The 57,671-nt window shown below is 61.0% G+C and carries 51 protein-coding genes, 1 tRNA gene and 1 riboswitch (1 of these 53 running past the window's edge); of the genes, 30 read left to right on the top strand and 22 right to left on the bottom strand.

Translation table 11 applies throughout. The features are described 5' to 3' along the window. Both PZ897_RS00010 and PZ897_RS00015 read right to left on the bottom strand, forming a co-directional pair. The coding region (locus tag PZ897_RS00010) for an inverse autotransporter beta domain-containing protein (protein ID WP_275748773.1) at positions 1-1,926 on the bottom strand (1,926 nt) is incomplete at its 3' end. Positions 1,927-2,843: 917 nt separating this feature from the next. Beyond that, positions 2,844-3,035: a hypothetical protein gene (locus PZ897_RS00015; protein ID WP_275748775.1), complete on the bottom strand. Its 192-nt coding sequence runs from the start codon at positions 3,033-3,035 to the stop codon at positions 2,844-2,846. Between the two features lie 135 nt (positions 3,036-3,170). On the opposite strand from PZ897_RS00015, the gene PZ897_RS00020 reads away from it, so the two are divergent. Beyond that, on the top strand, positions 3,171-3,944 hold the full coding sequence (locus PZ897_RS00020) for a MipA/OmpV family protein (RefSeq protein ID WP_275748777.1): 774 nt from the start codon (positions 3,171-3,173) through the stop codon (positions 3,942-3,944). 89 nt (positions 3,945-4,033) lie between these two features. Here the strand turns inward: PZ897_RS00020 and PZ897_RS00025 are convergent, their stop codons facing one another. Continuing rightward, on the bottom strand, positions 4,034-4,282 hold the full coding sequence (locus tag PZ897_RS00025) for a hypothetical protein (RefSeq protein ID WP_275748779.1): 249 nt from the start codon (positions 4,280-4,282) through the stop codon (positions 4,034-4,036). A gap of 214 nt (positions 4,283-4,496) precedes the next feature. After that, on the bottom strand, positions 4,497-4,931 hold the full coding sequence (locus tag PZ897_RS00030) for an Lrp/AsnC family transcriptional regulator (protein ID WP_275748860.1): 435 nt from the start codon (positions 4,929-4,931) through the stop codon (positions 4,497-4,499). A 260-nt stretch (positions 4,932-5,191) separates the two neighbouring features. Between PZ897_RS00030 and rocF the strand changes: the two genes are divergently transcribed. The 5 genes from rocF (at position 5,192) to PZ897_RS00055 (ending at position 10,444) form a co-directional block, all read left to right on the top strand. Next, complete coding sequence (gene rocF, locus PZ897_RS00035; protein WP_275748780.1) at positions 5,192-6,115, top strand: arginase; 924 nt, start codon at positions 5,192-5,194, stop codon at positions 6,113-6,115. Between the two features lie 40 nt (positions 6,116-6,155). Next, the gene (locus tag PZ897_RS00040) at positions 6,156-7,208 is read left to right on the top strand and encodes an ornithine cyclodeaminase (RefSeq protein ID WP_275748781.1); all 1,053 of its coding nucleotides are present in this window, start codon (positions 6,156-6,158) and stop codon (positions 7,206-7,208) included. Positions 7,209-7,274: 66 nt separating this feature from the next. After that, the gene (locus tag PZ897_RS00045) at positions 7,275-7,757 is read left to right on the top strand and encodes a YaiI/YqxD family protein (protein WP_275748782.1); all 483 of its coding nucleotides are present in this window, start codon (positions 7,275-7,277) and stop codon (positions 7,755-7,757) included. 124 nt (positions 7,758-7,881) lie between these two features. Next, positions 7,882-8,817 (top strand): LysR family transcriptional regulator, encoded by a 936-nt coding sequence (locus tag PZ897_RS00050; protein ID WP_275748783.1) that lies wholly within the window; start codon positions 7,882-7,884, stop codon positions 8,815-8,817. 268 nt (positions 8,818-9,085) lie between these two features. Beyond that, the gene (locus PZ897_RS00055) at positions 9,086-10,444 is read left to right on the top strand and encodes a nucleobase:cation symporter-2 family protein (RefSeq protein ID WP_275748784.1); all 1,359 of its coding nucleotides are present in this window, start codon (positions 9,086-9,088) and stop codon (positions 10,442-10,444) included. A 75-nt stretch (positions 10,445-10,519) separates the two neighbouring features. Here PZ897_RS00055 and rpe read toward each other — a convergent pair whose 3' ends face one another. Beyond that, on the bottom strand, positions 10,520-11,194 hold the full coding sequence (gene rpe, locus PZ897_RS00060; RefSeq protein WP_275748785.1) for a ribulose-phosphate 3-epimerase: 675 nt from the start codon (positions 11,192-11,194) through the stop codon (positions 10,520-10,522). A gap of 188 nt (positions 11,195-11,382) precedes the next feature. Here rpe and PZ897_RS00065 point away from each other — a divergent pair, with 188 nt between their 5' ends. Then, positions 11,383-11,775, top strand: a complete 393-nt coding sequence (locus PZ897_RS00065) for a VOC family protein (protein ID WP_275748786.1) — start codon at positions 11,383-11,385, stop codon at positions 11,773-11,775. A gap of 20 nt (positions 11,776-11,795) precedes the next feature. Here PZ897_RS00065 and PZ897_RS00070 read toward each other — a convergent pair whose 3' ends face one another. Continuing rightward, positions 11,796-13,010, bottom strand: a complete 1,215-nt coding sequence (locus PZ897_RS00070; protein ID WP_275748787.1) for a mandelate racemase/muconate lactonizing enzyme family protein — start codon at positions 13,008-13,010, stop codon at positions 11,796-11,798. A gap of 304 nt (positions 13,011-13,314) precedes the next feature. On the opposite strand from PZ897_RS00070, the gene PZ897_RS00075 reads away from it, so the two are divergent. From PZ897_RS00075 to PZ897_RS00100, 6 genes are all read left to right on the top strand, one after another. After that, positions 13,315-14,241: a branched-chain amino acid ABC transporter permease LivH gene (locus PZ897_RS00075; protein ID WP_275748788.1), complete on the top strand. Its 927-nt coding sequence runs from the start codon at positions 13,315-13,317 to the stop codon at positions 14,239-14,241. Next, positions 14,241-15,596 carry a high-affinity branched-chain amino acid ABC transporter permease LivM gene (livM, locus tag PZ897_RS00080; RefSeq protein WP_275748789.1) on the top strand — a complete coding sequence of 452 codons (1,356 nt, stop codon included), beginning with the start codon at positions 14,241-14,243 and terminating at the stop codon, positions 15,594-15,596. The genes PZ897_RS00075 and livM overlap by 1 nt, the downstream gene beginning before the upstream one ends. 11 nt (positions 15,597-15,607) lie before the next feature. After that, positions 15,608-16,585 (top strand): ABC transporter ATP-binding protein, encoded by a 978-nt coding sequence (locus PZ897_RS00085; RefSeq protein WP_275748791.1) that lies wholly within the window; start codon positions 15,608-15,610, stop codon positions 16,583-16,585. Then, positions 16,582-17,313: an ABC transporter ATP-binding protein gene (locus PZ897_RS00090; protein WP_275748793.1), complete on the top strand. Its 732-nt coding sequence runs from the start codon at positions 16,582-16,584 to the stop codon at positions 17,311-17,313. Before PZ897_RS00085 ends, PZ897_RS00090 begins: the two co-directional genes overlap by 4 nt. A 112-nt stretch (positions 17,314-17,425) precedes the next feature. Beyond that, positions 17,426-17,776, top strand: a complete 351-nt coding sequence (locus tag PZ897_RS00095) for a DUF6867 family protein (RefSeq protein WP_275748794.1) — start codon at positions 17,426-17,428, stop codon at positions 17,774-17,776. Positions 17,777-17,944: 168 nt separating this feature from the next. Beyond that, the gene (locus PZ897_RS00100) at positions 17,945-19,048 is read left to right on the top strand and encodes a branched-chain amino acid ABC transporter substrate-binding protein (RefSeq protein WP_275748796.1); all 1,104 of its coding nucleotides are present in this window, start codon (positions 17,945-17,947) and stop codon (positions 19,046-19,048) included. Positions 19,049-19,180: 132 nt separating this feature from the next. Here the strand turns inward: PZ897_RS00100 and PZ897_RS00105 are convergent, their stop codons facing one another. From PZ897_RS00105 to PZ897_RS00120, 4 genes are all read right to left on the bottom strand, one after another. After that, positions 19,181-19,822, bottom strand: a complete 642-nt coding sequence (locus tag PZ897_RS00105; RefSeq protein WP_275748798.1) for a nucleoside/nucleotide kinase family protein — start codon at positions 19,820-19,822, stop codon at positions 19,181-19,183. Positions 19,823-19,833: 11 nt separating this feature from the next. After that, positions 19,834-20,610, bottom strand: coding sequence for an ATP-binding cassette domain-containing protein (locus PZ897_RS00110; protein WP_275748800.1), 777 nt, complete (start codon positions 20,608-20,610; stop codon positions 19,834-19,836). Further along, positions 20,610-21,671: an ABC transporter permease gene (locus PZ897_RS00115; RefSeq protein ID WP_275748801.1), complete on the bottom strand. Its 1,062-nt coding sequence runs from the start codon at positions 21,669-21,671 to the stop codon at positions 20,610-20,612. Before PZ897_RS00115 ends, PZ897_RS00110 begins: the two co-directional genes overlap by 1 nt. A 131-nt stretch (positions 21,672-21,802) precedes the next feature. Continuing rightward, positions 21,803-22,840, bottom strand: a complete 1,038-nt coding sequence (locus tag PZ897_RS00120) for a sugar ABC transporter substrate-binding protein (RefSeq protein WP_275748802.1) — start codon at positions 22,838-22,840, stop codon at positions 21,803-21,805. Positions 22,841-23,104: 264 nt separating this feature from the next. Between PZ897_RS00120 and PZ897_RS00125 the strand changes: the two genes are divergently transcribed. From PZ897_RS00125 to PZ897_RS00180, 12 genes are all read left to right on the top strand, one after another. Then, on the top strand, positions 23,105-24,289 hold the full coding sequence (locus tag PZ897_RS00125) for an ROK family transcriptional regulator (protein WP_275748803.1): 1,185 nt from the start codon (positions 23,105-23,107) through the stop codon (positions 24,287-24,289). A 153-nt stretch (positions 24,290-24,442) separates the two neighbouring features. Continuing rightward, positions 24,443-25,333, top strand: a complete 891-nt coding sequence (locus PZ897_RS00130) for a metal ABC transporter substrate-binding protein (RefSeq protein ID WP_275748805.1) — start codon at positions 24,443-24,445, stop codon at positions 25,331-25,333. Then, positions 25,330-26,247 carry a manganese/iron ABC transporter ATP-binding protein gene (locus tag PZ897_RS00135; protein WP_275748807.1) on the top strand — a complete coding sequence of 306 codons (918 nt, stop codon included), beginning with the start codon at positions 25,330-25,332 and terminating at the stop codon, positions 26,245-26,247. Before PZ897_RS00130 ends, PZ897_RS00135 begins: the two co-directional genes overlap by 4 nt. Continuing rightward, positions 26,244-27,107: a metal ABC transporter permease gene (locus tag PZ897_RS00140; protein WP_275748808.1), complete on the top strand. Its 864-nt coding sequence runs from the start codon at positions 26,244-26,246 to the stop codon at positions 27,105-27,107. Before PZ897_RS00135 ends, PZ897_RS00140 begins: the two co-directional genes overlap by 4 nt. Continuing rightward, entirely contained in the window at positions 27,107-27,988 is an 882-nt protein-coding gene (locus tag PZ897_RS00145; RefSeq protein ID WP_275748861.1) for a metal ABC transporter permease, read from the top strand. The genes PZ897_RS00140 and PZ897_RS00145 overlap by 1 nt, the downstream gene beginning before the upstream one ends. A gap of 462 nt (positions 27,989-28,450) precedes the next feature. Beyond that, entirely contained in the window at positions 28,451-29,356 is a 906-nt protein-coding gene (locus PZ897_RS00150; protein ID WP_275748809.1) for a transcriptional regulator GcvA, read from the top strand. A gap of 185 nt (positions 29,357-29,541) precedes the next feature. Beyond that, positions 29,542-29,629, top strand: a riboswitch (glycine riboswitch). Between the two features lie 147 nt (positions 29,630-29,776). Further along, on the top strand, positions 29,777-30,916 hold the full coding sequence (gcvT, locus tag PZ897_RS00155; protein ID WP_275748811.1) for a glycine cleavage system aminomethyltransferase GcvT: 1,140 nt from the start codon (positions 29,777-29,779) through the stop codon (positions 30,914-30,916). A gap of 20 nt (positions 30,917-30,936) precedes the next feature. After that, entirely contained in the window at positions 30,937-31,299 is a 363-nt protein-coding gene (gene gcvH, locus PZ897_RS00160) for a glycine cleavage system protein GcvH (RefSeq protein ID WP_275748812.1), read from the top strand. 8 nt (positions 31,300-31,307) lie between these two features. Beyond that, positions 31,308-34,160, top strand: a complete 2,853-nt coding sequence (gene gcvP, locus PZ897_RS00165) for an aminomethyl-transferring glycine dehydrogenase (protein WP_275748814.1) — start codon at positions 31,308-31,310, stop codon at positions 34,158-34,160. A 493-nt stretch (positions 34,161-34,653) separates the two neighbouring features. Next, complete coding sequence (locus PZ897_RS00170; RefSeq protein WP_275748816.1) at positions 34,654-35,277, top strand: TetR/AcrR family transcriptional regulator; 624 nt, start codon at positions 34,654-34,656, stop codon at positions 35,275-35,277. Between the two features lie 11 nt (positions 35,278-35,288). Next, positions 35,289-36,488, top strand: coding sequence for an efflux RND transporter periplasmic adaptor subunit (locus tag PZ897_RS00175; RefSeq protein WP_275748817.1), 1,200 nt, complete (start codon positions 35,289-35,291; stop codon positions 36,486-36,488). A 10-nt stretch (positions 36,489-36,498) separates the two neighbouring features. Then, entirely contained in the window at positions 36,499-39,792 is a 3,294-nt protein-coding gene (locus PZ897_RS00180; RefSeq protein ID WP_275748819.1) for an efflux RND transporter permease subunit, read from the top strand. Positions 39,793-39,846: 54 nt separating this feature from the next. Here the strand turns inward: PZ897_RS00180 and PZ897_RS00185 are convergent, their stop codons facing one another. The 5 genes from PZ897_RS00185 to PZ897_RS00205 all read right to left on the bottom strand — a co-directional run bounded on the left by PZ897_RS00185 (position 39,847) and on the right by PZ897_RS00205 (position 44,402). Beyond that, positions 39,847-40,533, bottom strand: coding sequence for an ABC transporter ATP-binding protein (locus tag PZ897_RS00185; protein ID WP_275748820.1), 687 nt, complete (start codon positions 40,531-40,533; stop codon positions 39,847-39,849). Next, positions 40,530-41,282: an ABC transporter ATP-binding protein gene (locus PZ897_RS00190; RefSeq protein WP_275748822.1), complete on the bottom strand. Its 753-nt coding sequence runs from the start codon at positions 41,280-41,282 to the stop codon at positions 40,530-40,532. The genes PZ897_RS00185 and PZ897_RS00190 overlap by 4 nt, the downstream gene beginning before the upstream one ends. Further along, a complete protein-coding gene (locus PZ897_RS00195) occupies positions 41,275-42,264 on the bottom strand; it encodes a branched-chain amino acid ABC transporter permease (RefSeq protein ID WP_275748824.1) in 990 nt (329 codons plus the stop codon). The genes PZ897_RS00190 and PZ897_RS00195 overlap by 8 nt, the downstream gene beginning before the upstream one ends. Then, positions 42,257-43,177, bottom strand: coding sequence for a branched-chain amino acid ABC transporter permease (locus tag PZ897_RS00200; protein ID WP_275748826.1), 921 nt, complete (start codon positions 43,175-43,177; stop codon positions 42,257-42,259). Before PZ897_RS00200 ends, PZ897_RS00195 begins: the two co-directional genes overlap by 8 nt. A gap of 79 nt (positions 43,178-43,256) precedes the next feature. Continuing rightward, entirely contained in the window at positions 43,257-44,402 is a 1,146-nt protein-coding gene (locus PZ897_RS00205; protein ID WP_275748827.1) for an ABC transporter substrate-binding protein, read from the bottom strand. Positions 44,403-44,747: 345 nt separating this feature from the next. Here PZ897_RS00205 and PZ897_RS00210 point away from each other — a divergent pair, with 345 nt between their 5' ends. Next, complete coding sequence (locus PZ897_RS00210) at positions 44,748-44,984, top strand: Lrp/AsnC ligand binding domain-containing protein (protein WP_275748829.1); 237 nt, start codon at positions 44,748-44,750, stop codon at positions 44,982-44,984. Between the two features lie 112 nt (positions 44,985-45,096). Here PZ897_RS00210 and PZ897_RS00215 read toward each other — a convergent pair. After that, a tRNA-His gene (locus PZ897_RS00215) sits at positions 45,097-45,173 on the bottom strand. Positions 45,174-45,377: 204 nt separating this feature from the next. Then, entirely contained in the window at positions 45,378-45,836 is a 459-nt protein-coding gene (locus PZ897_RS00220) for a phasin (RefSeq protein ID WP_275748831.1), read from the bottom strand. 241 nt (positions 45,837-46,077) lie between these two features. Here PZ897_RS00220 and PZ897_RS00225 point away from each other — a divergent pair, with 241 nt between their 5' ends. Next, complete coding sequence (locus PZ897_RS00225; protein WP_275748833.1) at positions 46,078-50,109, top strand: ATP-binding protein; 4,032 nt, start codon at positions 46,078-46,080, stop codon at positions 50,107-50,109. A gap of 250 nt (positions 50,110-50,359) precedes the next feature. Here PZ897_RS00225 and PZ897_RS00230 read toward each other — a convergent pair whose 3' ends face one another. Genes PZ897_RS00230 through PZ897_RS00240 form a run of 3 tightly spaced genes read right to left on the bottom strand, consistent with a single transcriptional unit; the run spans position 50,360 to position 52,186 of the window. Continuing rightward, entirely contained in the window at positions 50,360-51,220 is an 861-nt protein-coding gene (locus PZ897_RS00230) for an SDR family oxidoreductase (RefSeq protein WP_275748835.1), read from the bottom strand. Positions 51,221-51,235: 15 nt separating this feature from the next. After that, entirely contained in the window at positions 51,236-51,853 is a 618-nt protein-coding gene (locus tag PZ897_RS00235) for a ferric reductase-like transmembrane domain-containing protein (protein WP_275748837.1), read from the bottom strand. Between the two features lie 48 nt (positions 51,854-51,901). After that, the gene (locus tag PZ897_RS00240) at positions 51,902-52,186 is read right to left on the bottom strand and encodes a DUF2218 domain-containing protein (protein WP_275748838.1); all 285 of its coding nucleotides are present in this window, start codon (positions 52,184-52,186) and stop codon (positions 51,902-51,904) included. Positions 52,187-52,289: 103 nt separating this feature from the next. Between PZ897_RS00240 and PZ897_RS00245 the strand changes: the two genes are divergently transcribed. Then, complete coding sequence (locus tag PZ897_RS00245; protein WP_275748839.1) at positions 52,290-53,177, top strand: LysR family transcriptional regulator; 888 nt, start codon at positions 52,290-52,292, stop codon at positions 53,175-53,177. Here PZ897_RS00245 and PZ897_RS00250 read toward each other — a convergent pair. Beyond that, positions 53,174-55,126, bottom strand: coding sequence for an acetoacetate--CoA ligase (locus PZ897_RS00250; protein ID WP_275748841.1), 1,953 nt, complete (start codon positions 55,124-55,126; stop codon positions 53,174-53,176). The two genes, PZ897_RS00245 and PZ897_RS00250, sit on opposite strands and share 4 nt — an antisense overlap. 170 nt (positions 55,127-55,296) lie before the next feature. Between PZ897_RS00250 and PZ897_RS00255 the strand changes: the two genes are divergently transcribed. Together PZ897_RS00255 and PZ897_RS00260 are read left to right on the top strand one after the other, a co-directional pair. Then, positions 55,297-57,177: an AsmA-like C-terminal region-containing protein gene (locus PZ897_RS00255; RefSeq protein WP_275748842.1), complete on the top strand. Its 1,881-nt coding sequence runs from the start codon at positions 55,297-55,299 to the stop codon at positions 57,175-57,177. A gap of 224 nt (positions 57,178-57,401) precedes the next feature. After that, positions 57,402-57,644, top strand: coding sequence for a DUF6460 domain-containing protein (locus tag PZ897_RS00260; RefSeq protein ID WP_275748844.1), 243 nt, complete (start codon positions 57,402-57,404; stop codon positions 57,642-57,644). Between the two features lie 7 nt (positions 57,645-57,651). Here the strand turns inward: PZ897_RS00260 and PZ897_RS00265 are convergent, their stop codons facing one another. After that, positions 57,652-57,671, bottom strand: partial view of an ABC transporter permease gene (locus PZ897_RS00265; RefSeq protein WP_275748846.1) — the end only. Its footprint extends 802 nt past the window's final position; only the last 20 of its 822 coding nucleotides appear in the window; its start codon lies off the right edge, out of view; the stop codon is at positions 57,652-57,654.

Here is a 57,671-nt window from a genome sequence, read left to right on the forward strand (position 1 = left end):
GCCGCCGCCGGTGGCGCTGAAGCCGGTGCCGCTGGTGGTGTCGATGTCGAGGCCGCCGCTGAACGCGAAGGCCGCGCCAGCATTTCCGATCAGATTGATGCCTGTCGCATCAGCCGTATTGGCGGTCACATGGCCACCAAAGGTGACGGCGCCACCGGTATTGTTGGTGGCCGACACAGCGCTCGCGCCGGTGTTTTGCGTGATCGTGCCATGATAACTGACATTGGCAGCGCTGCCATCGACATTGAACCCGACGCCGGTCGGCGAGGTGATCGCCGAAGCGGTGCCAAAGGTGAATGTTCCCGTCGAGCCATTGACGATGTCGATGCCTGTATCACCGCCATTGAGGTTCGACGGGCCGTTGAAATTGTAGGTTCCGTCGGCATTGTTGAACTGCAGACCTGTGCCACTGGTGGCGCTGATTGCCGCCCCGGATGTCAGGGTGCCAGTATGCCCGTTGAGAATTTCAGTGGTTGCGCCGGCCCCGGACTGTGTCAACGACGAATTGCTGTCGAGTGTGGCGTCGACGGAGCCGCCATCGACCGTGAGGCTGACCCCTCCCGCACTGACCACATCGACATTGTCGAAGCCGGCCGCGCCGGTCAGGTTGGACAGCACGATGCCAGCATTGACGCCGTTGTTGACGACCGTATCGGTAACGCTGAGCGTCGCAGCCGAATTGGCGAAGTTCAGTCCACCGTCAAAGCTGCTGACATCATTGATAGTGGCCGAGCCGGTAAAGCCATCGCCCGAAATGCCGGGTGCGGAATTGGCGATCAGGCCTGCAACCCGCGTATCGGCGAAATGCCCGATATTGACGCCGGTGACGATCGGACGGCCGCCAAGACTTGTGACAATAAGGACGCTGCTGGCGGAATCGGAGAGTACCACCGTGGCGCTTCCGCTATCGCCCGCCCCGATCACCTGCTGACGGTCATTGTTGAGCGTGAACACGCTGCCGATCGCGCCGGCAACATCCACAGGCAGAAATGTGTCGCCGGCACCAGCCAACCCCTGGGCAGTGACGAATTCGCATGCATTGCCGACGCTGGAACAATCCGCCGCGCCTTGCGCCGTGTTGGCCACGAAGAACGCCTGCAGGCTCTCGCCGCTTGCTGCGTCGGTCACCGGCCCGAGGCTTTGGGAAGCCTGCCGCACAACCGGTGTGACGATATCCTCATCCCTGTAGACCCGTCGCGTCATCAGCCGGTCGAGGCCAGTCAATGCGCGGTCGGCCTCTCCGGCAGCGCTCGGGCCGCCAAGCGGCATCCGCAACCGCAGCAAGCCACTGACTTCGGTGCCACGCACCTTGTCGTCGCGGACTTCACCGCCGATGCTCAGTTTGGCGCCCTGGAAGCCGAATGGATCCTCAATTTCGACCTCGGCCCGGAACCGGGGGCCCTCCACCAGCGTATCGCCGCGCTCAAACCTGAAATACCCGGCATTCAGTCGGATTGCAGCCTCGGAAAAATCAATCTTGATCCCGGCCTCGACATCGAAGCCCGGCAGGGCGCGCTCGACCAGATCGATGCCTGTGCTGACGATGTTAACGCCGTCCAGAGCAACAGCCGAGCCAGCGCTGCCGACCACATACTGCTTTTCCGCCGGCAGGTAACCATTCGCGCGAAACTCGAAACGCTCGGTGATCAGCTCCGCGCCAAAGGCGCCCTGGTAGAACATGTTGCCGTAAGAAGACCGGCGGGCGTCAACAAAGCCGTACACGCCGAAAATGGCGTCGGTGCCGAAAAACGCACCGGGCACCATCTGCCGGTATCCGACCCCGAAATTGCCCTCCTGTACATCGCCGGTCCAGGCCGATGCCCGCAGATCGGCAAACAGCAGTGAATCGGCATCCTGGGCCAGAGGCGCAAACAGATTGACCTGAGCAAGGCTACGCTGACCGCCAGGCGCCGCGGTAAATTCCACATGGGGTCGCCATTTGCTGGCACCGGCAAAGCCATCCACGCCGGCAAGGAAGCTGCGTGTGCTTCGGGACCCGGCACCGGAACCGGCAGCCCCGTAAGACCGGTCAAGAATGACACCCAGATTATGCTCAATTTCCTGCTGCCCGACCACATAGCTCGCGTCAGAGGATTCCAGTGTTGAAAGCCTGGAAGGCTCCGCAAGACGGGCCGCCTGATCCTTCTTGCCAGATTCTGTGTTCTCTCGAAGGTTCTTCCAAGGATCCCTGGCCGCAGCAACAGAAACCAGCCCCGCCGAAACAGTAGCAAAGGTCGCCGTCAAGCATGTTGATCGCGCCAGTTTGCTTCGAAAGTGAAACACACATTCCCCCGGAACTTTCCAATCCTTATGAAAGCTACATAACTATTTATTAACCTATCTTTTTAGGGATCATATTTTGGGGTTTTTTTCAACCATTGATTCTGACTGTAATCTTACGCACCCGATAGACGTGTCTTTTGAGACACATCAAAACTGACCTAAACCAGACTTAGACATTACTTTCCCAAACCTGCCACACCCTGAAAGCCATACGAATCTCAAGACATATCAAATCAATACAAGACCTATACTGGCAACGTTGCGACCGGGCCCATGACACACAAGAGCCAGCCTGCCTTACTTCAACGCAGACCGGCTATACTATCCATCCTTCAAGCCATCCTTAAACATGACAGCAAACAACATTCATCAAGCAATATATGCGAATCGCCCCGCGCCAAATCCGTCGCCGTCAGCCATCATGATGCAGACAACATGGCGTACCCAACACAATGACCTGCCGGTATAGACGCTCACGCCAAGCCTTGCTTGTTGGAGACACTGGTAGATACTCCGCTTCCAGTGGGCATGCTCCCGCAAACCGGGCTTCGGATCTTTTGTCAGGCGTAAGAACAGTGGTCGACGATGTCGTCGCAGGAGTTGACCGGGCGACTTGCGGGCCAGATGTCGCGCCTCAACAAGCAGATGTTTTCCTGCCTGTCGAATTCCGGCGGTCGCGGCGGCAACGGCAGGATCGTCATGTTGTCCGGCAACACCAGAGTCTTCGGCAAATGCCAGCCAGCCTGCACCATGGCGGGGACAGCCTGCCCAGCCGCGACGCCGGGCGGAGAATAATCTCTCGCATCGGGTCTCCAGCACCGGATTGTTAACCTTATGAAATCATGCTGATTGAGGGTAAAATTTTCACGCGTCTTGCCGGGATCCTCATGAACAAATCACACCGCTTCACTGCTGTCAGCTTTTTTGCGGCTGCTCTGGCTTTGGTTCCGCAGGCCCGAGCGCAGGATGCCAGCGGTCCCGGCGTCTCTTTCGAACTGGGCGGCGCGGCCAAGATGACGCCACGCTACTTTGGCGCCAGCAAACTGGTGCTGTCGCCCGTGCCGCTGTTGCGCCTCAAACGGCTGGAGCTTCCGAACGGGTTTTCGATTGGCGGCGGATCAGACCAGGGCTTCTCGCTCAGTCCGTCGATTGATGTGATCGGCAAACGGTCGGTCAAGGAATCTCCTGAGCTTGCCGGCCTCAACACCATCGACACGGCGGTCGAACTGGGTGTTGCAGCGAAATACCAGATCGGGCACTTCCGGGTCATGGGCGCGGTGCGGCGCGGCTTTGGTGGTCATGAAGGGATTCGCGGTGAGCTGGGGGCCGACGTCATCGTCAACGCCGGCGACCAATGGACCTTTCACGGCGGACCGCGGCTGATGGTCGGCGACAGCAAGTTCACCACCACCTATTTCGGGGTCAGCGCAGCGGAAGCTTCAGCTCTGTATCCATCGACCACGGCCGGCGGCGGGCTGGTCAGTGCCGGCCTGGAGGCCGGAGCCCGCTTTCAAGTCGATGGCGTCTGGGCCGTCGAGGCCGGTGCCGGCTGGTCGCGGCTGACCGGGGATGCAGCCAGGTCGCCGATCACCGCCCAAGGCTCGAAAAACCAGTACAGCTTTTCGCTGGGCGTGGTTCGCCGCTTCGATATCGGGTTTTGAGGTTAGGCGTTCAATTGCCGCACCCCAGAACAAAGCTGCGCCTTCGCAGCACCCGCGTTTGTGGCCGATGCCATGCCGACGTATTCGATCTACAGCGTTGCGCCGCCGCCGTCCTCGATTGAATCGGGGGGAGCGGCCAGGTCGTCGAGCGCCTGGTCGATCAGCTTGAGATCGTCTCCGACATCATTGTCATTGACCATGGCGCTCTCGGTGGCGGCGCGCATTTCCGCCCGCGCACCCTCGCGCATGCGCTCAAGCTTCCCGATTTTCTCAACCGTGGAGAGCGTGGAGTCGTCGAGGATCTTGCTGATGTCGGTTTTCACGGTCTGATGGGCCATGGCACTCATCCTTTTTGTAACTCAAGCCTGATGATGATCGGCGGCAGCCGGCCGGCCGCCTCCCGGCATTGTCAGGTTCAATGCCGCAGCCGGTCTTTGGTTCCACTGACTGAAAGCCGTGCCCGGCGCGCTCCTTGCACCAACGACCGTTCCCCGGACGCACACATTGCCGCAGCGGCCTGCCGTGGCGCGTCTCCATGCTCAGGCGGCCGTGCTACCGGCGGGTCGAAGGACGCCGCGATGACAATATCAGGTTGGTTTCGCTGGTGGTGATGCCGTCGAACTTGCGAATCCGCACCAAGGTATCATCCAGGTCCTGAAGCGTGTCGGTCGCCAGTTCGATGATCAGGTCCCAACGACCGTTGGTCGAATGGACAGCCTGGACAGCCGGCAGACCCTGCAACTGGGCGATGATGCGGTCGGTTCCACGGCCCTCGATGCAGATCAATGTCAGCCCGCGGATCGGAGCTGCGGTCACATCGGCCCTTGTCAGCACCGAAAACCCGGCGATTTCACCGCTGGCCAGCAAACGTTCGATGCGGCTTCGCACCGTGGCCCGGGCCAGCTTCAACTGCACGGCAAGATCGGAAATGGAGGCCCGTCCATCGCGCCTGAGTGCGGCGATCAGCCGGATATCGATATCATCCAAAGTTGACATAGGGTCTTGCCGATTTGGTCGGTTGGTATTTCAATCTGATCATAAGCGCCTCATCAGCCTGCGCAAACAGAAAAACAGAACGCTCAATCCGATGGATCCGATGCCGTAATCACCGCACCATGCGCAGCCCATTTGCCAAAATGGCAAACATGGTTGCCGCAAGCGTGGTTTTGGCGCGCAAAGCAGCAAAATGCCATGTTTCAATCGCCGCTCGGCTCTGCGACGGATCGGGGAATGAAAAGGGGTTTTGGATGAACCAGCACTGTATCCTTGTGGGCGCGCCTGTCGATAGCGGACAAACCAACCCGGGCTGCCTGATGGGCCCGACCTCCTACCGCGTCGCCGGACTCGCTTCCACCCTGGAAGCCCTCGGCTGCACGGTCAGCGACCGCGGCGATGTCACGCTCCCGGCGCTCGAAGCCGTCAGCAGCGCAAACCCTGCGGTGCATTCACTGCCCGAAACGGTGGCCTGGACGCAGGCGCTGGCCAAAGCGGCGCAGGCGGCTGCGGCGGAAGGCTTTCCGATCTTTCTCGGTGGTGATCACAGCCTGTCCCTGGGCACTGTTGCAGGCATCGCAGCCCATGCCACACAGCGAGGCCGGCCGCTGTTCGTGCTCTGGCTCGATGCGCACAGCGATTTCCACACACCGTTGACAACCCGCTCGGGCAATCTCCACGGCACACCGGTCGCCTATATCGCCGGACGCGGCGACTTCGAGGGATTTCCTGCTTTTCCGGTTCCGGTTCCGGCGAAACGAATTTGCCTTTTCGGCATCCGCTCGATCGATCAGGCCGAACGCGCCGCGCTCAATGAGCATGCCATTGTCCCGGTGGACATGCGCGAGCTTGATGAGCGCGGTATCGTGGCGCCGCTCCGGGAGTTTCTCGATCAGGTTCGGGCCGCCAACGGGCTGCTGCATGTCTCTCTCGACGTGGATTTTCTCGATCCCGCCATTGCTCCCGCGGTCGGCACCACGGTACCGGGCGGCGCGACCTTCCGCGAGGCTCACCTGGTCATGGAGATGCTGCATGAAACCGGCCTGGTCACCTCGCTCGATCTGGTCGAGCTCAACCCGTTTCTCGACGAACGCGGGCGCACAGCCCGGTTGATGGTCGATCTGACCGCAAGCCTGATGGGCCGCAAGGTGTTCGACCGCGCCAACCCGATCTCGTGAGTTTCCAAGTTCCCGCCCGTCCCGCTCCAGGAGAATTCGCATGACACCGCCTTCACACCTCGCCTATGTCCCCTTCATCAGCGTCGAAAACATGATGCGGCTGGTGCACAGCATCGGCCTTGAAACCGTGCTTAAGGAACTGGCCGACGCGATCGAACATGATTTCACCCGCTGGCCATTGTTTGACAAAACGCCAAGGGTTGGCAGCCACTCCGATGTCGGGGTGATCGAGCTGATGCCGACATCGGACGGTGACCTCTACGGGTTCAAATATGTCAACGGTCACCCGTCCAACACCAAGCAGGGACTGCAGACAGTGACCGCCTTCGGCCTTCTGGCACAGGTCTCGTCGGGCTATCCTGTGCTGTTGTCAGAAATGACCGTGCTGACGGCCCTGAGAACCGCGGCGACCTCGGCAATGGCGGCGCGGCATCTGGCGCCGAACACCGCCAGGGTGATGGCCGTCATCGGCAATGGCGCGCAATCGGAGTTTCAGGCGCTGGCCTTCAAGGCTGTCATCGGCATCGAGGAGGTCCGGCTTTTTGATATCGATCCGGCGGCCACCGCGAAATGCGCCCGCAATCTGGCCGGCTCCGGCTTGAAGGTGACGTCCTGCACATCGTCCCAGGAGGCCATGGAGGGCGCACAGATTGTGACCACCTGCACTGCCGACAAGCAGTACGCGACGATCCTCACCGACAACATGATCGGCGACGGCATCCATATCAACGCGATCGGCGGCGACTGCCCCGGCAAGACCGAATTGCACAAGGATATTCTGCTGCGGTCGAAAATTTTCGTCGAGTACCCGCCGCAAACCCGGATTGAAGGGGAAATACAGCAGATGCCGGAGGACTACCCGGTGACGGAACTCTGGCAGGTGATCACCGGCCAGGTGGAAGGCCGGACGTCGGCGCCGGAGATTACCCTGTTTGATGGGGTCGGGTTTGCCATCGAGGATTTCTCGGCCCTGAAATATGTCTATGAACGGGCGCTCAAGACCGGGCATTTCCAGCAGCTCGACATGATTGCCGATCCGGATGATCCACGCGACCTTTTCGGCATGCTGGCCCGCGCCGGCGAGCCGGGCTGACCGCGACCGGTCAAGTCGGGCTGCGCCCATCTTGGCGAAAGCCGTGACACGGGGTATGGCAAGGGCATGACCAGTCCAGACGCCGATACCCCGCCGATCCACCTGCTAGTCGACGCCGACGCCTGCCCGGTGCGCGAGGAGGCCGTCAAGGTCGCGCTGCGCCACGGCATCAAGGTAACCTTCGTCTCCAACAGCTTCTTCCGGATCGAGACCGACCCGCTGGTGGAGCGCGAAATCGTTCCGGGAAATTTCGACGCCGCCGATGACCGCATCGTCGATCACGTGACCAGGCGGTCGGTTGTTGTGACAGCCGACATTCTGCTGGCCGAACGATGCCTGAAGGCCGATGCCGCCGCTGTCATGAGCCATACCGGCAAGCCGTTCACCCATGATTCCATCGGCATAGCGGTGGCAACCCGATCGATCATGGCCGACCTGCGCGCCGGCGGTGCACAAGTCGGCGGTCCGGCCCCGTTCTCCCGTCAGGACCGGTCGCGTTTCCTGTCGGCGCTGGATCTCGCACTTGTCAGGCTGAAACGGCACGGCTAGCCGGCGGCGCCCGGCGGTCATTTTCACCAAATCCCGGGCAATAGACCTTGCTTTCTGTTTCTTCTGGACAATTGCTGCGCCGCGCGGTCAAATCCGGCCGACCAGCTTACGGGGGATCCAATTCATGGCCTATGTGGACATTCTCAATACATTTGTTCGGGTTTATGAACTGGGCAGCATGTCGGCCGCGGCGCGGGACCTGCGGGTTTCCGCCGCTGTGTCCTCAAGCCGGATTTCGGACCTGGAGAAGAGTCTCGGCGTCAGGCTGTTCAACCGGACCACGCGCAGCCTGCGCGCCACCGCGCATGGCGAATTGTTCTACAAGGGGGCGATCAAGATCCTCGACACGATCCGCGAGGTCGAAGGTGGCATTGCCGAAATCACCGCCAACCCGAAAGGTACGCTGTTCGTCTCGGCACCGCTGGCAATGGGCAAGAAGCTTGTCGCGCCTCTGATCCCGGCGTTCAAGACCGAGTATCCGGATATCAATGTCCGGCTGCGGCTGTCTGACCGCAAGGTCGACATCGCCCAGGAGGGACTCGACGCCGCGTTCGTGCTCGGACCGCTGCCCGATTCCGATCTGCGGGTGCGGGCGATTCATGAGTTCGAGCGCGTGCTGGTCGCTTCGCCCGGCTATATCAAACAGCACGGCATGCCCGCGACCGGTGACGACATCATTGCCAACAAGCACAAATGCCTGCTGCTGCGCTACCCCGGCGCAACCGAGTTCTACTGGAACCTTGTGGTCGACGGAGAGACGCGCGGCTTTCACCCGGAAGGATCGCTGGAAAGCGATGACGGCGATGTGCTGACGGCATGGGCGCTCGAAGGGTGCGGCATTGCCAGCAAGACCCGCTATGATGTCGCTTCGCAGCTTGATGCGGGAACACTGGTCGAAGTCGCGACGGCCACGCCGCCGACGCCGCAACCATTCTCCTGCCTTTATCCGCACAAGCGGCTGCAGGACCCGAAGGTAAAGCTGTTCATCGATCATGTGATCAAGGATGTCCGCCTCGAGATTGACCGGGCTGCGGCTTCAACATCTTCTGGAAAAATTTGAAAGCGGCGTGAATTCCAGTTTGCTTTTGCTGGGCCGGCATGCGGCGAGACCCGAGCGATGGCGAGGAATCCGGCCTCGGGCAATCCCGTGAGAGCGACGGACCTGGCGAACCGGATTGCCGGTGACAAGCGCCGCTGTGCAGTTGTAGGCATTGACGCCTTGTCGCAATCGGCGAAAGTCGGGACTGACTGGCATGTGAGTCGGTTCGCGGCAGGAGGGGGCAGCGAACCGGCATGATAAGCGCCCCTGGGGGAAAGGAGCTTACTCAATGGCTGACACTTCGCTTGGAACTCCGGAACAATTAAGAGATCCGAACTACACGCCGCCGCTGGCCAAGGCGATTCCGCTGGGCATCCAGCATGTCTTGGCGATGTTCGTCTCCAACGTAACGCCGGCCATTATCGTTGCCGGCGCCGCCGGCATTGGCTTCGGGTCTGATCAGGGGGCGCTCGGTTTTCCGGACATGACCTACATGATCCAGATGTCGCTGCTGTTTGCCGGCATCGCCACATTGCTGCAGACCATCGGCATGGGGCCGGTCGGCGCGCGGCTGCCGATCGTGCAGGGAACCAGTTTCGCCTTTGTCCCGATCATGATTCCGGCCGTCGCCGGATTGGGAACAGCCGGTCTCGCCGGACTGATGACGGGCGTTTTCATCGGCGGGCTGTTTCACTTCTGCCTCGGCTTTGTCGTCGGCCGCATCCGTTATGCCCTGCCTCCGCTGGTGACCGGCATCATCGTGCTGATGATCGGTCTGGCGCTGGTCAAAGTCGGCATTCAATATTCCGCCGGCGGTGTTCCGCTGATGGGCAAGCCCGAATTCGGCAGTCTGGCGATGTGGGTGCCGGCGCTCGTGGTTGTGCTTGTCACCCTGGCGATCAAGTTCTTCACCCGGGGCTTTGCAGCCGTTGCAGCGGTGTTGATCGGCATCATCGCCGGCTACATCGTTGCCCTGATGATGGGCCAGGTGAATTTCTCCAATCTGGCCAGGGCAAGCTATTTTTCGGCGCCGCTGCCGTTCAAATGGGGATTTGAGTTCAACTTCGCCATCGTTCTGGGCATGTGCTTCATGGCGATCGTCTCGGCCATCGAAACGGTCGGTGACACCAGCGGCATCACCAAGGGCGGTGCTGACCGCGAAGCCACCGACAAGGAAATCGAGGGCGCGACCTTTGCCGACGGAATGGGCACGGCGGTCGCCGGCGTGTTTGGTGGCCTGCCCAACACCTCGTTCTCACAGAATGTCGGCTTGATCGCGATGACCGGCGTGATGAGCCGCCATGTGGTGACCATCGGGGCGTTGTTCCTGATTGTCTGCGGCTTCATTCCCAAGGTCGGCGCGATCATCAATACGGTGCCGATCAATGTGCTCGGCGGCGGTGTCATCGTGATGTTCGGCATGGTGTGCGCTGCGGGCGTCAGCATGCTGTCGGAGGTCAACTGGAACCGCCGCAACATGGTGATCTTCGCCACGGCGCTGTCGATCGGTCTGGGATTGCAGCTGGTGCCTGAATCGCTGCAACATCTGGGCAAGACGGCGCAGATTCTGCTGACCAGCGGCCTGCTGCCTGCAGCCTTGATCGCGATCGTGCTCAACCTGGCGCTGCCGGAAAATCTCGACGACTGAGATCGGTGCAGGCCACAACGACAAAGCCCCGGCCTTCAAGGCCGTGGCTTTTGACATTTACCTATGTCGCCGAAATCAGCGCGCAGACCGCGTCGCCTGCCGTAGGGCGGTAATGTTGCTGGCCCAATCGGCCTCGCCCGCGCCGTTGAAGATCGCCGACCCGGCCACCAGCACGTCGGCACCGGCAGCGGTGACCAGTGGCGCGGTCGCCGGTGTAACGCCGCCATCGATCTCGATGTGGATCGGCCGGTCGCCGATCATCGTCTTGACCCGCGCCACCTTGTCGACCACCGAGGCGATGAAGGCCTGACCGCCGAAACCGGGGTTGACCGTCATCAGCAGGATCAGATCAAGCCTGTCGAGCACATATTCGATCACACTTTCCGGTGTCGACGGGTTGAGCGAGACCCCAGCCTTCTTGCCCAGCGCCCGGATTGCCTGCAGCGAGCGGTCAAGATGCCTGGTGGCTTCGGCGTGCACGGTGATGATGTCGCAGCCGGCATCGGCGAAAGCCTCAAGATAGGGGTCACAGGGCTCGATCATCAGATGGCAGTCAAACACCGCATCGGTGCGCGGGCGCACCGCCTTGATGATGCCGGGGCCAAAGGTGATGTTGGGAACGAAATGGCCGTCCATCACGTCGAGATGGACCCAGTCGGCGCCGGCGCGGATGACGCCTTCGATGTCATCGCCGAGGCGGGAAAAATCGGCAGACAGGATGGACGGGGCGATCAGCAGGGGACGGGTCACGATGGGTTCCTCGACGTTGGGGCGCAGGCGGCCAGCCTCATGCTGGCCCAGATTCTTTTCTGCGGTTTGCCCGAATAGCTGTCCCTCGGTCAAGCGCGGCGTGGATCAAGGCTGTGCAAAGCCAATTGCTGCTTGCCCGAACCGTCACTCACCAGGCAGTCTGGAAAGGCACGGATCAGGAGCCCTTGATGACCAGACCGCCAATCAGCCATTCGATCGTTTTCACCTATACCGACAATCTCGAACGCGGCTCCCGGTTTTTCCGCGAGGTTCTGGAGCTCGATTTCGTTGTCGACCAGGGCGCCTGTCACATCTACCGATTGACGCCCCTGAGCTATATCGGCGTCTGCCATCTGCCCGACCGGCCGCAGGGCACGGCCGGTGTGACGCTGACCATCGTCTCGCCGGATGTCGATGGCTGGCGCGACTTTCTCGAGGCCAAGGGCGTGAGCTATGTCAGCGGCCCCGGGCACAGCGCGGAATTCGGGGTCTACAGCTCGCTGTTTCATTCGCCTGACGGCTACCGGGTCGAGATCCAGAGTTTCGATGATCCCGCCTGGGACCGGGGCAACATCACCTGAGACGGCCCGGCTCGGATGCTTCAGCTCCGGATCGGTTCGCGGGTCATTTCCAGATGCAGCATCTCGCCGCTCCAGGGATTGGCTTTGCACACCGCTTCATCGAGCTCGACGCCCAGCCCCGGCTCGTCGGACGGAATGACGTAGCCATCCTGCCATTCGATCTTGTGCGTGAGCAATTCGGCGTGAAACCCGTCCCAGGTCCTGATCGATTCCAGCACCAGGAAATTCGGCAGCGTGGCGGCAAGCTGGATATTGGCCGCTGCAACCAGCGGCCCGCAATAGCAATGCGGCGCGATCTGGACACCGAAGGCTTCGGCCATGCCGGCGATTTTCTTGGTTTCGAGCAGTCCGCCGGAGCGGCCCAGATTGGGTTGCAGGATGGCGGCGGCGCGGGCCTCGATCACGCGGGCGAACTCATGCTTGGTCACCAGCCTTTCGCCGGTGGCAACCGGGATCGAGGTGGCGCGGGCCACTTCGGCCATGGCGGCAATCTGGTCGGGTGGCACCGGCTCCTCGAACCAGAGGGGATCAGCCGCCTCAATGGCGCGGGCCATGCGAATGGCGCCGGCGGCGGTAAACTGGCCGTGGGTGCCAAACAGGATGTCGGCCTTGCCGCCGACGGCCTCGCGCACGGCCGTGACCATGCGGGCGGACAGATCTATATCGCTGAGCAAGGGCTGGTGCCCGCCCTGAACCCGGTAGGGGCCGGCCGGATCGAACTTGACCGCCGTGAAACCCTGTCTGAGCGCCGCAAGCGCCGCGGCTGCGGCAAGCTCCGGGTCGTTATAGACGTTTCTCGGGGTGTCGGTGGACAGTGGGTCGGCGCTGCCAGTGGCCGGATAGAGATAGGTATAGGAGCGAAGCCCCTCATGCACCCGGCCGCCGAGCAATTTGTGCACCGGCTGACCGGCCTCCTTGCCGATGATGTCCCAGCAGGCCATTTCCAGCGCCGAGCAACAGGCCATCATGGTCATGTCCGGGCGTTGCGAAAAACCCGAAGAGTAACAAAGCCGGAAGAAATTCTCGATGTCGTGCGGGTCGCGGCCGACGAGGTAACGTGCAGCCACGTCTTGCATCAGCTTTGCCGTCAGATGGGGATCAAACGCCGCATCATAGGCTTCGCCATAGCCGATCACGCCGCCATCGGTAACCAGCTTGACGAACAGAAAATAGCGCCCGCCGGCCTGAGGGGGCGGGTTGGCGACCACAAATGTCTCGACATCCTTGATTCTCATCGTGCACTCCGGCCTTCAACACAGGTAAGTGCAATCGATCAGGTATCAGCGGCAAAATCCAGACCATGGCCGCCGCTTTTGACGCCGCAAGTCTATTGCAGACAGCGCGCAAGCCTCAACTGATGCTTTAAAGATGAGTCAGTCAGCGGCTCAAAATTATTCAATCGATTGAATGGAAGAAAACCTTTCACGCCCCCATTTTTCCTGTTTCACTCCAAAAAAAACAATCTATAGAGACGGGTGAGGGGTTTAAGAGGATGCGCCAAAGCATCCCCCATAAAAAGACGGGAGGGACAGCTGCCTCATGGAATATTTTCTGCAACAGCTCATCAATGGACTCACCCTGGGTTCCATTTATGGGCTCATCGCCATCGGCTACACCATGGTCTATGGCATTATCGGCATGATCAATTTTGCGCATGGCGACATTTTCATGGTCGGGTCGTTTATCGCACTGGCGACGTTCCTCGCGCTTGTTGCCCTGGGCCTGTCCGCACTGCCGTTGATCCTTTTCATCACCCTGGTCGTATCCATGCTGTTCACCTCTGCCTGGGGCTGGACTGTGGAGCGCCTGGCCTACCGGCCCTTGCGCGGGTCGTTCCGGCTGGCGCCGCTGATCACCGCGATCGGCATGTCGATCGTGCTGCAGAATTTCGTCCAAATCACGCAAGGCGCACGCGTCAAGCCGTTGCCGCCGCAGATTCAGGGCGGCGTCACGCTGATCGAAGGCGTGACGGAAAACGGCACGATCGCCGTGCAGTTGTCCTATATGCAGATGATCATCATCTTCACCACCTTGGCGTTGATGATCGGTTTCTCCCTGCTGATTTCCAAGACATCACTCGGCCGGTCGCAACGGGCCTGCGAGCAGGACCAGAAGATGGCCGCCTTGCTCGGCGTCAATGTCGACCGCACAATCTCCCTGACCTTCGTCATGGGCGCAGCATTGGCTGCCGTGGCCGGCTTCATGTTCCTGCTGCTCTACGGCGTGATCGATTTCTACATCGGCTTCCTGGCTGGCGTTAAGGCCTTCACCGCGGCAGTGCTTGGGGGCATCGGCTCGCTTCCGGGCGCCATGCTCGGTGGTTTGCTGATCGGCCTTATCGAAGTGTTCTGGTCGGGCTATTTCTCGGTTGAATACAAGGACGTCGCCGCCTTTTCGATCCTGGTGATCGTGCTGATCTTCATGCCGTCCGGATTGCTCGGCAAACCTGAAGTCGAGAAAGTCTAATGACGACTGCTCCGAAAACCGGCCTGATGGCCGAGTCCGTCAAGGATGCGGCGATAGCCGCAACCCTTGTCGCCGTATTGGGCTTTTTCTTCTTTGCCCTGAGAACCGACATTGGCACCGGCGGTCTTGATCTGACCTACAGGTGGGGCCTGTGGTTCATTGCAATCGCGATCGTTTTTGCCGGCCGGCTGCTACTCAACCTGTTTGTGTTCAAGACATCCAGGCCGGTCACCAGCCATTTGAACATATCAGTTCCAGCCGGATTGATGGGGCCGATCGGCAAGGTGCTTGGACCGCTGCTCCTGGTGATCGCGCTTACCCTGCCCTTTATCGTCATGGTGGTGTATCCGGACCGCGACCGGCAGTTCATCGACCTTGCGATCCTGATCATGACCTATGTCATGCTCGGCTGGGGTCTCAATATCGTGGTCGGGCTGGCGGGCCTGCTGGACCTCGGCTACGTCGCCTTCTACGCCGTCGGCGCCTATTCCTTTGCGCTGCTGGCCCAGTATTTCAGCATCGGATTCTGGACAGCGCTGCCGCTGGCCGGGCTGCTGGCTGCGACATGGGGCATCATTCTGGGCTATCCGGTCTTGCGGCTGCGCGGAGATTACCTCGCCATCGTCACCCTGGCATTCGGAGAGATCATCCGGGTGGTGCTGCTCAACTGGTATGAGTTTACCGGAGGCCCTGACGGAATCTCCGGCATCCCGAAGCCCAGCTTTTTCGGGCTGGACTTTTCACGCACGGGTGGCTTTGCCGAGTTCTTCAATCTCGACTACGATTCCATCCATCGGTTCATCTACCTCTATTACATCATCCTCATCCTGGCGCTGATCACCAATTTCGTCACCCTGCGGCTGCGCAAGCTGCCGGTCGGCCGCGCCTGGGAAGCGTTGCGCGAAGACGAGATCGCCTGCCGTTCGCTCGGCATCAACACCACCAACACGAAGCTGACCGCCTTTTCCATCGGCGCGATGTTTGCCGGGTTCGCCGGTTCGTTCTTTGCCACCCGTCAGGGCTTCATTTCGCCCGAAAGCTTCACCTTCCTCGAATCGGCGATCATCCTGTCGATCGTGGTTCTTGGCGGGCTTGGCTCGCAGGTGGGGGTTGTCATTGCCTCGGTGGTGATGATCGGTGGCATCGAATTGCTCAGAAACCTCGGGTTCCTGAAGGACATCTTCGGCCCCGATTTTGAACCCACCCAGTACCGAATGCTGATTTTCGGGCTGGCCATGGTGCTCATCATGGTGTGGAAACCGCGCGGCATCATCTCCAGCCGGAATCCTTCCGCAGTCTACAAGGAACGCAAGAAGATCGGCTCTGATATGGTCGCTCAAGGTGAGGGCCACTGATGGAACCGGCAATGAAAACGACCTCGACTTACAACTGGGACTCCAATGTGGTCCTGTCCGTTGAACACCTGACCATGCGCTTTGGCGGACTGGTCGCCATCGACGACCTCAGTTTCAATGTCGGCCGTGGCGATATTACCGCCCTGATCGGGCCGAATGGCGCGGGCAAAACGACGGTGTTCAATTGTGTAACCGGCTTTTACAAACCCACCGAAGGCCGCATCGTGATGCGGCACGGCGAAGGCTTCCAGTCAGAAAAAATCGAAGCACTCACACGCACCGGACGCCAATACAACGATGATGGTGACGACCGTGTGTTCCTGCTCGAACGGATGCCGGATTTTGAAATCGCCAAACGCGCCAAGGTCGCCCGTACCTTCCAGAACATTCGCTTGTTCGGCGGGATGACCGCGCTGGAAAATCTTCTGGTGGCGCAGCACAATCCGTTGATGCTTGCCTCGCTGATGACGGTCGGCGGCATCTTCAATCTGCCCGGCTACAGAAAAGCCCGGGCGGAGGCGATCGATTTTGCTGCCTATTGGCTCGAAAAAACCGGTCTGGTCGAACGGGCAGACGATCCGGCTGCCGATCTGCCCTATGGCGATCAGCGGCGACTGGAAATCGCTCGTGCCATGTGCACCCGCCCGCATCTGCTCTGCCTTGACGAGCCCGCGGCGGGTCTCAATCCCCGCGAATCCACCGAGCTCAACAATCTGCTCCAATACATCCGCAGGGAACACGACACTTCGATCTTGCTGATCGAGCACGACATGGGCGTGGTCATGGAGATCTCGGACCATGTGGTGGTGCTCGACTATGGCCAGAAAATCTCTGATGGCAGCGCCGAGAATGTGAGGAACGACCCCCGGGTGATCTCGGCCTATCTCGGTGTCGATGAAGATGAAGTGGCTGCAGTTGAAGAGGAGATCGACATGCCTGTCAGGCATGCGTCGGACAAATCAGAAGACGACAAGGGAGGTCAGTCATGAACAGCGGCGAAAACCTCCTGACGATCCGCGGCGTGGAAACCTATTACGGCAAGATCGTTGCGCTGCGCGGCGTCGATGTCGATGTCAAGAAGGGTGAGATTGTCACCTTGATCGGAGCCAATGGCGCCGGCAAATCGACCCTGATGATGACGATCTGCGGCAACCCGCGCGCCCGCACCGGCGAGATCATCTTTCAGGGTGAAGACATTTCCCGCATGCCAACCCATGAAATCATCCGGAGGGGCATTGCCCAGTCTCCCGAAGGGCGCCGTATTTTTGGCCGCATGACCGTGCTGGAAAATCTCCAGATGGGCTCGCAACTGGTCGACGACAAGCATTTCGATGATGATCTCAAACGCGTCTTCGATCTGTTTCCACGGCTCAAGGAGCGCGCCACGCAACGCGGCGGTACGCTGTCGGGCGGAGAACAGCAGATGCTCGCCATCGCGCGGGCGCTGATGAGCCGCCCGAAACTGCTGCTGCTCGATGAGCCGTCGCTCGGACTGGCGCCTTTGATCGTCAAGCAGATCTTCGAGATCATCAAGGAACTCAATTCCAATGAGGGGCTGACGGTGTTCCTTGTTGAACAGAATGCGTTCCATGCGCTCAAACTCGCCCACCGCGGCTATGTGATGGTCAATGGCAACATCACCCTGTCGGGTACAGGCGCCGAATTGCTCAAGCGCGATGAAGTGCGCGCCGCCTATCTTGAAGGCGGAGCTCACTGATGCAGGGCGCGCTCAATTCTTCTCCTTTGACGAGAACATACATGCATCCACTCAAACCGTTCCGGCGCACCATTTTAGCCGAATGCGCGCCGCTGTAACCGGGAGGTAAGACATGGAAAACGGCCTCTTGTGGGAAGTTTCAATTGCCGAGTTCATTGTTGTGACGCTGATCCTTGGCGGCGGCACCGCCTGGATGACCGGGCGGGCCGTGGCGTCGACCTGGCGAACCCCGTTGCAACTGGTGTGGTACATGGTGCTCTTGAACCTGGCGGTTCGGTTCATCCATTTCGCGCTGTTCGAAGGAACGCTGTTGTCGGGGTACTATTTCGCCGTCGATTTCCTGGTCATCACATTCTTTGCGTTTCTCGGCATGCGGTTTACCCGCGCTGGACAGATTGCTGAACAATATAGTTTCGCCTTTGTCCGCTCGGGACCGTTTGGCTGGCGGGCGAAAGCCAAGTAACCGCTTCAGCCGACCGGCCTTAATACCATCTAAAAAGATCTGTATTTCTTTCGAGATTTCGGTTTAGATGGTTGTAATCGGGGCACAATGCCCCCCACACCGGCGCCGACCATGTTCAGCGCTTGCGGTCCGGTGAGAGGAAGCGAACAAGCGTTGCAGGGAGGTATTATGAAGAAGATTCTTTTGGCAGGAGCCGCACTTGGTTTCGCAATGTCTTCGGCGTCCGCCGAGATCGTCATTGCGACCGCAGGTCCGATGACGGGCCAGTACGCATCTTTCGGGGAACAGATGAAGATCGGTGCCGAACAGGCTGTCGCTGACCTCAACGCTGCAGGCGGTGTCAACGGCGAAATGTTGAAGCTCGAAATCGGCGATGACGCTTGCGATCCGAAGCAGGCTGTTGCCGTCGCCAACCAGTTCGCTGGCAGCGGTGTGGTGTTCGTTGCAGGTCATTTCTGCTCCGGCTCCTCGATCCCCGCTTCGGCTGTTTATGCCGATGAAGGCATCATCCAGATTTCGCCGGCCTCGACCAATCCGACCTTCACCGACGAGCGTCCAGGCGGGGCTGATGGCGGCACCTACCGCGTTTGCGGCCGTGATGACCAGCAGGGTGAAACCGCGGCGGCTTACCTGTTGAAAAACTTCGACGGCAAGAAGATCGCCTTCGTTCACGACAAGACCGCCTACGGCAAGGGCCTTGCAGATGCCACCATGGGTTCGTTTGAGGCCGGCGGCGGCACTGCCGCCATGTACGAAGCCTACACCGCTGGTGAGAAGGACTACTCCGCTCTCGTCTCGAAGATGAAACAGGAAGGCATCGACGTGCTTTACGTCGGTGGTTACCACACCGAAGCCGGTCTGATGGCGCGCCAGATGAAGGAACAGGGCATGTCGACCGTTCTGATTTCCGGCGACGCGCTTGTCACCGACGAGTACTGGGCAATCACCGGCGATGCTGGTGAAGGCACGCTGATGACCTTCTCGCCGGATCCGACCAAGCGCGAAAGCGCCGCGGCCGTCGTCAAGGCGCTGCAGGATGCAGGCAAGACCACTGAAGGCTATGTGATGTACACCTACGCGGCCATCCAGGCCTATGCGCAGGCTGTCACCGCCGCCGGCTCGACTGACTTCGACGCGGTTCGCGAAGCGCTCAATTCGGGCGACTTCGACACTGTGCTTGGGGACCTGAACTTCGACGCCAAGGGTGACGTTTCGCTTCCGGGCTACGTGTTCTACCGCTGGTCCGACGGCAAATACGCCGAAATCGAATAGTCTTTCAGCCTGATTGACAGACTGGAGCCCCGGCGTGAAAGCGCCGGGGCTTTATCTTGCAGCGTCTGCGGCCGGGGTGACAAAGCCTGCCGGGGCGCGGCACCAAAGTGCAGCGGCGCAGAAATACGGGCCTCAGGGCTCACCCGCCGTGGAGATTTCCAGATCGGCGGGCCGCGATGCGGCCAGCACCAGCTCGGCATTGGGGATGTCGTTCACCTTGGCGCGTGCGTGAGCTTCGCTGTGGTTGAGACCGAGCGCAAGCCAGCGGTCGATCAGACGCCGTTTCAAGTCGCTCAGGTCGGCCTTGAGCATCACCGTCAGATCGAACAGATCTGCAATCTGCGTCCAGACCGGCGCATCAAGCAGCAGGTAATTGCCCTCCGCGATCAGGAACCGATGCTCGCTGGTGATGAGGCTGCCACCGGCGCGGGCCAGATCCAACGCGCGGTCAAACACGGGGACTGCGATATCGCGATCACGCTCGGCCCGCAGACGCCGGAGCAATGCCGCGTAGCCGTCCACATCAAAGGTGAACGGCGCGCCCTTGCGTGGCAAGGTTCCCCGCGCCGCGAGCACGGCATTGTCGAAATGGAACCCGTCCATCGCAACAATTGCCGCGCGCTGCCCGCGGCTGGCGAATTCTGCCACCAATGCTTCGGCCAGCGTCGATTTGCCGACACCCGGCGGCCCAGCCAGCGCCAGGATAAAGCGCTCTCTCTCCCCTGCCCCGGCAATGGCGGCTTCCGCCAGCCGTGCGGCACTGTTTTTTCTCATCTCCGCTGCTTTCAGGCCGCCGCCGCTTGCTCCGGCGGCTCCTTGGCGCCCGTCATGAACGCAACGGCATCGGACATGGTGTAGTCTTTCGGATTGATCACGCAGAGGCGCTTTCCAAGCCGGTGCACATGAATGCGGTCGGCCACCTCGAAGACATGCGGCATGTTGTGCGAGATCAGAATGATCGGAATGCCGCGTGAGCGCACATCGAGGATCAGTTCCAGCACTCTGCGGCTTTCCTTGACCCCAAGGGCCGCGGTCGGCTCATCCAGGACGATGACCTTGGACCCGAAGGCGGCGGCACGGGCCACGGCCACGCCCTGGCGCTGACCGCCAGAGAGGGTTTCGACCGCCTGATTGATGTTCTGAATCGTCAACAATCCCAGTTCATTGAGCTTGTCACGGGCGAAGGCCTCCATTGTCTTGTGGTCCAGTTGCCGCATCACTGTCCCGAGAATGCCTGGTTTGCGCAGTTCGCGGCCCATGAACATGTTGTCGGTGATCGACAGGGCCGGCGACATGGCGAGCGTCTGGTAGACGGTTTCAATGCCCGCATGGCGCCCGTCCAGCGGGGTCTGGAACCTGATCTCCTTGCCTTCCAGCCAGATCTTGCCGGCGTCGGGAACAACAGCGCCCGAGACCGCCTTGATCAGGGTCGACTTGCCGGCGCCGTTGTCGCCGATGACGGCAAGGATCTCGCCGTGGTGAAGATCGAAATCGCAATTGTCGAGGGCGACCACACGGCCGTAGCGCTTGACGAGGTTGCGGCCTTTGAGAATGGGTTCCATCAGACTGACACCTTTCTGATCCACTGGTCGACCGTGACGGCGGCAATGATCAGCACACCGATGAGCAGGTAGGTCCACTGCGCGTCTGCGCCAAGCAGCCTGAGACCGAGCGAAAACACGCCGACGATCAGCGCCCCAAACAGCATGCCAAGGATCGAACCCCGCCCGCCAAACAGTGAAATGCCTCCGATCACCACGGCGGTGATGGATTCGATGTTGCCCAACTGGCCCGAAGTCGGCGACACAGAGCCGATGCGCCCGATCAGGGCCCAGCCGGCGAAGGCGCAGACCAGGCCCGAGAGCATATAGACCGAGATCAGTGTCCGCTTGACCTGAACTCCGGCCAGTTCCGCTGCCTCCGGATCGTCGCCAACGGCGTAGACATGACGACCCCAGGCCGTCTGCTTGAGCGCGTAGGCCATCACCAGAACCAGCAGCACCAGGAAGATCACGCCATAGGTGAAAATGGCACCGCCCACGGCGATCTTGTTGCCGAAGAACTGCAACAGCGGCGCCTGATCGGCAATGTCCTGAGCCCGGATGGTCTCATTGGCCGAATAGAGAAAATTCGTGGCCAGCACGATCTGCCACATGCCAAGCGTGACGATGAAGGGCGGCAGTTTCATCACCGCGACGAGAAAGCCGTTGATGTAGCCGCACAGGGTTCCGCAGGCGATGCCGGCAAGAACTGCGATTTCGGTCGGCAGTCCATAGCGGAAAGATACCAGCCCCATGACCACCGAGGACAGCACCATGATGGCGCCGACCGACAAGTCGATACCGGCAGTCAGGATAACCAGTGACTGTGCGACACCCAGAATGCCGACGATCTGGACCTGTTGCAGGATCAGCGTCAGGGCAAATGGCGAGAAGAATTTCTGCCCCAGCAGCAAGCCGAAGACGAGAATCGAACCGGCCAGAACAATGGCAGGCACGGCCCAGGGCGTCTGATGCAAGCCATGCTGCAATCGTTTGACCAGGCTTGTATCGTGCGACGCGAACTCCGCAACTGTAGTCGGACTGGCCGCTGCGGCTTTTTCGAATTCCTGCGTATTGGACATGGTTCCTCCCCAAGGTCACGTCATGGATAGGCAGTCTGGCGCTTGCCCCACTGCAGGCGCGCACAGCGGGCACTTTGCAATGAGGCGGCTCGAAAGCCGCCCCGGCACCTTTTACCTATCAGAGCGGGCAATCAACCCCAGCAGCGATCCATGCCTTCGGCAACAGAAATCGACTCGACGCCGTCGGCGGGCTTGTCGGTGACCAGCGATACGCCGGTGTCGAAGAAATCCTTGCCTTCGGTCGGAGCCGGCTTGGTGCCATCCTTGGCCCAGGCAGCAATCGCTTCAATGCCGAGGGATGCCATCAGCAGCGGATATTGTTGCGAGGTGGCACCGATGACGCCGTCCTTGACGTTGGCCACGCCCGGGCAACCGCCATCAACCGAGACGATGAGAACGTCGCCCGCGCGGCCGATTGCCTTGAGCGCCTCGTAGGCGCCGGCGGCGGCTGGCTCATTGATGGTGTAGACGACGTTGATCATCGGATCGACGGCGAGGAGATTCTCCATCGCCTTGCGGCCGCCTTCTTCATTGCCTGCTGTCACATCATTGCCGACGATGCGGGGATCATCTTCGTCACCCCACTTGGAGGGGTCCTTGACGTCGATGCCGAAGCCGGTGAGGAAGCCCTGGTCGCGCAACACCCCGACGGTCGGCTGATTGACGCCGAGGTCGAGCATGGCAATCCTGGCGTTGGCAGCTTCCGCACCGAGCGTTGCAGCGGCCCATTTGCCGATCAGTTCCCCCGCAAGGAAGTTGTCGGTTGCGAACGTGGCATCGGCAGCATCGATCGGGTCGAGCGGCGTATCGAGCGCGATGACCACGAGGCCGGCATCACGGGCCTGCTTGACGGCAGAGACGATGGACGAGGTATCGGATGCGGTCAGCAGGATTCCCTTGGCGCCGTCTGCAATGCAGGTCTCGATCGCCGCAACCTGGGTTTCGTGGTCACCATCAACCTTGCCGGCATAGGACTTCAGCGACACACCGAGTTCGGCCGCCTTGGCTTCCGCGCCTTCCTTCATCTTGACGAAAAACGGATTGGTGTCGGTCTTGGTGATCAGGCAGGCGCCAACGCCGTGGCTGGCGGCAAATGCCGGAGCACTGGCTGCCATGGCGCCCAATGCGGCGGCCGCAAGCAGCGCGGTCTTGAATGTGGATTTCGACATAATTTGATCCTCCCGGGATGAACTCTGCAGGTCGTTCTAGATGCGCGACAAGCCAAGGTTTGCATCCTCCACTCCTCGCGACATCCTAGAAAAACACAAACCAGCCGCTTGCGTCAATAGATAAATCATTCTTATTTATTAATTGACCGAAGAGCGACTTTGCCGCAATGTTTTGCTATGGGGTAGAGACTTTGCAGATGGATACCGGGAGGAAGATGACAGGTGACGCAGGATGCGAATGCTGAAGAAGACCGGAGCAGCTCCATGATCCAGTCCATGCGTGGCTCGAACCAGTCCGGTTTGCGCGCCTACAATCAGCGCCTTGTTCTCAGCCTTGTCTACGCTCATGGAAATCTTGCCAAAACCGACATCGCCAGGATGACCGGTCTGTCGGCGCAAACCGGATCCGTGATCATGCGCGAACTGGAGGCGGAAGACCTGCTCGTCAAGGGCGAGCCAATCCGTGGCAAGGTCGGGCAGCCATCGGTCCCGCTGTCGATCAACCCCGACGGCGCCTTCTTCTTCGGCCTCAAGGTCGGCCGCCGCAGCGCCGAGCTCATTCTCGTCAATTTCCTCGGCCAGGCACAAGCCACCCTGCGCAAGAGCTACCCGTGGCCGACACCGCAACTGATTGTTGCTTTTGTCCAGAACGGTATTGAGGAGATGCTGCAAGCTCTTCCGAAAAAACTGCGTGAACGGGTCGCCGGGCTTGGAATAGCCACGCCGTTCCGGTTGTGGGACTGGACCGAGCAGGCCGGCGCGCCGCGCGAGGCGATGGACCTTTGGCGCGGATGCGATCTCAGGGCGGAATTGGCAGAGGCCTGCGATATGCCGGTGTATCTGCAGAATGATGCCACCGCTGCCTGTGCGGCGGAACTGGTGTTCGGCAATCATCCGGGCTTGAATGACTATCTGTACCTCTATATCGGCACCTTTGTCGGAGGCGGCGTGGTTCTCAACGGCAGTGTCTACTCCGGCCGCACCGGAAATGCCGGGGCGCTTGGGCCGTTGCCGGTCACCGGGCCGGACGGCACGCCGGTGCAACTGCTTGATCGCGCCTCGATCATGCTGCTGGAGCGCATGCTCAAGGCGGCAGGCCGAGACCCTTCCCCACTGTGGAACAATCCCGACAGCTGGGTGGGGTTCGAGGATCTGGCAGAAGAATGGATTTCCATTGTGGCCCGTGGCCTCGCCCAGGCGATCGTCTCGGCCGCGTCCCTGATCGATTTCGAGCACGCCATCATCGATGGCGGTCTGCCCGGCGAGATCCGGGAGAAAATAGTCGAGACAACCCGGCGTGAAGTCAGCGGCTATGATCTGCGAGGGCTGGAAGTTCCCAAAATCCTGGCCGGAACCGTCGGCCCCCTCGCCCGCGCCCTGGGGGCAACCACCCTGCCGCTGTTTGACAAATACCTGATCGACCGCAACGCCCGCCTCGGCGGCACTTGACCTTCAGACTGCACGACGCGGCGCCGGTTTCCAGCAACCGGGCCCGGTGACATCTGCGCCTCGTTCGCTCTTGCGAATGATTTGCAATAGCATTGACAACGACTGAAAAACGAATAAATTGCTTCTTGCAAACCATTCGCAGGAAGAAGCCTTATGCACCTCTTTAGACTTTTGGGACTTTTCATCACGCTCAGTCTGGCCCCGGCATCATCGGCGCTGGCACAAATCAAAGTGCTGACCTCATTCACCGTCTTCGCCGACATGGCCCGCAACATCGCGGGCGAGCATGCCGAGGTGGTCTCGATCACCCGTGAGGGCGCCGAGATCCATATGTTTCGGCCAACCCCCGGCGACATCAGGCGCGGGCTTGGCGCCAATGTGGTCTTGTGGAACGGCCTGGGACTGGAAACCTGGTTCGAGCGCTACCTCGAAAATCTCGGCGACGTGAAGGCCTATATCCTGTCTGACGGCGTCGAGCCGATCAGCATCGGCGACGGCCCCTACGAAGGCCAGGCCAATCCGCATGGCTGGATGTCGCCGGGCAATGCGATGATCTATGTCGACAACATCGTCCGCGCCCTGTCGGAAACCGATCCGGACAACGCCGCCGCCTACACGGCCAACGGCGAAGCCTACAAGACCGAGATCAAGGCAACCTTCGAGCCGATCCGCGCCTCCATCGAAGCCCTGCCCGAAGGGCGGCGCTGGCTGGTGACGAGCGAGGCCGCCTTCTCCTATCTGGCTCGGGATTTCGGCCTCAAGGAAGCTGCCATCTGGGCGATCAACGCCGACAGCCAGGGATCGCCCCAGCAGGTGCGCCATATCATCGACCTGATCCGCGACAACGATGTGCCGGTGATCTTTTCCGAAAGCACCGTTTCGCCCAAGCCTGCCCAGCAGGTGGCGCGGGAAACCGGCATCAGATATGGCGGCGTCTTGTATGTGGATTCGCTCTCGACACCCGATGGACCGGTGCCGACCTACCTCGATCTGCTCAGGGTGACATCTGAGACAATTGTCGCGGGGCTGACAGCCAAACCATGACCATTGCTTCATCCGACAGTCACGCCGCGGAGAAGACCGGAATCGACGTTCACGGCGTCTCGGTGATTTACCGCAACGGCAACCGCGCCCTCGATGACGCCGCGTTCTCCGTGCCGAAAGGCTCGATCACGGCGCTGGTCGGCATCAACGGCAGTGGCAAGTCGACCCTGTTCAAGGCGCTGATGGGATTTGTGCCGCTGGCCAGCGGCGAGATCAGCATCATGGAGCGCTCGGTGGCCGAAGCACTCAGGCACAATCTGGTGGCCTATGTGCCGCAAAGCGAGGAAATCGACTGGTCGTTTCCGGTTCTGGTCGAAGACGTTGTGCTGATGGGCCGTTACGGCCACATGAATTTCCTGCGCATGACCCGCCCGCAGGATCGTGCAGCGGTCAATGATGCGCTCGAGCGCGTCGGCATGACCGCATTTCGCAAACGCCAGATCGGCGAATTGTCCGGTGGCCAGAAAAAGCGTGTGTTTCTCGCCCGCGCACTGGCGCAGGAAGGTCAGGTCATCCTGCTTGACGAGCCCTTCACCGGCGTTGATGTCACCACCGAGACCCAGATTATTGCCCTGCTCAAGGATCTGCGCGCGGAAGGCCGGGTGATGCTGGTCTCGACCCACAACCTTGGCAGCGTGCCCGAATTCTGTGACCGGGCGGTGCTGATCAACCGCCGCGTCCTGGCCGAGGGGCCGACAGCCGAGGTGTTCACGCAAGCCAATCTGCAAAAGGCCTTTGGCGGTGTGCTGCGACATTTCGTGCTCGGCGGGCAGGACCTGCATGATGATGACGACCAGCGGCAGGTGACTGTCCTGACCGACGACGAACGCCCCTTTGTCATCTACGGTGAGACCGAGCGAAAAGCCCGCAATGGCAAGGTTTCGTCCAAATCGCCCGGGGGAAAGCCGCTATGAACCTGCTGCTTGAACCTTTCAGCTATGGTTACATGGTCAATGCGATGTGGGTGTCGGCACTGACCGGTGCGATCTGCGCCTTTCTGTCCTGCTATCTGATGCTCAAGGGGTGGTCGCTGATCGGTGACGCGCTTTCGCACTCGATCGTCCCCGGTGTTGCCGGCGCCTACATGCTCGGACTGCCATTTGCGGCCGGCGCATTTCTGGCCGGCGGGCTGGCGGCAGCGGCGATGCTCGCCATCCGGGCGCGCACACGGCTGCGCGAGGACGCCATCATCGGCATGATCTTCGTGTCGTTTTTTGCACTCGGACTGTTCATGGTGTCGGTCTCGCCAACGCCGATCAATGTGCAAACCATTGTTCTGGGCAATGTGCTGGCGATCACGCGGGCTGACACCAATCAGCTGATCATCATCGGCGTGGTCACGCTGGTGGTGCTGTCGGTGATCTGGAAAGACCTGATGCTGGTGTTTTTCGACGAAAGCCATGCCCGCGCCATCGGAATTCGCGCCACTGCGCTCAAGGTCGTGTTCTTCACCCTGCTCGCTGCCTCCACCGTCGCTGCCATGCAGACCGTCGGCGCCTTTCTGGTGATCGCGCTGGTGGTGACGCCGGGCGCAACCGCCTATCTGCTCACCGACCGGTTTCCCAGGCTGATCGTGATCTCCGTGGCGATCGGCTCGATCACCTCGTTTGTCGGGGTGTACCTGAGCTACTTTCTCGACGGCGCGACCGGCGGGGTGGTGATCATGCTGCAAACCGGGCTATTTCTTGCCGCCTTCCTGTTTGCGCCAACCCACGGCTTCCTGGCGCAGCGCGCCAAGGCCCGCGGCGCGGCCCCAGACACCGGAGTGGCATGATGGACATTTGGCTCGACTTCCTCATCGATCCGTTCCGCTACGCGTATATGCAAAAGGCGTTTCTGATCACCTTCCTGATTGCCATACCGATGGCGGCGATGAGCTGCCTGATGGTGCTCAAGGGCTGGTCACTGATGGGCGATGCGATGGGCCATGCAGTGCTGCCCGGCATCGTCATAGCCTATATTGTCGGCCTGCCGCTTGCCATCGGCGCCTTTGCCGCGGGGCTTTTCTGCGCGATCGCCACCGGCTGGCTCAATGCCAACAGCCGGGTCAAGGAGGACACCGTGATGGGCATCGTGTTTTCCGGCATGTTCGGCCTCGGCATCGTGCTGTATGTCAGCATCCGCTCCAGCCTTCATCTCGATCACATCCTGTTTGGCGACATGCTCGGGGTCAGCTGGTCCGACATCGGCACAACGGCGCTGCTGGCGCTGCTCTGCGGCGGGTTTCTGAGCGCCAAATGGCGCGATCTGGTGGCCCAGGCCTTTGACGGCATGCATGCGCGCGCCATCGGCCTGCGCACCGGCTGGCTGCATTACGGCCTGCTGACAGCGATTGCGCTGATGATCGTCGCCAGCCTCAAGGCCGTCGGCATCATCCTGTCGATCGCGCTCCTGGTCGCGCCCGGCGCCATTGCCTTTCTGATGGCCCGGACATTTGCCGGCATGCTGACAGCTGCGGTGGGGACAGTCATCCTCAGCGGCGTCCTCGGCATCTTCGCCAGCTATCATATCGACAGCGAACCGGCGCCCACCATGGTGCTGGCGATGACCGGGTTTTTCATCGTGGCGCTAATTGTCAGCCAGCTTCGGGACATGCGAATGCGGCAAGCAGCGCGTGGAGCAAGGCCGGCGCATGATGGCCGGACTGCCGGATAATGTTCGCCCAAAACAATCGACTGACGCGCGGCACAGTCGCCAGGGCACACATTGCGAGGGTGGAGGTGGCTGACGCGGGCTCGATCCGGCGGCACTGCAGGAGCGGCGGCCTGAGAGCCAGGCCGAGCCGGTTCTCAAGCCGCCGCCTGCCGCGCTAACAGCAGGCTCGGCTCGCAGACTGCTGTCTATTTGTCGTGTCGCGCGCTGGCGGACCGAAGCGGTTTGGCGCTGAAACGCGCAATTCTTTCGACACCAACAACAGCTCGGTAGGCGGCTCGGGAAATCATCATCGAAACCGTGACCGACTGGTTTGGAAAACGGGTGTTCATTGGCTTGTCTCCCGGGTTAGAGATGGACATCAGGTCTATGGTTACAATCTAACCTGTATCGACAGCCCGGACAAACGCTGATATCTATCTCGATGGATTAGATTTTCTTATCTGTTGGTGATTGGAGATATCTGTGCGCCGCCTGCCTCCACTCAAGTCCATGCAAGCTTTCGAAGCGGCAGCCAGATGGTTGAGTTTTTCTAAGGCTGCAGAGGAACTCTTCGTCACTCCGGCTGCAATCAGTCAACAAATCAAGCAGTTGGAGAGCTATCTCGGTGTCCCCCTGTTTCACCGCATGACAAGGGCGGTTCAGCTCACCGAGGAGGCCAGGACCGTGCTGCCATTGGTGACAGAAGGTTTTGACAAGCTGGCTGAAGCGGCCGAGCGTCTGGCGCGCGAGGAGGAGACCGGCTTGTTGACCGTGAGCAGTGTGCCGACTTTCGCGATAAAATGGCTGCTTCATCAGCTTACGGATTTTTCCGACAAGTATCCCGACATTGATGTGCGCCTGGACGCATCGCTGGAGACCCGCGACTTTCAACGTGATGGCATCGATGTGAGCATCCGCCTCGGCATGGGCAATTATCCTGGGCTTCAGGCAACCCGGATCTTTGGAGAAGAAGTCAGTCCGGTGTGCAGTCCGAAGCTCTTGAGCGGAGCAAAGCCCTTGCGCTCCTCCGAGGACTTGAGGAACCATCGCCTGCTTCATGTTGACTGGGGCGCCTTGACGTCGCAATCACCCGATTGGCGGATGTGGACCAAGGCGGCCGGCATTGAAGATATTGACGTCAAACGCGGCCCCAAATTCACCGTTGAAAGCATGGCCATTGAAGCTGCGATAAATGCCGATGGCGTTGCCTTGGTCAGTCACTCCGCTGTGGTTGAGGATCTAAGAGCTGGCCGGCTGGTAAGGCCGTTCAATCTCACTGTACAAAGCGATCTCGCCTATTGGCTTGTCTGCCCTCACAGTCATATGCGGCGCGCAAAAGTCAGGGTGTTCTGTGAATGGCTGCTGGCGGAGGCAGCGAAGACGCCTTGAAGGCACATCGGGTCTGCCAGGCCACCAAGCCAGATCGAGAGCTCTCAGGCCTGACCCTTCCGGCAATCCTGAGAGCCGGTGGAAAGGGCTGCGAAATCCACCGTTTCCAACTATCAATTTTTTTGCTGGCATCGGAGTGATTGACGCATTCGATCTTGCCATCCCGCCAAATTTCAGCATAGATATTGCCACCGTTGGGAGAAACCGGAGCGATCCGGTGCCGAAGGAGCAACCGCCCCGGAAACTCTCAGGCAAAAGGACCAACGGGACAGGACGGACTCTGGAGAATGGCGCCACTAGCGTCTGCCGAAGGGATAACAATCTCAGGCAAAAAGACAGAGGGGGCTATTCGACGGCGTGTGACGCCTGAAGATTGGCCCGTGCGTGGTTGCATACCCGCACCCAGACGGAGACTGCCGCGTGGACACCACAGCAGACCTTCTTAAGACACCGCTTCATGCCTTGCATCTTGAGCACGGCGCGCGGATGGCCGGATTTGCCGGCTACGACATGCCTATCCAGTACCCGATGGGAGTGATGAAAGAGCATCTTCACACGCGCAGCGGCGCGGGTCTGTTTGATGTCTCCCACATGGGCCAGATTTTGATCCGCGCCAAAAGCGGTGACGTGCGCGATGCTGCGCTGGCGCTTGAAAAGATCGCGCCGGTCGACGTCGCAGACCTGACACCGGGACGGCAGCGCTACGGCATATTTACAAACGCGGATGGCGGCATCGAGGACGACTTCATGGTCGCCAACAGAGGCGACCATCTCTACCTTGTGGTCAACGCCGCCTGCAAACATCAGGATCTGGCCCGCCTTGAAGCCGCCCTTTCGGACAGCTGCGAGATCGAAGCGCTGTTTGACCGGGGCCTGATCGCGTTGCAGGGGCCTGATGCGGAGAGCGCGCTTTCCGCCTATGCGCCGGACGCCGCCGAGATGTCCTTCATGGATGTGAGCGAACTCAGCATCGCCGGAGTTCCGGCCGTGGTCTCGCGATCGGGCTATACCGGCGAGGATGGCTACGAGATCTCGCTTCCGGCCGAGGAAACCGATCGCATCACCCGCCTGCTGTTGTCCGATGACCGGATTGCGCTGATCGGCCTGGGCGCCAGGGATTCGCTCCGGCTCGAAGCAGGACTTTGCCTCTACGGCAACGACATTGACGCAGCCACGACCCCGGTGGAAGCCAATCTGAAATGGGCAATCCAGAAAGTTCGCCGCAAAGGTGGAGCCCGTGAAGGCGGCTACCCCGGCGCTGATGTGATCCAGGCCCAGTATGCCAACGGCACAGAGCGCAGCCGAGCCGGATTGAAGCCCGCGGGCAAGGCCCCGGTGCGGGCCGGTGCGGAGCTTTTCGAACAGGAATCCGGCGGCGAAGCCATCGGCATCGTCACATCTGGCGGGTTCGGCCCCAGCGCCGGCGGCCCGGTCGCAATGGGCTATGTGCCGTCGCGCCTGGCAACCACAGACACCAAGCTCTACGCCGATGTGCGCGGCAAGCGACTGGAAATCACCGTCGCCGCCCTGCCCTTCGTTCCCACCACCTACAAGCGCTAAATCAAGACAGGAACCGCAGCATGCTGAAATTCACTGAAGACCACGAATGGCTGAAAATCGAAGGCGACGTCGCCACAGTCGGCATTACCGAACACGCCGCCGAGCAGCTCGGTGATCTGGTGTTTGTCGAACTGCCCGACGTCGGAGCCAAGGTGGAAAAGGGCGGCGACGCCTCGACCGTGGAATCGGTCAAGGCAGCCTCCGATGTCTACGCCCCGCTTGCGGGCGAGATCGTCGAGGTCAACCAGGCGATCGTCGATGACCCGTCACTGGTCAACTCCGACCCGGCCGGCGCCGGCTGGTTCTTCAAGCTCAAGCTCGATGATGCCGGCTCGGCCAATGAGCTGATGGACGAAACCGCCTACAAAGCAATGATCGGCTGAGACACTCCATGACCATCACCCTGACCGATTACGATCCATATGACTTCGCCAACCGCCGCCACATCGGACCGTCACCGGCGGAAATCTCCGACATGCTCAAGGTGGTGGGCGCCAGCTCGCTCGATGCGCTGATTGACGAGACCGTACCCGGCTCGATTCGGCAGAAAGCGGCGCTGGCCTTCGGCGATCCGATGAGCGAGCGCGAGGTGCTCGATCATCTGCGCGCCACAGCGCGCAAGAACACGGTCATGCTGTCGCTGATCGGTCAGGGCTATCACGGCACCATCATGCCGCCAGTGATCCAGCGCACCATCCTGGAAAATCCGGCCTGGTACACGGCTTACACGCCCTACCAGCCGGAGATCAGCCAGGGACGGCTGGAAGCGCTTCTCAACTTCCAGACCCTGGTCGCCGATCTCACCGGTCTGGACATCGCCAACGCCTCACTGCTTGACGAAGCCACCGCGGCGGCCGAAGCCATGGCGATTGCGGAACGGGCGTCGAAATCCAAGCAGACGGCGTTTTTTGTCGATCACCATTGCCATCCGCAGACCATTGACGTCATCCGCACCCGCGCCGAACCGCTCGGCTGGGATGTCATCGTCGGCGATCCCTTCACCGAGCTTGATGCGTCCACGGTGTTTGGCGCCATTTTCCAGTATCCGGGCACCTATGGACACGTGCACGACTTCACCGACGTGATCGCCAGCCTGCATGCGCAAAACGCCATGGCCGTTGTCGCTGCCGACCCGCTGTCGCTGACATTGCTCAAGTCGCCGGGTGACATGGGGGCCGACATCGCCGTCGGCTCAATGCAGCGGTTTGGCGTTCCCGTCGGCTATGGCGGGCCGCATGCGGGCTACATGGCGGTCAAGGATGCCTACAAACGCTCGATGCCGGGCCGCTTGGTCGGTGTCAGCATCGACGCGCGCGGCAACCAGGCCTACCGGCTGGCGCTGCAAACCCGCGAGCAGCATATCCGCCGCGAGAAAGCCACGTCCAACATCTGCACCGCCCAGGTGCTGCTTGCGGTCATTGCCTCGATGTATGCCGTCTTCCACGGCCCCGAGGGACTGCGGGCCATCGCCGGCCGGGTGCACATCAGGGCAGCGACCCTGGCCGCTGGCCTGAAAAAGCTTGGTTTCGTTCTCGATCCGGCGATCTTCTTCGACACTGTCACGGTGTTCGCGGAAGGCCGTCAGGCCGAGATCCTTGACGCCGCCCGGCGGGAAGGCATCAATCTGCGCAAGGTCGGCGATGACCGCATCGGCATCGCGCTTGACGAGGTCTCGCGCCGGGAAACCGTCGAAGCAGTCTGGCGCGCCTTTGGCGGCAACCTCAAGTTCAACGATCTTGCAACAGGCCCGATCATTCCCGATCCACTGGGGCGCCGCTCACCCTATCTCGAGCATCCGGTCTTCCAAATGAACCGTGCCGAAAGCGAGATGACCCGCTACATACGACGGCTGTCGGACAAGGATCTGGCGCTCGACCGGACGATGATTCCGCTCGGCTCGTGCACCATGAAGCTCAATGCGACGGCGGAAATGCTGGCGATCACCTGGCCGGAATTCGCCGATATCCATCCGTTTGTCCCCGCTGACCAGGCGCTGGGCTACAAGCAGATGATCGACGATCTGTCTGACAAGCTGTGTCAGATCACCGGTTATGACGCGATTTCGATGCAGCCCAACTCCGGCGCTCAAGGCGAATTCGCCGGGCTGATGACCATCCGTGCCTGGCATCGGGCCAATGGGCAGGCGCACCGGCATGTCTGCCTGATTCCAACCTCGGCGCACGGCACCAACCCGGCATCGGCGCAGATGGCGGGCATGACGGTCGTCGCCGTCGGCACCCGCGAGAATGGCGACATCGATCTCGATGATTTCCGCGCCAAGGCGGAAAAACACGCCGAAAATCTTGCCGCCTGCATGATCACCTATCCGTCCACCCACGGGGTGTTCGAGGAGACAGCGGAAGAAGTCTGCGCCATCACCCACAAGCATGGTGGCCAGGTCTATCTGGATGGCGCAAACCTCAACGCGCTGGTCGGACTGGCGCGGCCGGGGGATATTGGCGCTGATGTGAGCCATCTCAACCTGCACAAGACGTTCTGCATCCCGCATGGCGGCGGTGGACCAGGCATGGGACCGATCGGGGTCAAATCGCACCTCATCCCCTATCTGCCAGGCCATTGTGATACGGACGGCAAGCCGGGTGCGGTCTCGGCGGCCCCCTTCGGCTCAGCCTCGATCCTGCCGATTTCCTGGGCCTATTGCCTGATGATGGGCGGCGAAGGCCTGACCCAGGCAACCAAGATCGCAATCCTCAACGCCAATTACATCGCGGCACGGCTCAAGGGCGCTTACGATGTGCTTTACACCTCGGCCTCAGGCCGCGTTGCCCATGAGTGCATCCTCGACACACGACCGCTGGTGCAAAGTGCCGGCGTCACCGTTGATGACGTCGCCAAACGGCTGATCGATTGCGGCTTCCACGCCCCGACCATGAGCTGGCCGGTCACAGGCACGCTGATGATCGAGCCGACGGAATCGGAAGTCAAAGCCGAGCTCGACCGCTTCTGTTCGGCGATGCTGGCGATCCGCGACGAGGCGTGGGCGATCGAGGATGGGCGGATGGACCGCGAGAACAACCCGCTCAAGAACGCGCCGCATACGATCGAGGACCTGGTCGGCGCATGGGACCGGCCCTACGACCGCGAGGCGGCTTGCTTCCCCGCTGGCGCCATGCGCAATGCCAAGTATTTTGCGCCGGTCAACCGGATCGATAATGTCTATGGCGACCGGAATCTGGTCTGCAGCTGCCCGCCGATGTCGGAATATGCCAACGCGGCAGAATAGGCTGCACAACAGCCGTGAAGAGGCGGCCGTGATGGCCGTCTCTTTTTTTTAAGGATGATGCGGGCAGCGACATACCCGCGACCTGGTCAATTCAATCCTTGCGGGCCCGCTGTCATTTGGAAAGCCTGATGGCTGCGCCGGACAGGTTGGCCGCACGCCAAACCGGCTGACGAGAGTTCAAATCTTGCCGCAAGCCCTGGCGCAGCTTTGACCGTTGCCCTTCTGACCTGCCCGTCTTCATGGCCCCCGCATTGTCTCGAGATCTCGTTCCATCAAGTGTGCAACCACCAAGCAAGGTGACGACAATGCGACTTTGTTCATTTGCCAGTATCAGTTTCTTTGGGCGAACTTGTTGCCGTGGACTTGATGAATGAATATTCATTCACTACATTGCGCCTGAAATTTCAGGTGGCAAACCAGAGAACGGAGCTGAAAACAGGGCTTGCGTGCTGGTGCACCCGATTTCACGCCGCTCCATTTTGAAGGTCCGCCCATGGACACTGCCACGACAAATGTCGCAAGCCAGCGTGCAGCTGACATCCTCGATCGGGTGAAGTCAGTGTTTGCAATCAGCGGCTTTGATGGCACATCGATGCAGGATCTGGCGCAGGCAGCGCAGATGAGCGTCGGCAATTTCTACCGCTACTTCCCCTCCAAGGACGCCATCATCATCGCGCTTGTCAAACGCGACCTGATGGAAATCGAGGCGGTGTTCGATGTGGTCAAGACAGCCGCGGATCCCGGCGCCATGCTGATGAAGTTGCTGCGTGAACGCATCGAGACCCTGCCTTTCGAAGACGCCGCCCTTTGGAGCGAAGTTCAGGCCGCGTCCTATCGCTCCGACGAAATCGCCACGCTTATGCGCACCATGGATGACATGGTCCGCAGCAATATAGTTATGGCGCTGGTTCGTATCCACGGTGACGACAAACCCGGCGCCATGCAGGTCTACAAGACACGCGCTCACCTGTTGATGCTGTTGATCCATGGATTTGCCCAGCGCAAATATTGCACGCACGAAACCGGAAGTCCGGAACAATCCGCGGCGCTCGGAGAACTGGTGCTGGCGACGCTGCACGACACGATTTTCGCCCCCCCGACCAATCCCGCCGACTGACCGGACCCGCCATGCGCCCCTTTTCAACTCTTGTGCTTTCACTCTCGATCTTTTCCGTGATGGTCCTGCCCGGCAGGGCAATCGAGGCGGGCAAGGCACCCGCGAAAGGCAGCCTGCCGCCGGCGATCGTTGCCGTGCGAGCAGATCTGGCGCCGATTACCGACCGGGTTCTTGCCAACGGCATGATCACCGCCGTCGAGGAAGTTCTGGTGGCGCCGCAGGTGGAGGGGCTCGCCATCGAAAGCCTTGAGGCCGATGTTGGCGACAGGGTCGAGGCAGGATCGGTGCTCGCCACCCTGTCGACAGATCAGCTGGTCCTGCAGCGCAGCCAGCTTGACGCCAATCGCGCCAAGGCGCTCGCCGCCATCGCCCAACTGGGCGCGCAACTGGCGGAGGTTGAATCGAACGCGCGGGAATCGGTCAAGGCCGGAAAGCGGGCAAGGCAACTGGCCGATCAGGGCACCTATTCCACGGTCCAGGCCGAGCAGGCCGAGGCCCAGGCGTCCGCGGCTCTGGCCCGGATCCGCTCATTTAAAGAATCGGTCAAGGTCGCCGAAGCCGATGTCGCGCTGATCGACGCGCAGATCAAGGATATCGAACTGCGGCTCGCCCGAACCGGGGTCAAGGCGCCGGTATCCGGCATCGTTTCGGCCCGTGGCGCCCGCGTCGGGTCGATCGCCAGCGCTGGCGCCGGGCCGTTGTTCACGATCATCAAGGATGGCCGGCTCGAGATGCGGGCTGACGTCGCCGAAACCGACATGCACCGGATCGCCGAAGGCCAGAGCGCTGTTATCCACCTGATCGGCGCGGCAAAGCCAGCCGAAGGTGTGATCAGGCTGATCGAACCCACGCTCAACACCACCACCCGTCTGGGCCTGGCGCGCATCGATATCAAAGAGGGCGCGAGCTTGCGTGCGGGCATGTTCGCCGATGCCGAGATCATCGTGGCCCAGCGTGAGGCCATCATCGTGCCGGTGACATCGGTCAACATGGGCCGTGATGGCGCCGATGTCCTCAAGATCGTGGACGGCATCGCAAAGCGGACGGCGGTAACGACCGGCATTCGCGAAGGTGGAATGGTGGAGATTGCCGATGGTCTTGTCCGCGGCGACCTGATCGTCGCCAAGGCTGGCGCCTTCGTGCGTGACGGGGACCGGATCACTCCGGTGGAGCAAACCGACAGTGGCCCAGTCGCCGCGATCAGCCAGTGAGATCCGTATCATGAACTTTTCTGCCTGGGCCATCCGCAATCCGATCGCACCGATCCTGGGGTTTACCCTTCTGACAATTGTCGGCATTCAGTCCTTCTTCACCCTGCCGATCACCCGCTTCCCCAACATCGACATCCCGCTGGTGGCCATCACCGTGGTGCAGTCGGGCGCTGCTCCTTCCGAAATGGAGGCGCAGATCACCAAGGAGATCGAGGACGCGGTTGCCGGGATCACCGGGGTTGACGACATCGCCTCCACCGTGTCCGACGGCATCTCGACCACCAATGTGTTTTTCCGGATGGAAGTGCCGACCAATCAGGCGGTGCAAGACGTCAAGGACGCGATCGACCGGGCGCGGGGCGATCTGCCGGCCTCGGTGGAAGAGCCGATCGTCACCCGTATCGATGTCGAAGGCCAGGCGATCATGTCCTTTGCGGTTCATGCGCCAGACATGACACTGGAAGAAGCCTCATGGTTTGTCGATGACACCGTCAAGCGGGCGCTTCAGGGGCAGCGCGGCGTCGGCAAGGTCGAGCGTTATGGCGGTGCCGATCGGGAGATCCGGATCGAGCTCGATCCGGCGCGGCTCGATTCCTACGGCATCACGGCGGCTGATGTGAACCGGCAACTCAGAGCCACCAACGCCAATCTGGGCGGCGGACGCGGCGAAATCGGCGCGCGGGAACAGGCTATCCGCACCCTGGGTGACGCCCAGGACACAGAGACTTTGGCAAGGACCACAATTGCGCTCGGCAACGGCCGCTTTGTCCGGCTCAGCGATCTGGGCGCGGTGCGCGACACCTATCAGGAGCTGAGATCATTCGGGCGCTTCAACGGTGACCAGGTCGTCTCGTTTGCCGTCTTCAGATCCAAGGGCGCCAGCGAAATTTCAGTCGCCGAAGTGGTAACTGAAACGCTTGACGAGCTGCGGGTCAAGCACCCCGATGTCGACCTTGTTCCGGTCGATGACACGGTGTTTTACACCTACGGCAATTATGAATCCGCTCTGCACACACTGGTCGAGGGCTCATTGCTGGCCGTGTTGGTGGTGTTCTTGTTCCTGAGGAACTGGCGCGCCACCCTGATCGCGGCCATCGCGCTGCCGCTGTCGGCGATCCCAACCTTTTACATCATGGACCTGCTCGGCTTCTCGCTCAACCTGGTCAGTCTGCTTGCCATAACCCTGGCGACGGGCATTCTGGTTGACGACGCGATTGTGGAGGTCGAAAACATCTCGCGCCACATCCGCATGGGCAAGACACCCTATCGCGCCTCGGTCGAAGCCGCCGACGAAATCGGGCTGGCGGTGATTGCCACCACCTTCACCATCATTGCCGTGTTCGTTCCGGTCTCGTTCATGCCCGGCATTCCCGGTCAGTATTTCATTCAGTTTGGCATGACGGTGGCCGTCGCCGTGATGTTTTCGCTGCTGGTGGCGCGGTTGATCACACCGATGATGGCGGCCTACCTGATGCGCGACAGCGACGCCCATGAGGAGACCGAGGGCGGCGGGCCGATCATGCGCGGCTACACCTGGTTTGTCTCAAGGACCTTGCGCTGGAAGTACACCACGCTTCTGGCCGCCATCGGCTCCCTGGTGGTTGCGGTGTATTTCATGGCCCAGGTGCCGGGCTCGTTCCTGCCGCCCGAGGACGTCTCGCGTGTCAGCATCAGCGTTGAACTTCCGCCCGGCGCAACGCTGGCCGACACCGACGCCACCACACAGGCCATGCGCAAGATCATCCAGAATGTCGACGGCGTTGAGAGCGTGTTCGTTCTGGGTGGAACCTCGCCACGCGGTGAACTGGACATCCGCCGCGCATCGGTCTCGGTGATGCTGGACAAGATCGAGCATTCCATCGTCAAGAAAGTGGTCAACGGCCTGGCCGGCGCGGTTCCGTTGGTATCGTCCTATCTGCCCCGCATGGAGGTTCTCGGACGGGTTCGCACTCAGGCGGAAATCGAGACAGAGATTTTCGACAAGCTCGCCGCAATTCCGGATATCCGGGCCTACAAGCTCAACGACCGCGGTGAGCGCGACCTGACCTACAATGTAATCTCGACGGATGACGCGGCCATCGACCGTGCGGTGGCCATCCTTGAGCCCAAACTCAAGGCCGAAGACGTGTTGTCGAGCGTCAGTGTCTCAGGCTCGCTGCCCCGGCCGGAGGTGCAGATCCGCCCCCGGCTTGACGAAGCCGCACGGCTTGGCGTGACCACGGCGCAGATCGCCGAAACCGTCCGGGTCGCCACCATCGGCGACATCGATGCGGCACTTGCCAAGATCTCGCTGGATAACCGCCAGATCCCGATCCGGGTGCAGCTCGATCCGGTTTACCGGACCGATATCGATCGTATCGGCAACCTTCGGGTTCAGACCGCGAAAGGGGTTTCGGTTCCGTTGAGAACGGTGGCCGACATTGTGATCACCCAAGGCCCGTCGACCATCAAACGCTTCAACCGGGAGCGGCAGGCGACCATTGGCGCCAGCCTGCCGATCGGTGTTGCGCTGGATACCGCCAAGAACAGGTTCAACGAGATCGTTGCGGCGACCGAGCTTCCGGCAGGCGTGCAAGTGCTGGAATCGGGCGATGCGGAGGTTCAGAACGAGTTGATGGACAGCTTCCTTAACGCCATGCTGATGGGGCTTTTGCTGGTGCTGACCGTCCTTATTCTGCTGTTCAAGGACGTCATCCAGCCGTTCACGATTCTGTTTTCACTGCCGCTGGCGATCGGCGGCGTCGCGGCCGGACTGATCCTCACCAACAATTCGCTGTCGATGCCGGTGTTGATCGGGATTCTGATGCTGATGGGGATTGTGACCAAGAACGCCATCCTGCTGGTCGATTTCGCGGTCGAGCTGATCCGGTCGGGGCGCGACCGGGTTGAAGCCATGATCGAAGCAGGTCAGAAGCGCGCCCGACCGATCGTCATGACCTCGATCGCGATGTCGGCGGGCATGCTGCCGAGCGCGCTTGGCGTCGGTGAAGGCGGATCGTTCCGCGCGCCGATGGCGATCGCGGTGATTGGTGGGATCATGGTCTCGACAGCTCTCAGCCTCATCGTGGTGCCCTCTTTCTTCCTGATCATGGATGATGTGTCGCGGCTGCTGGGCTGGCTGTTTGGTCGCTTCGTCGGCCCCAAGGAAGAAGAGCTCGAGGCTATGGAGCCCGAAGCGATGACGGTTGCCATTGGCGAAAACAGCGATGAAATTGCGACAATGCGTGACCGGCTGGCCCGGCTCGAGACACAGCCAGGCCCGGCCTCGCCGAAACTGGTGATCACCCGGCAAGCCGCGGAATAAGGCCCGCCGCAGCGACAGCTTGTCAGGCAAACCAGGATCGGTTTGCCTGACAACTCACACGCCGAGAAACTCGGTTTCCACGTCCGGTGTCAGTCCGGCGGGCGTGCCGGTCCACACGCTCTCGCCGCGGGCCAGGATCACGCATCGGTCGGCCACGGCGCGAAGTTCGGAAAACGCCTTGTCGATGACCAGGATCGACTGACCGCCCTGCTTGAGCTTGGCAATCGCCGCCCAGATTTCCTGCCGCACCACCGGCGCCAGACCTTCGGTCGCTTCATCGAGAATGAGCAGACGCGGATTGGTCAGCAGCGCCCGGGCAATCGCCAGCATCTGTTGTTCGCCACCCGAAAGCGTGGCCGCACTCTGGCTCATCCGCTCTCCCAAGCGCGGAAACAGGTCGGTGGCCTTGCCGGTGTCCCAGGGCCCGGAGCGGGCCGACGCCAACAGGTTTTCGGCGACAGAGAGATTGCTGAAACACCGCCGTCCCTCAGGCGCCAGGCCGATTCCCAGCCTTGCGGCGCGAAAGGACGGCAACACCGTCAGGTCCTGGCCGTCAAAGCGGATATCGCCACGGGTGGTGCGCAGCATTCGTGTGATGGCGCGTATGGTGGTGGTCTTGCCCATGCCGTTGCGGCCCATCAGCGCCACCAGCTCGCCTTCGGCGATCTCCAGGTCAACGCCGAACAAAGCCTGGGACGCGCCGTAGAAGGCCTTCAGATCTCGGACTTGGAGAAGGCTCATGCCGCATCCTCCCCGAGATAGGCAGTGCGCACTTCCGGGTGATTGCGAATGTCGTCGGCCTTGCCGCGGGCGATGATCTTGCCGGCAACGAGAACCGAGATGCGATCGGCCAGCTGGAAGACGGCATTCATGTCGTGTTCGATCAGCAGGATCGGCGCCTCCTGGCGAAGCTTGTCAAGAAACCCGATCAGCTTGCTTGAGCCTTCCTGGCCCAGACCGGCCATCGGTTCGTCCATGAGAAAAATGTGCGGCCGCATGGCCAGAGCCATGGCGATTTCCAGAAGCCGTTTTTCGCCATGGGAGAGTTCGCTGACGCGCACACCGGAGCGATCGCTCAGACCGACCCTGTCGAGTGCCTGCGTCGCCTCATCTTCAAGCTTCTTGTCGTCGGCAACCTGACGCAGGAAACCAAACACTGAACGGCGCCGCGCCTGGGCGGCAAACATGACGTTTCCACGGGCGGAAAACTCCGGGATCAGCGAGGAAACCTGAAAGGTGCGGGTGAGGCCAAGGCGCGCACGTGCGGTCTGATCCAGATCACCGATCTCACGGCCATCGAAGCGGATCGAGCCTGCATCAGCGGGCAATTCGCCGGCGACGAGTTTGATCAAGCTGGATTTGCCGGCACCGTTGGGTCCGATCAGCGCGTGGATCTCGCCCGGACGCAGATCAAGATCGACCCCGTCGGTTACCTTCAGCGCCCCGAAGGATTTGCTCAGGCCGGAAAGCTGCAGCACCGGTTCAGTCATGTTGCGTCCTCCCGGCGACCAGCCCAATGAAGCCGCCACGGGCAAACAGCACCACAGCCAGCAGTGCGGCGCCGAGGAAGAACTGCCAATGGGTGGTGAAGCTGCCGAACACATGCTCGAACAGCACAAACAGACAGGCGCCGACCACCGGACCGAACAGCCGCGCCACCCCGCCCAGAATGATGAACACCATGATTTCGCCGGACAGATGCCACGACATCATCGAGGGGCTGACGAAGCGGTTGAGATCGGCGTAAAGCGCGCCGGCGAGGCCAGTGACCATGCCGGAGATGACAAAGGCCGCCAGCTTGATGCGATAGGGCGACAGCCCCAGCGCGGCAACACGGCCCTCATTCTGGCGGACAGCCTGGAGGGCAATGCCGAACCGGGCCCCAGTCATCCGCCACTGGCCGATCAGAACCAGCATCAGCACCGCATAGCAGAGCAGGAAGAAGCTCAGAGGCTTGAGGGTGTTGATGCCGGGAAAGCCGCTGCGGACATAAATCGACAGCCCGTCCTCGCCGCCATAGGCCGGCCAGGAGATGGCGAAATAGTAGATCATCTGGGCGAAGGCGAGGGTGATCATGATGAAATAGACGCCCGATGTGCGCAGACTGAGCGCACCGATCACCAGGGCCGCCAAACCGCTGACCAGAACCGCCACCAGCCACAGCACCAGCATCTGGTTGGTGCCGTTGATGACAAATGGCGACGTCATCAGCGGTTCGTAGGTCTGGTGATGGCTGGCCAGAATGCCCACGGCATAGCCGCCAAGGCCGAAAAACGCCGCGTGGCCGAAGGAGACCAGTCCGCCGAGCCCGAGCGCGATGTTGAGCCCGACACCGGCCAGCGCCAGTATCGTGGCGCGGGTGGCCAGCGTGACCAGAAACGGCTCGTCGGCGAAATGCGCGACCAGCGGTCCGCCCAGCAGGATGAGCGCCAGGACGATGTTGAGACGATGTTCTGTAACCAGTTCACGCATTGGCTGGAAACAACCCTTTTGGCTTGAAGACCAGCACTGCGGCCATCAGCAGATAGATCAGCATTGAGGCCAGCGCCGAACCGACACTGCGGGCTGCGGAGGCTTCCATCACATGTGCCAGCAAGGTTGGCAGCAGAAAGCGGCCCATGGTGTCGACCAGGCCGACAATCACGGCGGCCACAAGCGCACCGCGTATCGAGCCGATGCCGCCGATGACGATGACCACGAAGGCAAGAATGAGGACCGGCTCGCCCATGCCGATCTGGACCGACTGGATGGCGCCGATCAGAGCACCGGCGAACCCGGCGAGGGCGGCGCCCAGCGCAAAGACCACGGTGTAAAGAAAGCGGATATCAACGCCGAGGGCGGCGATCATTTCGCGGTCGGCTTCCCCGGCGCGGATCTGCATGCCAAGCCGTGTGCGGCTGATGAGGAGACCGAGGCCGATGGCGACAATCAGGCCGGCAATGATGATGGCCAATCGATAGGCCGGATAGGGCAAGCCCCCCGGCAGCATCACCGGGCCCGCCAGGAAGGCCGGCGGATCGAGATAAAGCGGGAACGAGCCGAACACGAAGCGAACGCCTTCGGAAAACATCAGCACCAGCGCAAAGGTGGCCAGCACCTGATCGAGATGATCCCGGTCATACAGCCGTCGGATCACAACAATTTCGACCAGGGCGCCGAAGGCTGCGGCTGCGGCAAGGCTGGCGGCCAGTCCGATCCAGAAGGATCCGGTCCAGGCGGCAACGGCGGCGCAGACAAAGCCGCCGACCATGAACAGCGATCCGTGGGCCAGGTTGATCAACCCCATCACGCCGAAAATCAGCGTGAGACCCGCGGCCATCAGGAACAGCATCACGCCGAGTTGCAAACCGTTGAGAATTTGCTCGAGAAAAAGGGCAACAGTCATGGTTTGACGGGCTCACACCAGTGCAAGAGAGTCAATCCGGGCGAGCCATGATGGCCCGCCCGGCAATGACGACACAGGATCACATCTTGCAATCGGCAGCGTAGGCGTCGGCATGGTCTTCAAGCGCAACGCCGACAAGCTTGTTGGTGTAGACATCACCTTCCTTGACCACTTCGCGGACATAGATGTCCTGGATCGGGTGATTGTTCGGACCGAACTGGAAATCACCCCGGGTCGATTTGAAGTTGGCCGCCTTCAAGGCCGCGCGGAACGCATCCTTGTCGGAAATCGACGCCACGTCCATTGCCGAGAGCAGCAGGTTGGCGGTGTCAAACCCCTGGCTGGAATAGAGCGACGGCAGACGGCCGTACTCGGCCTGGTAGGACTCGACAAAAGCCTTGTTGGTTTCGTTGTCGATGTCCTTGGACCATTGCGAGGTGTTCTTGACGCCAAGGGCGGCATCGCCCACGGCCTGCAGAATGTTCTGGTCGAAGGAGAAGGCTGGCCCAAGCAGCGGAATGTCGACGCCTGCGCCGGCATATTGCTTCATGAAGGCAATGCCCATGCCGCCGGGCAGGAAGAAGAAGACGCTGTCAGCGCCCGATGCGCGGATTTCAGCGATTTCGGCCGCATAGTCGGTCTGACCGAGCTGGGTGTAGATTTCGTTGGCGATTTCCCCCTTGAAGAAGCGCTTGAAACCGGTCAGCGCATCCTTGCCGGCCGGATAATTCGGCGCCAGGATAAAGCTCTTCTTGAAATCGGCCGAGGTCGCGTGAGCGCCCATGGCCTCATGCAGATTGTCATTCTGCCAGGCAATATTGAAATAATTGGCGTTGCAGGCGGCGCCGGCAAGTGCGGACGGTCCGGCATTGGGCGAGAGATAGATCTTGTCCTGGGCAACGGCGCCCGGAACCACGGCCATGGCCAGGTTGGACCAGATGATCCCGGTCATGACGTCGACCTTGTCGGACTGGATCAGCTTGTCGGCCAGCTGCACGGCAAGATCCGGCTTCTGGGCGTCATCCTCGACGATGAGCTCGATGTCGGTGTTGCCTGACTGCTTCAGCGCCAGCTGAAAGCCGTCACGCACGTCGATGCCGAGCGATGCGCCGCCGCCCGACAGGGTGGTGATCATGCCGACCTTGACCGGCTCTGCGGTGGAAGCCGAACCCCCAGCCAACAAGAACGACGCAGCCGCCGCCAATCCCATGAATGTCTTCTTCATTGTTTTTCCTCTCTGTGTTTGATGCAGCGTCGGCCTTTTTTGTGGTCCGCTCGATGCAACATTATCCCCTACAGGCGATCAAGACACGCGACGCGATTGACAATTCAATCCAGCCAACATGCCTGCATCAGGTCTGTGCATTGGAGCGGGCAAGGCGCTTTCAAGTCAACGCATGGCGCTCCAACAACCGCCATTGAACGAGAGCTTACCAGCCGTCATGCAGAATTCCAGTACTTTTTTTAAGCTTAAAGCAATTCAGCGGCGATTGCCGCTTGCGTCACGGCCATGGGCATGGTTCCAAGGTGGAAACGGCAATGATCAACCAGGGACAGAAGGAAACTGGAGATGCAGTGTTTTTTCGTGGAATTCCAATGCAAGCTTGGCCAAGCCTATGCCGTGGCCGACGAAATCGCCAATCGCGAGATCGCGTCCGAGATCTATTCGGTCAGCGGGCAGTTCGATCTGATGGCAAAATTCTACATCGCCGATGATGTGGATATCGGCAGGTTCGTCGCCGACAACCTTCACACCATTCCGGGGGTGGAACGTACCCGCACCATGCTGACATTCAAGGCCTTCTGAACGGCTGCGGCGCGGCGCTGCTAGCCGGATGCGCGACGGGCGTCAGCATTGGGGCCTGGCGCGACCGGCGCGCCTGCGCAGGGACTGAGACAACGGCTTGTCAAAAGGAGAATGGTACGGTTGGCTGGGGTTGAACCAGCGACCTCCGGATCCACAATCCGGCGCTCTAACCAACTGAGCTACAACCGCACATCAGCAGGCGAGGATCATCTCCAAGCCGCTTTGTTGCGCTCACATACGAGCCACAGGCTATTTTTGCAAGAGGGTTGCAGCCTGTTTTCACAAATTCACTGACTGCATAATCCGCAAACCGTGCTGACTTGCGCGACGGCGCCAGACAGCAAAAGGCCGGACACATGGGCCCGGCCTGTTTCATTCGCAGGGCTGATGAATTCAGGCAGCCTTGAATTCGCCCATGGCCTTTTCGGTCACGGTCTTGGCCGGCTTGGAAACCTCATCGGCCACCTTGCGGGTTGCTTCCTGCATCACCTTGGCCTGATCAACCATCATTTCCGCCTGCTTGCGGAAGAATGCGGTCTGCAACTCGATCATCTGCGCAACCGATTTCACACCCAGCAGGGCTTCCATGTGCGACAGCGAATGCTCGGCATTGCCGCGCGCCGCGTCGATTGCCTTGAGGCTGAGCTCAACAGTGCCGGACTGTGCCGTTTCGAGCGTGGCCTCGATTGCCTTGGTGGTGTCTTCGGCCACAGTCTTGACCTTGGCGTAGGCTTCCTTGGTCTGGGTGATCGACCTGTCGGCCATTTCACGGTAGCCATCAGTCATCTTGCTCACGTCGAATTTCGGGAATTCGAACATTTCGGCTGAAGTTGCGGTTTTCTTGGTCGCCATGTCACTTCTCCTTGATGCATCAATGGAACCGCCATGGCCCCGTTTCGATTTCACCCCCTGTGTAACAGAAATAATGGTGCAGTGCAATATATCTTGTGCGTCGCACAGTGCGTTAACCGTTCCGTGACAAATCATCCTGCAGATGCGCGCCATTGCTGGACCGTTGCCCGCTTGAAAGCTATTAATAAATCCTTAATTCCCCCGTGGTGGGGACGGACAGGCCAAATCTGGATTTCAACCCATGCAGCCTCATCACTACCCCTTCATTGATCTGGCCGTTCACGCAGCGGTCCGCGACCGCTTTGTCCAAGGCGACGCCGTGGCGGTCCTGAGTGGCGACCTGGGGGAAATGCTGTGGGCCAACAGCGCCGCTGCGGATCTTTTCGGCTTCACCACGATCTATGATGCTCTTGACGAAGGCTTTGGCGGTCAAACGGCCACCATGCGGCAGATCGGCAGCGCGCTCAGCGTGCTTGAGCGGACCGGCAAACCGCAGAATTTCATGATGCGTGTAACCCGCGGGTTTTCCCGGTTGATTGCACCAGCCACGCTTGAGCGGGTGTTGTTGCCGGACCAAACGCAGGCGCTCTTGTTGACCAGCAAACAGGCCGGACCACCCCTGGCACCGGACGCGCGCGCCAGAAAAATCATTGCCGGATTCGAGGGAACCGGGACCCATGTGGCCGTGCTTGACCAGGATGGCAAAGTGCTGGCCGCATCTGGCACCTTCAGCGAGATCGGGCTTGCCGAAAGCGACATTGTCCGGATGGTGAGAGACGTCGCCACCGACGAAAGCCGGCTGGTCAAGCGCATGACGCAGGCGCACTCGGGTCTGATGCCAACGGCGATCGGCAGGCTGGCGGATGATCCGGCGCTGCATCTTCTGTTTGCGGTCGACCCGGCGCAGCCGGACGCCCGGCCCGCCAATGTCGACGACGCGCCCGAACCGGCCCACGGTGGTGACAGCCACCCGGTTTCCGCCAGCGGCCTTCCACATCAAGCCTTCACGCCGGATCTCCAACCCGGGGACCCGTCCGCACCGGATCAGGATCACGACGCCGGCGCGTCTATCCAGCCGGATGACACACCGGTCCCTGCTGCTGATCAGGAGCCTTCGCTGGCGCCAGTTGCCGCGTCGACACCGGCTGCATCGGCGGCGCGCACCGGATATTTCGATCTCCGGCGCATCCGCGACGAACTGAATGCCCGGCTGGCCAAACACCGGCACAGCGATGACGTGCCGGGGCCCTTCGCCGAGGCCCGCGGGATTGATGTCGAGGCCGCGGTGAGCGCAGCCAATGGTGACGCGGCGGCTGATCAAGCCGGGAATGAAGGTGAGAAAACCATTCCAGATCCGGCCACGGAACCGCAAACCACGCCAGAGAGTGCAGAAAGTGCCGAGACTGGGGTTCGAGAAGTTTCCGAGCATCCAGCTGATCAGGACCGGTCTGAGCCAACCGATGCGCCCGACAGCCCCGGGGAACCTGTTGTCGAGACCGTCAACGCACCGGCGGGCGATGGCGGTGAACCGGCTGCAGATTTTCGCTACGATCCGCATGCCAAACCGGCGCGTTTCGTCTGGAAGATCAACAGGGATGGCGAATTCAGCGAGGTCTCGCCCGAATTCGCTGACGCAGTCGGTCCGCAGTCTGCCGATATCATTGGCCGGAAGTTTCCCGACCTGGCAAGGGTGTTCAATCTCGACCCCGACCATGTCATTTCCGATTTGCTCAATCGCCGCGATACCTGGTCGGGCAAAACGGTTTTCTGGCCGATCCAGGGGACTGATCTTGTCACCCCGGTCGATCTGGCCGCCTTGCCGACCTACACCCGCGACCGCCAGTTTGACGGCTTCAGGGGATTCGGGATCGTGCGCAGTGGCGACACCCGCAAAGACCCCGAAGCGCTGGGACTGGCGCTCATGCCCGGAACCGCATCGGGACCCTTGACGGGGACCATCGACGCCGAAGACAGTGGGGAAACCGGGACCGAGGCGCCCGGGCAAGCCTCCGCGCCAGACCATGACGCCCTTGCCGCCGGGGATGAAGCCGATCTCGAGATGCTGAGCCTTGAGCAGGATATCGAAGACCTCGCCCGCATGGACCGAACCGACGACAGCCCTGTAAGCGGTGACGGCCTGGAAGACGACACCGGCCCGGACGCCACCGGCCCGGACGCCACCGACACGGACACCGGTGGCGAGAGCACAGAGAAGCCTGTCGGCCGCGACCCGTTCCGCGGCGAGCGCCCGGCGATCCGGCTGGTTGAAACGCCGATGCGGCGCGACAGTGACAAGATCATCGATCTTGAGACCCGCAGAAGCAAACCCCGCGAGAGCCTGTCTCCGGGAGAGCAGGCGGCGTTCCGCGAAATTGGCCTGCGTCTCAACGAAACCTCAAAGGCCGCAGCCGACGCTCCGGAAAGCGAACCAGTTGCTGCTGCTTCGCCGCAGGACCGGGAGCCCTTTGGCAAGAGACCGGAACCTCGGACGGACGACCAGCCCGGCGCTGACGGACTTGAGGGGCAATCCGGCGGCAGTCCAACCGCAGACGATGCGGATCCGAGCGGCAGCCACCCGGATTCCACCGCAGACGAAAGTGCCGGCACCGAAGCTCCGGCAGACGCGCCCTCTCCCGATCCCGGGCCCGACCTTGCTCCGGCTGCCGTCGAAGCACCGGGCCGGGACCTCGCTTGCGAGACGCCACTGCCATCGGCGTTTGCGCTTCCAGCCCGGCAGGTGATGCCAACCGGTCTGGACGTCAATCTTGTTGATGCCATTCCTGCGGCGTTGCTGGTCCATGCCGGAGACGTGCTGATCCATGCCAATGCGGAGTTTTTCGAGCTGACCGGTTACAGCTCGCTTGCCGATCTTGACGCGTGCGGCGGGCTTGACCATCTGCTGGAGCGCTCGTTCGATGACGACCATCCAGACGGCGGAATGGCCATCCGCCGCAAAGATGGCAGCACACTCGGCGTCACCGCCCGGCTCCGGTCCATCAATTGGGGGGACGGCCATGCGTTGATGCTGGCCCTGTCGCCGGACGCGACCATGGCTGAGCCACTGGCCGCAGAGACTGCGCCTGCCGCCGATGTCGAGCCCGCGCTGGCGGCAAGCGACGAAACCGCGTCCGCCCCGGAGGCTCAGTCCAGCGCCTTGAAGATCGAGGCCCAGGAACTCCGTTCAATCCTCGAGACCGCAACCGATGGCGTCGTCATCCTCAACAAGGACGGCACCATCCGCTCGATGAACGGATCTGCCTGTGCGCTATTCAACTATGATGAAAGCGAGACCCACGGTGAGCCATTTGCCATGCTGTTTGCGCAGGAGAGCCAGCGCGCGGTGATGGACTATGTCAACGGACTTGCCGATCATGGCGTTTCAAGCGTGCTCAACGACGGACGCGAGGTCATCGGGCGCGAGATCTCCGGCGGCTTTCTGCCGCTGTTCATGACCATCGGACGGCTGTCCGGCTCCAACGGCTATTGTGCTGTGTTGCGCGATATCACCCAGTGGAAACGGACCGAGGACGAGTTGCGCACGGCCAAGCGCGCCGCGGAAACCGCCAACTCGCACAAGTCCGATTTTCTCGCCCGGGTCAGCCACGAGATCCGCACCCCGCTCAACGCCATTATCGGGTTTTCCGAGATGATGATGGAAGAGCGGTTCGGACCGATCGGCAGCCCGCGTTACCTCGAATATGCCCATGATATCGGCAATTCGGGCAAGCATGTGCTCGACATCGTCAATGATCTGCTCGACATTTCGAAAATCGAGGCGGGCCAGGTTCAGATGGAGTTTATCGCGGTCTCGCTCAACGACCATCTGGCCGAAAGCGTGTCGCTGTTACAGCCGATGGCCAACAGCCAGCGCGTCATCATCCGCACCAGCCTCTCGGCGAGCGTTCCCGAGGTGGTCGCCGACCAGCGCTCGATCAAACAAATCGCCCTCAATTTGCTGTCCAATGCCATCCGCTACACCCCCTCCGGCGGGCAGATCGTGGTCTCCACCTCGTACGAGCCCTCAGGCAATGTCGTCATCCGCATTCGGGACACCGGCATTGGCATGAACCGCAAGGAGCTCGAACAGGCGATGAAGCCGTTTGGCCAGGTCGGCCCCGGCCCGCGCCAACGTGGCGATGGCACCGGGCTTGGCCTGCCGCTGACGAAAGCCATGGTTGATGCCAACCGGGCCCAGTTCGACATCGTCTCGGCACCGGGCGAAGGAACCCTCGTCACCATCGCCTTTCCACCGCAACGCGTGCTGGCTGATTGAGGCGACATAAAAAAACAGGGACCGCAAGGATCCCCGTCATAATTGTGTCTGTGCTATCAACACCATGAAGAGACAAGCTTCCCAAGGTTGATGTGATTAGTGCACCCAAACAGCTACCAGTACCTTGCCAGCTTATATAAGATTTTACTGATTGACCGTCCTTCACCGGGCGTGGTTAAATTCGCAGCTTAGGTTTGGTTAACCATCCAGGGTCCGGTTTTTCGCCGTCAGGCGCGTTGCTGATGCCCGGTCAGGGATTGCCGCCAGCTTTGAGTGCCGAAAAGTAGTCATCCCAGGACCGGTGCGGCCGTCCGGCTGCTTCGGCATAGTTGCTGGCATGATCGAAAGCTCCATCGCGGATGCCGGTGTAGATACCGGCAATCACCGCGCCGATGAATTCGCCAAGTTCATTGACGCGGTCCTGCCTGTACGCCTCGACGCCCATGCGGCGGTAGACCAGCGAGGTTCCCAAAGCCTGATTGAGACAGGCGGCCAGCTCCGTCTGGGTCAGGCTCCGGCCATGCAGATTGAAGGTCCGGCCATTATGGGCATCACTGACCAGCATCTGCACATAGGCATGGGCGAGTTCATCGCGGGTGGTGTAGCCGCATTTGCCGTCGCCGGCACAGTTGGCGATCTCGCCCAAAGCCTTGTACGTGTCGATATATTCGATGTCAGGCTCGATATAGATACCGTTGCGGCCGATGACCCAGGCCAGCCCGCTGTCGCGAACGTCCTGCTCGGTCTGGCGGTTGCTCTGAACAATCGGTGAGAAACTGGAGTCCTGGTCCGGCCCCTGCACGCTGGTGTAAACGATCTTCGTCACACCAGCGGTCCTGGCCGCTTCGATGACGTTGCGATGCTGGCCGATGCGTTTGCCGGGTTCGTCCATACCCGAAACCAGAAGCACCGTGTCGACCCCATTGAGCGCAGCCTCGAAGGAGGCGCGGTCAGTGTAATCGCCCCGGCGCACGTCCACACCAAGCCCCCGGGCATTCTCCGGCGTGCGGGCGATGGCGACAATGGTATCGCCTCCGCCGTTCTCGGTCAGAGCTTTGACGATTGCCCGGCCGAGATGGCCGCTGGCGGCGGTCACTGCGATGGTGGCCATGGTTGATTTCCTTGTTCAGGGGCAGGAAGCGGTCTTGTGACCGGCAGGTGCCGAACGACTGGCCCCTGTGATTTTCCAGATTCGGTAGATTTCCAGTCCGGCCAGCGGAACGAAATGCACCAGCGCCGGACCGAAATCGTCGTGCACGAAGATCCAGTGCAGCAGGGTTGCAACAGCGGCCGGGTAGACAAAGCGCTGCAGCAGCTTCCAGGAGCGGCGCAGGTAACGAACCGAGGCATCGTTGGATGTCATCGCCAGCGGTACGAAAATGACGAATGCCACCCAGCCGGTCCAGATGCCGAATTTGGTGATATCGGCGACGACGGCAGACAGCGAGCCAAGGTCAATCAGGTAATACAGCGTATGCAGCGCAGCATAGCTAAAAGCGGCCACGCCAAGATAACGCCGCCGGCGCATCAGCCACAGCACGCCGGCGGATTTCGGAAACACCATCCGCAGCGGCGTCAGAATCATGGCGATGATCATGAACCGGGCGGCAAATTCACCGGTGGGATGAAGCAACGGCTCCAGATCGCCGCCGGACAGCGCGCTGTTGATCAGCCCGAAGGATGGCAGAGCCAGCAGAAGCCAGAAGGCATAGGGCGTGTTGAGAACGGTCTTCAGCTTGTTCATTGTCTCTTGTCTCCGGATGTCATGACCTCGCGTCCATGCATAGGCGCCTTACGACGTGCTGGCTTTGTCCCAGATCACGGTCAGGGATTCACGGAAGGCGAACCGTTCCAGGTGACTTCCCATGACCTGTTCGATTTTCTGGAGGTCGGCACCCGCAACGGTCAGCACCAGCTCTTCGTCCCGCGCCTGCAACACACAGGTGCCGAACGGCAGCCTTATGGAGCCCTCGCGTTCATCGAACTCGACCGGCACCTTGTGGCCAAAATGCTTGCAGAGTTGCTGCAGATACTGGCTCGCCATGGGCGTTTGAACGTGGCTGGTAGACTGTGTCATGGGCTTTCCCTTTCCTTCTGCCCACAACATAGGTGCAATCTGAACGTTTGACTTGATGGGGTAATTTTGAATAACTATCTCATCAAATCGAAAGACGGGCCTCATGATTGACGATCTGCGCGCACTCGCCATCTTCGCCAAGGTTGCCGAAGCGGGCAGCTTCAGCGCCGCAGGCCGGGCGCTTCGGCTGTCGACCTCGGTGGTCAGCCATCACGTCAGGGCGCTGGAAACCCGCCACGGCGTCACCCTGCTTCACCGCTCGACCCGCGCCCTGTCGCTGACATCAGAGGGGCAGAGCCTGCTGGTATCGGCCAGACGGATGGTGGAGGCGGCGGAGGAAGGTTTCGATGCCATTGCCGATATCAGCGCCGAGCCCGCCGGCGCATTGCGGCTCACCGCGCCGGCGTTCCTGAAAAACAGCCCACAGGAAGCGGCCATCTGGCAATTTGCTCGCCGCTATCCGCAGGTTGCGGTGACGCTCAACAGCAGTGATGAACAGATCAATCTTGTGGCGGAAGGCTATGATCTGGCGATCCGGCTGGGCGCGATGGCCGGGAGCACACTGCGGAGCCGCAAGATCGGGACCTTCGAGCGCTATCTGGTGGCAGCCCCCACCTATCTCGAGACGATCGAAAAGCCGATGATCCCCCAGGATCTCGTCCGCTGTGATTTCGTACTTCTGGATATGCTGCCCGACAAGTTCGTGCTCACCCGCGGGACAGAGGAAGTCGTGGTCCATCCCGAACAGTCCCGGGTTCTGGTCAACTCGATCAGCGGCGCCCGCTCCGCCGTTCTGGCAGGACTCGGCTTGCAGAAATTGCCCTTGAGCGAAATCGGCGAGGACCTTGCTGCCGGGCGGCTGGTCAGGGTTCTGCCGGAATGGTCCCTGCCAACGCTCAATATCCACGCGGTCTGGCCGGCATCGAGCCGCCGCAGCAGTCTGGTCAAGCTGTTGCTGGACTTTATCCTGAAAGCCCAGACCCCGGCCTAGCTTTTCAGCTCGTCAAGACCGGCAAACAGTTCCAGGGCTTCCGGATTGGCCAGCGCCTCCTGGTTCTTCACTTGCCTGCCATGGACGATGTCGCGCACGGCGAGTTCGGTGATCTTGCCGGATTTGGTGCGGGGGATGTCGCTGACGGCGATGATCCGGGCCGGCACGTGACGCGGCGACGCGCCTGCGCGGATGCGGGCGCGAATTTTTGCCTTGAGCGCATCATCGAGCTCGACGCCATCGACCAGGCGAACAAACAGCACGACGCGGACATCGTCCTCCCAGTCCTGCCCGATGCAGATGGATTCGATCACCTCCTCAAGCTGCTCAACCTGATTGTAGATCTCTGCGGTTCCAATGCGCACGCCGCCGGGATTGAGCGTGGCGTCAGAACGACCGTGAATGATGATGCCGTGATGGGGTGTCCATTCGGCGAAGTCGCCATGGGTCCAGACATTGTCAAAGCGGGAAAAATAGGCGGCATGGTATTTCTGATCATCCGGGTCATTCCAGAAGCCGACCGGCATCGCCGGAAACGGCTTGGTGCAGACAAGTTCGCCCTTTTCGCCTGTGACCGGCTCGCCAGTGTCATCCCAGACATCCACCGCCAGTCCGAGGCCGGGACCCTGGATTTCGCCGCGATAGACCGGCAGCGCCGGAATGCCGAGCACAAAACAGGAGACGATATCGGTTCCGCCGGAAATCGAGGCCAGATGCACGTCGGACTTGATGCCTTCATAGACGAAGCTGAAGCCCTCCGGGGACAAGGGCGATCCTGTCGAATTCAACAGCCGCAGCGACGACAGGTCATGCGTCCTGGCAGGCTCCAGCCCGGATTTGCGCACCGCGTCAATGAACTTGGCAGAAGTCCCGAAGACGGAAAACCGCTCCTCGGCGGCATAATCAAACAGGACATTGCCGTCAGGATGGAACGGAGAGCCGTCATACAGACACAGCGTTGCGCCAACCGCCAGGCCGGACACCAGCCAGTTCCACATCATCCAGCCGCAGGTGGTGAAATAAAACAGCCGCTCCCCGGGCTCGAGACCACAATGCAGACGGAGCTCCTTGAGATGCTGCAGCAGGGTGCCGCCGGCCGAATGGACGATGCATTTGGGAACCCCGGTGGTGCCTGAGGAAAACAGGATGTACAGCGGATGGGCAAACGGCAGCGGCGCGTACTCCACCGCCCTGGCCGGGAAATCGGCGATAAAGGCTGCAAGCGTTTGCGCCCCAGGCACCGCCGCGGCGACCGTTTCGGCCTCATCGAGCAACGGCACGATAATGATCGCCTTTGCATCAAGAGCGGCCGAAATTCGCGCCAGCTTTTCCGTCACCTCCTGACGCTTGCCATTGTACCAGTAGCCGTCGCAGGAAATGAACAGCTCGGGCTCGATCTGGCCGAAGCGGTCGAGCACGCCCTGAACGCCGAAATCAGGCGAACAGGACGACCAGATCGCCCCGATGGAGGCGGCGGCGAGCATGAAGGCGACAGTCTCGGGCATGTTCGGCATCATCGCCGCAACCCGGTCGCCCTTGCCGACCCCATGAGCCCGGAACGCCTGCTGCAGGCGAGAGACCAGTGCATGGAGCTCGTCCCAGCTCATCGAGCGCTGCGTCTTGTCTTCCGCCCGAAACAGCATCGCCGGCTCGGGGCCGCTGCGAGACAACAGATTTTCGGCGAAGTTCAGTTGCGCGTCGGGGAAGAACCGGGCGCCGGGCATGGCGTCGCCATTGTCGATGATGCGCTCACCCTTGGTGCCGCGGACACCACAGAAATCCCAAACCGCCGACCAGAACGCGTCCCGGTCAGAGATCGACCACGCATGCAGCGCCAGCGGATCGGCCAGGGAAAGCCCCGCCCGGTCTCCGGCAAATTGCGCAAAAGCCATCCAGGGGCTTTCTGCCAGTTGCTGTGGATCGGGGGACCAAAGCAGAGTGTCGGTCATGTCGTGCTCCTGCCAACTCATGTGGCCCGGTTAGTAGCATTGGCCGGTGCGGATGCAAACAATTCATCGGCTCATTGCCCGCATCCCCGCGCAGATGACGGCTCTTCAATTGCAATCCCGGTCACCAAGCTTTAACCAGAATGCAGATTACCGGTTGGGGAGTATGAGGTTTGAAATTCATCATCGCGCAATGGTCCTTGCGACGAGCGGCGATAACGGGCGTGATTGCCCTGATGATCGTCGTTCTGGCCGGTTTCGCGAGCCTGCCCCTGGCGGTGTCGAGCGGCGTGGTGCGCGACCGCCTGGAGCGTGACATCAGTGCCTGGGTCGGCCACACGATATCGCTTGGCGATGCCCCGTCGCTGGATTTCTGGCCGACGCCGACGATCAAGCTCGACAAGGTTGAAATCAGGCCCTCAACCTTTGTCGATGGCGATCCGATCCTGCGCGCCGACAGCATCATTGCCAATTTCAATCTGTTTTCCGCCGTGCTCGGCGCCCCCAGTTTCTCCGAGTTCAAACTGATCCGGCCGACCTTCAATGTCGAGCTGTATCCGGATGCCACATCCAACTGGTCATCGGCCTCCGGAGATCTGGCGCAGGGAATCTCCGCGGCGGTGGCACGCGACCTGGCGACGCAAAGCGGCGCTGAAATCCCGCCCGATGCGGTGATCCCGGCGTCGGCGGCACTGGGGGCTGTGACGATCGAAGACGGCACCGTCCGCTGGATCCGCGATCCCGGCGCCCAGGCCGACAAACTCACCGCGATCAACGGCACCATGGCCTGGACTGCGCCAACCGCCATTGCCCGCGCCAACATCACCGCGATTTTTCGCGGCGAGCAAGTGACGTTCACCGGATCCACCGCAACACCGTTGCTGTTGCTCGGCGGCCGTTCGGCGCCGGTGGATGTCAAGGTGACATCGGCACCCCTCAATCTGGAATTTGCCGGAACCGCCAATCTTGGCGCAAATTTTTTCCTGTCGGGAGCGATCAAGCTCGCCAGCGTGTCAGCCCGGCGCGCGCTTGAATGGTCGGGCGCAGACATCAAGCCGGGCGAAGCGCTGGGCGCGCTCGATCTGTCGGCCAAGATCATCACCGAACCAAACAGAGCCAAGCTCGATGACCTGATCATCATGGTCGATAAGAACCGCGGCATTGGCGTGCTTGATATGACATGGCGCGAAAACGAGCCGCCCTTGATTGTCGGGACGTTGGCGTTCAACTCGCTTGACATTGCCTCTTTCCTGCAAGCCTTCACGCCTCTGCCCGAACCTGGAAAAGATATTGCCACGACGATTGATACGCGTTTCCTGCGTGAAATCGGCCTTGATCTGCGGCTCTCGGCGCAATCAGCCCGCTTCGGGCCTGTGATGCTGGCAAACCTTGCCGCCGCGGCACGGGTCGAACAAGGCCGTGCCAATTTCGACGTCGGCGACGCCACGGCCTATGGCGGCAATCTCATCGGCCGCATCGCCCTGTCGGAGAAGGGGACCGATGGCGGGCTCAAGGTGCAATTGTCTGCGCGCAAGACCAACCTCGGAGACTTCTATGATGCGATCGGATTGACCGGACCTCTGCCACGCGGCAACGGCTCGCTCGATCTGGAGTTGACATCACCCTATCCGACCTGGGCCACGGCGCTGACGGATCTGACGGGCCGGATCGATCTCAATGTCGGCGCCGGCACGGTACCGGGTCTCAATCTGCAAAAATTCCGTGAACTGGCCAAGACCGAGCGCTTCTTTGATCTCGACCAATTGGGGGAAGGCACCCATTTCGCCTTCAAGTCAGCCCACCTCCAGGCCACCATCGCGGATGGCGAGGCGAACCTGACCGTTGCAGAACTGGTCGGTGCGCAACAGATGATTTCGCTGTCGGGGGTGATCCCCTATTCGCGCAGCAGTCTCGCCATTGCGGGCAGTCTCAGAGCAAAGCCTGTCACCAATGGTGAAAAGGCAGCGGTGGCGGCAAACCCTGCTCATGTGCCGCTCCGGTTCTTTATCGGCGGATCCTGGCCCCGGCCGGTGATTTCCCCGGTTACACCGTGACGCTGCGGACCGGATGGCGATGACCTCCGGGCAGGCGACACTTGCCGCGGCGACATGCTTGCGCAAACCGTTGCTTTTGGCGACAATCAATGTCCACTTGCGGCGCGGGGCTGACATGCAATGCCCTGCGGCCAGGACGCAACGCGCACACGCCGTAACAGTTTGAGGCCCCGCATGTACGTCACTGCCCCCATGCGCTCAGGGAAAAGAGAGGCTGTCTGCCCATGCTGCGGTTGATTTCGGCCCTTGTCAAAATCGGACTGGCTTCGCTGATCACCGGCGCCGTTTTGTCGGCGCTCAACCTCTCCGCCGCCGAACTTCTGGCCGAAATCGGCCTGACACCGGACCGGGTCTTTGCCCTGCTGCAGGAAGGCGCTGGCTGGGCCATCCCCAACATCGTGCTGGGATCAATGGTGATCGTGCCAATCTGGTTCGTCACCTATCTGCTGCGCCCACCGAAAAACTGATCGCTGCTCAGACATTGTCCAGGGCCG

Source organism: Hoeflea sp. YIM 152468, assembly GCF_029210485.1.
In the GTDB taxonomy this organism is placed as follows: Bacteria; Pseudomonadota; Alphaproteobacteria; order Rhizobiales; family Rhizobiaceae; genus Hoeflea.

What these genes read in the sequence shown, in the direction of transcription:
- PZ897_RS00250 (WP_275748841.1), bottom strand. Translation starts at nt 55,126, where the DNA reads ATGACCGACACTCTGCTTTGGTCCCCCGATCCACAGCAACTGGCAGAA.
- PZ897_RS00105 (WP_275748798.1), bottom strand. Translation starts at nt 19,822, where the DNA reads ATGAGAAAAAACAGTGCCGCACGGCTGGCGGAAGCCGCCATTGCCGGG.
- PZ897_RS00065 (WP_275748786.1), top strand. Translation starts at nt 11,383, where the DNA reads ATGACCAGACCGCCAATCAGCCATTCGATCGTTTTCACCTATACCGAC.
- PZ897_RS00240 (WP_275748838.1), bottom strand. Translation starts at nt 52,186, where the DNA reads ATGACACAGTCTACCAGCCACGTTCAAACGCCCATGGCGAGCCAGTAT.
- PZ897_RS00260 (WP_275748844.1), top strand. Translation starts at nt 57,402, where the DNA reads ATGCTGCGGTTGATTTCGGCCCTTGTCAAAATCGGACTGGCTTCGCTG.
- PZ897_RS00190 (WP_275748822.1), bottom strand. Translation starts at nt 41,282, where the DNA reads ATGACTGAACCGGTGCTGCAGCTTTCCGGCCTGAGCAAATCCTTCGGG.
- PZ897_RS00145 (WP_275748861.1), top strand. Translation starts at nt 27,107, where the DNA reads ATGGACATTTGGCTCGACTTCCTCATCGATCCGTTCCGCTACGCGTAT.
- PZ897_RS00245 (WP_275748839.1), top strand. Translation starts at nt 52,290, where the DNA reads ATGATTGACGATCTGCGCGCACTCGCCATCTTCGCCAAGGTTGCCGAA.
- PZ897_RS00045 (WP_275748782.1), top strand. Translation starts at nt 7,275, where the DNA reads ATGACCAGTCCAGACGCCGATACCCCGCCGATCCACCTGCTAGTCGAC.
- PZ897_RS00185 (WP_275748820.1), bottom strand. Translation starts at nt 40,533, where the DNA reads ATGAGCCTTCTCCAAGTCCGAGATCTGAAGGCCTTCTACGGCGCGTCC.
- PZ897_RS00120 (WP_275748802.1), bottom strand. Translation starts at nt 22,840, where the DNA reads ATGTCGAAATCCACATTCAAGACCGCGCTGCTTGCGGCCGCCGCATTG.
- PZ897_RS00125 (WP_275748803.1), top strand. Translation starts at nt 23,105, where the DNA reads ATGATCCAGTCCATGCGTGGCTCGAACCAGTCCGGTTTGCGCGCCTAC.
- PZ897_RS00135 (WP_275748807.1), top strand. Translation starts at nt 25,330, where the DNA reads ATGACCATTGCTTCATCCGACAGTCACGCCGCGGAGAAGACCGGAATC.
- PZ897_RS00225 (WP_275748833.1), top strand. Translation starts at nt 46,078, where the DNA reads ATGCAGCCTCATCACTACCCCTTCATTGATCTGGCCGTTCACGCAGCG.
- PZ897_RS00025 (WP_275748779.1), bottom strand. Translation starts at nt 4,282, where the DNA reads ATGGCCCATCAGACCGTGAAAACCGACATCAGCAAGATCCTCGACGAC.
- gcvH (WP_275748812.1), top strand. Translation starts at nt 30,937, where the DNA reads ATGCTGAAATTCACTGAAGACCACGAATGGCTGAAAATCGAAGGCGAC.
- PZ897_RS00200 (WP_275748826.1), bottom strand. Translation starts at nt 43,177, where the DNA reads ATGACTGTTGCCCTTTTTCTCGAGCAAATTCTCAACGGTTTGCAACTC.
- PZ897_RS00180 (WP_275748819.1), top strand. Translation starts at nt 36,499, where the DNA reads ATGAACTTTTCTGCCTGGGCCATCCGCAATCCGATCGCACCGATCCTG.
- PZ897_RS00085 (WP_275748791.1), top strand. Translation starts at nt 15,608, where the DNA reads ATGAAAACGACCTCGACTTACAACTGGGACTCCAATGTGGTCCTGTCC.
- PZ897_RS00075 (WP_275748788.1), top strand. Translation starts at nt 13,315, where the DNA reads ATGGAATATTTTCTGCAACAGCTCATCAATGGACTCACCCTGGGTTCC.
- PZ897_RS00230 (WP_275748835.1), bottom strand. Translation starts at nt 51,220, where the DNA reads ATGGCCACCATCGCAGTGACCGCCGCCAGCGGCCATCTCGGCCGGGCA.
- PZ897_RS00100 (WP_275748796.1), top strand. Translation starts at nt 17,945, where the DNA reads ATGAAGAAGATTCTTTTGGCAGGAGCCGCACTTGGTTTCGCAATGTCT.
- PZ897_RS00175 (WP_275748817.1), top strand. Translation starts at nt 35,289, where the DNA reads ATGCGCCCCTTTTCAACTCTTGTGCTTTCACTCTCGATCTTTTCCGTG.
- PZ897_RS00205 (WP_275748827.1), bottom strand. Translation starts at nt 44,402, where the DNA reads ATGAAGAAGACATTCATGGGATTGGCGGCGGCTGCGTCGTTCTTGTTG.
- PZ897_RS00170 (WP_275748816.1), top strand. Translation starts at nt 34,654, where the DNA reads ATGGACACTGCCACGACAAATGTCGCAAGCCAGCGTGCAGCTGACATC.
- PZ897_RS00015 (WP_275748775.1), bottom strand. Translation starts at nt 3,035, where the DNA reads ATGGTGCAGGCTGGCTGGCATTTGCCGAAGACTCTGGTGTTGCCGGAC.
- livM (WP_275748789.1), top strand. Translation starts at nt 14,241, where the DNA reads ATGACGACTGCTCCGAAAACCGGCCTGATGGCCGAGTCCGTCAAGGAT.
- PZ897_RS00220 (WP_275748831.1), bottom strand. Translation starts at nt 45,836, where the DNA reads ATGGCGACCAAGAAAACCGCAACTTCAGCCGAAATGTTCGAATTCCCG.
- PZ897_RS00115 (WP_275748801.1), bottom strand. Translation starts at nt 21,671, where the DNA reads ATGTCCAATACGCAGGAATTCGAAAAAGCCGCAGCGGCCAGTCCGACT.
- PZ897_RS00020 (WP_275748777.1), top strand. Translation starts at nt 3,171, where the DNA reads ATGAACAAATCACACCGCTTCACTGCTGTCAGCTTTTTTGCGGCTGCT.
- PZ897_RS00055 (WP_275748784.1), top strand. Translation starts at nt 9,086, where the DNA reads ATGGCTGACACTTCGCTTGGAACTCCGGAACAATTAAGAGATCCGAAC.
- PZ897_RS00235 (WP_275748837.1), bottom strand. Translation starts at nt 51,853, where the DNA reads ATGAACAAGCTGAAGACCGTTCTCAACACGCCCTATGCCTTCTGGCTT.
- PZ897_RS00195 (WP_275748824.1), bottom strand. Translation starts at nt 42,264, where the DNA reads ATGCGTGAACTGGTTACAGAACATCGTCTCAACATCGTCCTGGCGCTC.
- PZ897_RS00070 (WP_275748787.1), bottom strand. Translation starts at nt 13,010, where the DNA reads ATGAGAATCAAGGATGTCGAGACATTTGTGGTCGCCAACCCGCCCCCT.
- gcvP (WP_275748814.1), top strand. Translation starts at nt 31,308, where the DNA reads ATGACCATCACCCTGACCGATTACGATCCATATGACTTCGCCAACCGC.
- PZ897_RS00210 (WP_275748829.1), top strand. Translation starts at nt 44,748, where the DNA reads ATGCAGTGTTTTTTCGTGGAATTCCAATGCAAGCTTGGCCAAGCCTAT.
- rocF (WP_275748780.1), top strand. Translation starts at nt 5,192, where the DNA reads ATGAACCAGCACTGTATCCTTGTGGGCGCGCCTGTCGATAGCGGACAA.
- PZ897_RS00140 (WP_275748808.1), top strand. Translation starts at nt 26,244, where the DNA reads ATGAACCTGCTGCTTGAACCTTTCAGCTATGGTTACATGGTCAATGCG.
- PZ897_RS00050 (WP_275748783.1), top strand. Translation starts at nt 7,882, where the DNA reads ATGGCCTATGTGGACATTCTCAATACATTTGTTCGGGTTTATGAACTG.
- PZ897_RS00040 (WP_275748781.1), top strand. Translation starts at nt 6,156, where the DNA reads ATGACACCGCCTTCACACCTCGCCTATGTCCCCTTCATCAGCGTCGAA.
- PZ897_RS00130 (WP_275748805.1), top strand. Translation starts at nt 24,443, where the DNA reads ATGCACCTCTTTAGACTTTTGGGACTTTTCATCACGCTCAGTCTGGCC.
- PZ897_RS00090 (WP_275748793.1), top strand. Translation starts at nt 16,582, where the DNA reads ATGAACAGCGGCGAAAACCTCCTGACGATCCGCGGCGTGGAAACCTAT.
- PZ897_RS00095 (WP_275748794.1), top strand. Translation starts at nt 17,426, where the DNA reads ATGGAAAACGGCCTCTTGTGGGAAGTTTCAATTGCCGAGTTCATTGTT.
- PZ897_RS00110 (WP_275748800.1), bottom strand. Translation starts at nt 20,610, where the DNA reads ATGGAACCCATTCTCAAAGGCCGCAACCTCGTCAAGCGCTACGGCCGT.